This window comes from Syntrophomonas palmitatica JCM 14374 (assembly GCF_001311885.1).
GTDB lineage: Bacteria > Bacillota > Syntrophomonadia > Syntrophomonadales > Syntrophomonadaceae > Syntrophomonas_A > Syntrophomonas_A palmitatica.
Window position 1 is genome coordinate 57,672 of the sequence record NZ_BBCE01000006.1, and the last position, 57,671, is coordinate 115,342.

Here is a 57,671-nt window from a genome sequence, read left to right on the forward strand (position 1 = left end):
GAACACGAACTAAAGAAAAAGATGCGAGTGCGTTTATTAGGAAGGGGATTTACGGGTGGACGAGCTTAAACAGGTAGAGATTGTTGTGGACGGGGTTACCGGGGTGGGTAAATCCAGCCTGGTGAAGATTATATGTGAGGAATTTGGATTGCAGCCTTTCAGTGAAATGTTTGAAGATGAAAACCGTCTGCTGCATAAGTTCTTCTATGATCGTGAAAAGTGGGCATTCCCCATGCAGACCAACTTCTTGACCAACCGTTTTAAACAATACCGCGAAGCCATGAAAACCGGATTGGCGGTGATGGACCGCTCCATTTATTCAGACCGGATTTTCGCCCGTATGTACCTGGAATACGGATATTTAAGCCCTGAAGAATACGCTGTTTACGATAATCTCCTGGAGACCATGCTGGAACATGTTATCCCGCCCAAACTGCTGGTTTATCTGCAAGTGGATACCGAGGAGCTATTCGCCGTATACACCGCCGGGGCAGGCCCGATGAGGTGGAAGTGGAATGGGAATACTGGGATACTTTGAATAAATGCTACGAGAAGAATTACAGGGAGTATGCACTGGGCGGGGGAATTCTTGTTATAAAAGTGGACGGGCTTGATTATGTACATCGTCCTGAAGACCGGGAGTTCATGTTGAATCAAATCAGACAAGCTCGAAAAAAGGGCATATTAAATCAGGCCGCGGGAGCATAAACAAAAGCTTAGACAATTAACAAAAATTAACAAATAAATTAATATCTTGCTTTAGGGGTTGAGTCCGCCTTGGATAAAGCATTATATTTGCCTTGGTTAGGGGTGCAAAAGTTAAGTGTTTTATAATAACCGCTGCATGACAAGGGCAATGTCGTCCTGGTCATGTTTTTTTAATGTATAGGAAGTATGGTTTGCAAACGGCTGCGGATAGATAACGGGGAAAGATTGCTTCGCTGTGCTCGCAATGACACGAAAGATTGCTTCGCTGTGCTCGCAATGACACAATAGAGGATTATCTTCGGGAACAATCTTACTGTCGCTGCGATAGCGCAGCGGCGCGGCAATCTAAAACGATAACGCTGATCGCCCGGAGGGCGAATTTGTTCTTAGGCTCTCTTTGCATGAGCAAAGCTTTATGATATATAGTTAAGAGTGCAAAAGCTGCTTTATATAAGGCTTATATTCAAGGTGGTGAAACGGTGGCTGGGTCGTTAGTTGTATTTGCCGGTATTTTGTTTATCATATACTCATTTTATTTTATTAAAATAATTAAGGGCAGCCCTGAAGAGTTTGAATCGGAAATGATGCAGGGATTGGCGGCCTGGATTATCAGCCGCGGCGCCAAAGCTAAAGGCCAGCTCTGGGGAATGCTGTTTATATCAATGTTGGCGGAAACAGCTTACTTCATATTGGCTTTTTTAACTTTAGACAATCTGTTTATGATTTTGTTTACCTGTTTCTTTGCAGGATACGAACTGCTGCATCTTTTATTATTAACGTATAATCTGGCCGGTTTCTTCGCCGGCAGATTGAAGCTCAAAGAAATATTCCGCTGGAAAGCTGAACGTTTCAGCGCATTGCTTTTTTTCACGCATTCCATGCTGGTGATAATCGTCCTATCATTCCTATAATCTCCGGCCTGAAAATTACAAATGCAAATGAACCGGCGCATAGCCATCTTCTGATAGGGAAAGCTATAGCAAAATAAGCAGGAGTATGGCTGAATGAGGATATTAGCGCGTAAAGCATGTGCAGCAGAGGAAACCAACCGCCGTTTACACTCAGATATTCCTCAAACCCCGCTTCCGCCAGGGCTGCAAGATAAAATCAGCTTGCTGCAGCCCTATATTGAAAAAAGTGATGATATCGTAAAACGTTCGTTTTCAGCCGGCAGGGGTCTAGATATCGAGGCTGTGGCTGTATATATCAATGCGGTTATTGATAAGAATATGTTAAACGAAGACGTTTTGCGGCCGCTGATGTTAGCGGATGCTGAATATGACCACAGCCAATCAGACCCGCTCAAACTATTTCAAGAAAAAATCGTACATGTAGGTAATATTAAATCCATTGATAATCTTAACAGCCTGGTTCATCACATTTATGACGGCATGCTGGTGCTGTTATTCAACGGTATAAGTACGGTACTGGCAGTGGAGATCCACGGGGGCGAATTCAGGGCGGTTGACGAACCACCGGGAGAAAGGACTATTAGAGGCTCAAGAGAAGGATTTGTAGAGATTCTCGATGTCAATATCTCGATGATTCGCCGAAGACTCAGAGACCCAAATTTAGTAGTAAAGAAAACCGTGGTAGGCAAACGTACCCGCAACCAGGTGGCGATTCTCTATGTTGAGGACATAGCATCACCTGAACTCGTGGCTGAACTAGAGCGCAGGCTGGATGCGATCGACATCGATGGAATAGTGGCTTCAGGATATATTGAACAATTTATCGAAGACCAGCCCAGCGCGATTTTTCCACAGGTTTGGTCGAGTGAAAGACCGGACAAATTAACCATGAAACTTCTGGAAGGCCGTATAGTCATAATACCCGACGGAACGCCGCTGGCCCTGTCCATGCCGTCTCTTTTTATAGAGTTCATGCAGGCGTCGGAAGACTATTATGAAAGGACCCTGGGTGCGTCATACCAGAGACTGCTGAGATTCCTGGCCTTTTTTATCGCTATCTCGCTGCCGGCCTTATATATCTCATTGTTAAGTTTTCACCCCGAGATGCTGCCCACGGGTTTGATAACAAGCCTGGCCCAGGCGCGCAAACAGGTTCCCTTTCCTGTGCTTCTCGAAACCCTGTTACAGGAAATTATTATTCAGCTGGTTATCGAATCCGGACTGCGTCTGCCCGGTTCGGTAGGGCAAACCGTAGGGGTGGTGGCAGGTATTATACTGGGTCAGGCAGCGGTTGCGGCCAAGCTGGCTTCTCCCGGTATCATTATCGTGATAGCCATTACGGCTCTGGCTACCTTTGCCCTGCCCTCCAATTCCATGATACTGGCCAGCAGGGTTATACGCCTGCCGATGCTTTTCTTAGCGGCCGCCTTTGGCTTATTTGGATTTTCTTTGGGTTGGCTTTTGCTGCTTACACACCTGACCAGCCTGGAGAGCCTGGGGGTTCCCTATTTTGCCCCCTTTGCCCCTACCAGGTACCGGGATTTGCAGGATACTCTGTTCAGGTTCCCGCTGTGGAAAATGAAACAGCGGCCCGCATCTATTCCTCATCAGGATGACCGCCGCCAGGGAAATACCAGACAATCTGGAGGAGGATATGGGAACTAAGTCCAGTGCCAGCATAACCAGCAAACAATTGGTGTTTGTATTTATAGGAGCTACGATTGGAATCGCTGTCTCAGCATTCCGCGCGGGTTAGTCGACGCTGCCGGGCAAACCGCCTGGATGGCCCTGCCCATCGGAGCGCTGGTTCCGCTGTTGTCTCTGTTTATGATCGAACGTATCTGCCGCCGCGTGCCGGGTGTGAATTTTATAGAGCTTAATCAGAGATTGTTGGGTAAAACAGCGGGATTTATTATGGTCATGCTATTTATACTGTATATTATTGTTTTTGAATCAATAGTAATAAGAACCTTTGCCGATGTGACCAAGATCTATATGCTGCCGGCCACGCCTTTATGGGTTATACTCTTACTCGTGGCGTTTTCGGTTTATTATGTGATCAGCAAAGGTTCGCGGGTAGTAGCCAGAATAAATGAATTGATTTTTTATATTTTGCTTATTACCCTCATAATCGCCCTTGTGCCTTTGCCTATGGGAGATTACAATAATCTCCTGCCGCTATGGGAAATCGATCCCGCCGGTCTAATGAAGGGTGTCTTATACAGCGCCTTTGCCTTTGAAGGGCTGGAAATCCTTCTGGTTATATATTCACTGGTGGATAAAAAAGAAAGAATAATTAAGGCCGGATTGACCGCGATTGGCATCACCCTGGGAGTATACATTTATATTATAATTTTAGGCATTCTGGTTTTTGGCCTCGATTTGATCAAACTGCTGCTTTGGCCGGGCATATATTACTATAAAACGGTCAGTTTCACAGCTTTCCCGCGCCTGGAGTTCTTCCTGCTGGCCTTTTGGATAGGCCTGGGCGCTCGCCCCGCTTTTACCATGGGTTTTGCCGCTTCCTTATCGCTCAGCCAGCTCTTTAATATCAATGATAACCGCTTTCATCTGGTGGCCCTGGCCGCTGTCACAGCCATGTTCGGGCTGGCTTTAATACCCGGCGACATTTTTGCGGTTTTTAAAATCTGGGATTATGTCGGTTTAGTCGCGCTGGCGGTCAGCCTGCTTTATCCGGCGGGGCTTCATCTGGCCGCTTTTATAGGAGGGCTGGATCATGAAAAATAGAAGGCGGTTAGCGACATTGTTTTTAGGGCTGGTTTTGTTAATGTCCGGCTGCTGGGATGCGCGTGATGTAGACAAACTGGCCTTTCCCTTGTGTGCCGGCTATGATGTTCATCGCGGAGATAAGCAAGGCCCCGATTGGGTCGATGTTACCACTTTGATTCCCAACCTTTCTCCCGAGGCGCCCAACAAGCTCCATGTTCAAACCCTGTCGGAAAGAACCACGGCTTATGCCAGAAATCCCAGGACATATTATGATGCTGATGAATATCTTCCAGGCATAAACCGGGTTTTAATTCTAGGATATGATTTGGCAAGGCATGGTTACACAAATTATATAGACACCTTGGGGAGAGTACCGGGTATCAGCGGCACCATGCTTTTTGCGGTGGCACAGGGCCGGGCTGAGGAGATAATAAAGACACCGGCCAAGGATTATCAGAACAATGGTTTCTATCTGATTATTCTCCTGGGTGAGGCCCAGAAAAAAAGCTTTATTCCTACGGTTAGGGGATTTGAAATGTTTGTCAATCTGGCGCCGGGGAAAAACCCGGTTTTGCCCGTAGTAAAAAAAGACAAAAACAAAATTATTATAGGGGGAGCGGCGCTCTTTAGAAAGGATAAGCTGATATATTTATGCAATACTGACGAGACCAGGACCATGATGATGCTGAGGGGCATAAAAGCCAAAGGATACTACCCTTTTCAATTGCAGGGGGATGGAAAAGGCGAACAAAAGGGGACGGTGTTTATAGGCAACAGGCGCAAAGTAAAGGTTGTCAGGCAGGGAAATCAATATACCTATTATATAAATATCAAACTACATGGGGTAGTGGTCGAACACCTAAATCACGCCCAGACTCTCGACCAGGAGTGTGTAGACTGCATAGAGAGGTCGATAGCCAATAAAGTAGAAGGCGAGTGCCAGCGTTTTTTGGCTAAAATGCAAAACGAATTAAAGACAGACTGTATAGATATCAATAAGTATGCCCTGGCCAAATGGCGCCGGGAACTGACGCCGGTTATTGACAGTGAGGAGTTCATACAAAACGCCAGGATTGAGGTCAAAGCCGAAGTCGCCCTGGAAAATGCCGGCGAATCTTTGTGATGTGTTACCTTGGGAATATGGTATTATAGCATAGAGGAAGATAAATTGGCTGGGGGGAATGAAACTGGAAGTAACGGATAAATATCCGCGTTGGGGTTTTGTGGAAATAATACTGGCCTACTTCTGCATAATGCTGGTCGGCTGGGCGTATTCCTGGGCTGATCAGCAAAGCGGCGGATTTGTCCGCTGGATAGGCTTGGCGGATAACCAGTTCAATGCTTTCGTTACCGCCTACATAGTTCAATTTATAACTACCATTGCGATGGTGGTCTTTTTCACGATTATTGTGAATAAGGCCGATTGGCAACAACTCGGCCTGAAATCGGCTTCAAAGGAGGCTTTTATTAAATATGGCTTCTTAGGCGGGGTGCTGCTGCTGGGAATGGTTATGATTCTCGGCTACCCTATAAATTACCTGCAGCCAGACCTGGAACCGCAGGTTTTTGAGAAGATACTACGTTCTATAGATAATATCCCTGCTTTGCTGCTTTTGTTGTTTATGGGAAGTGTACTGGCTCCAATTTCCGAGGAACTCTTTTACCGGGGTATGATGTACCCGGTTTTCCGCAGGCATCTGGGGATACGGTGGGGAGCGACAGCAGCCGGTGCGGTTTTTGGCCTGGCCCACTGGGATCTGTGGCGAACCATACCGCTGGCGGTGGGCGGAGCCTTGTTGTGCTGGATATATGAAAAGACCGGGAGTATACTGGTGTCTGCTGTGGCTCATGGGGTTTGGAACGGAACTCTGGCATTGATAATTTATTTTACGATGGTTTATAATTTATAACCGGGGTGATAAAATGCGATTTACGATTATAAATGTGAAAATTGCGGAAAGTTTGAAAAGATGCAGAGGATTACTGAACCTCCCCTGGAACAATGCCCGGTTTGTAATGGAAATGTAGAGCGTTTGATAAGTAAAAATGTAGGAGTAGTATTTAAGGGTTCGGGATTTTATAAAACCGATGCCCAGCAGGTTAAGGAAAAATACCGGGAATTGAATAAAGAAAGGCAAAAAGACAACCAGGCCATTTTAGATGGTGATATTGGGGGTTTTGTAAAACAATCCGAAGCGACCACGCAGAAAGTATCTGAAAATTAACCTGAATTTACAGCGGTTCTTTCACTAAAGGTGATAAAGAACCGTTTTTTGTTGGCCGGTGAAAAAGAGGATTTTTGAGCTTTTTGCAGTATTTAACATATAGTGAAGCAGCAGTGAAAGTTTTTTCGTCTAAGATGTCAAAAAGCCTAATCTAATACAGGTTGGTGTAAAAATGATTGTTAAAAATATTGTGGAACCACTGGTTTGGGAGACGCTGGGCAAAGTTCTTAACAGCAAACCTGAAGCCTGCCGCTGTGAAAAATGCCAGGCGGATATGGCCGCATATGCCCTGAATAAACTCCCTCCCAAGTATGTGGTAAGCCGTAAGGGTGAAATTATCGCCCGAGCGGTATCACTTGACAATAAATATAATATTGCGGTTTTGGTAGCGGTTACAGAAGCGGTGGAGATTGTAAGCCGCAAACCCCGGCACGATGACTGACAATAATTTGGGGTGACTATTATTAAGCTTGCGATGCTTCGAGTGTTGAAGTAGTGGAGTGGGTGCATGAAAAAGATAATTATATATACTGATGGAGCATGCTCTGGCAATCCGGGACCTGGCGGATGGGGAGCTGTTCTTTTTTATGGGGAACATATTAAGGAAATTTCTGGCGGCGAGGAGGCAACCACCAACCAGCGCATGGAATTGACGGCTGTTATCGAAGCGCTGAAAGCGTTAAAGGTGAGCGGATGGGAAGTAACGGTTTATTCCGACAGCGCTTATATAGTGAATGCTTTTAAACAGGGATGGATTGAAAACTGGCAGAAAAACGGCTGGAAAAACAGCAAAAAAGAAGCGGTGGCCAACCAGGATTTATGGCTGAATTTGCTGGCCTTGCTGCAGAAAAACCGGGTGAAGATAGAAAAGGTCAAAGGCCACGCCGGGGATGAGTTCAACGAGCGCTGCGACCAGCTCGCCCGCGCAGCGATAAAGAAGTTAATAGCCCCAGATTAACCCAGATGAACACTGATAGTTCTGCCAATACAAGAATAAATTTGGAGATGTTGTGCGAAAGTTTAAGTAAGTAAATGATAACATCGGCAAAAAGCCATATAGCGGCTGAACCAGGTTCATTTCATAATTTAGAGTAAAAATCCATTATATGCAGGTTATAATCATCAGTAAAAATCAGTGGTATGGGGATTAACTGCAGAATTAAGAATCTGTGCAAATCAGTGTTAAGCAGCGGCTAATTCATATTTTCCGGGGAGGTGCTGTATATGTGGCAGGAGATGAAGGATGCTTATACTACCTGGAGGGTGAAAAAGTACCTGAGCAGCTGCGGGGATAACCTGCGGGCGCGCAACCCGGGGTGTTTTCACCTGGGCAAGGGTTCAGAGGTCCATATAGGACATAATGTGCTGCTGGAGCGGCAGGTGCTTTTTTCTACGGGCGAAAATGCCAGGATTTACATAGGTGATAATACCTACCTGGGGGATTATACTAATATACTGGCAGTGCGGGAGGTTCGTATCGGCAAGGGCTGCGCCATCAGCTGGCATGTGCTGTTTATGGATACTTCCTCTCATCCGTTTGGCATCCGGGGTCAAATTCCCCAAACCTTAATTGCCCCGATTATAATTGAAGATCATGTCTGGATAGCTGCCGGGCGGTAATTCTCAAAGGAGTGACGGTGGGAGAAGGCGCCGTTATCGCCAATAATGCCGTGGTAACCAAGGATGTTCCTCCCCGTACTCTGGTGGGAGGAAACCCGGCCCGGGTGATAAAAGAAGATGTAATATGGGAGTAAGGTATCGCCTTTAAATGGAATATAACTTAACTTTCGCATCTGCTTTAAACAAATTCATATCTTGCGCGCAACTTTAAATATAACTTTATGAAAAGTTAGGTTTTGGCAATGAATAAAATAGAGTTAAAACAACAAACAGAGAATGGACAAAATCTTTTAAATATAGAAGTTATTGATATTTCGGCTACCGTTGCCGATCTTCTGCAGGTTTGGCAGCCCCTGTGTGATGATGAAAAGATTGTCAAGTTATATGCTGAAGGAGGTCATGCCAGCTGCCGGGCCTGTAAAGTTAACTGCTGCAATACCGCCTATGTAATCCCCGATCTGGTTGCCTTCCGTAAGATGGCTGCCGGGTTGAATTATGATTACCACGAGTTTATTGATGATTATTGTCAGACCCAGAAACGAGAATTAGGTTTGCTGAGGTTAAAGCCTAATCCCTGTGTTTTTCTGCGAGAAGACATCTGTACCATTTACCCGCTTCGTTCCCTGATATGCCGCTTCTATATCTGCACCCCCCTGACCGGATCAACCGAACAACTAATTTACGAGATTGCGTGGACCGGTGCGGCGGCTACCTGCATCTTCGCTGAGGAGAAAGGTCTTTTGCGGACAGATTCCAAAGGCGGATTCAGCAGTTTTGATCTTTTATTTAAACAACTGGTGGATGATTACCGTTCTCATCCGGGCGTGGAATTATTTTTGCGGGCCGCTGATTACGATGATATACCCCTGGCTCCGTTTCTAATAGAATAGCCTTCTTTCCGTTGCAGGAATTTGTCTAAAAAAACGGAATATATAAACGGAAAAATATCAACGGTTATCTTATTTACGGGGGTGATGAAAAACTGGTATCTTTGCTGCCTTTATAAAAATTTAGTAGGGAGGGCAATGTTTTGAGGTTTAGAACTAATTCCAAACTGGTTATGCTGTTGTGCTTGTTAATGGTTTTTTCGCTTTTTTCCGGCTGTGCCAAGAAAGATGGAGGGGAGGCTCAGAAAGACTCGGCTAAACAGGCTGATACAATCAAACTGGGCTTCCTGGGCGCTACCACAGGAGATGTAGCGTGTTATGGCATTCCCGGGCAAAAAGGCATGAAAATGGCTATTGATGAGGTTAATGCCCAGGGCGGTATACTGGGAAAGCAAGTTGTGGGAATCTATGAGGATAATAAGGGCGATTCAGCGGAAATTGCCAATATTGCTACCAAGTATATTACCCGTGACAAGGTAGTGGCTATGGTTGGCGACCCCTGCACCGGGTTAACCAAAGTGGCGGCCAAAATAGCCCAAACCAATAAAGTGGTTCTTCTGTCCGCTGGCGCAACCAGTACGGGCGTAGTAGAAATAGGAGACTATATATTCCGCAATACCCTTTTGGACAAGTATGCTTCACCGGCTGTAGTTGAATGGATGGTAAAACAAAAGGGTTGGAAGAACATAGCCATTATAACTTCATTGAATAATAGCTATAGTACGGGATTAACCCCGCTTTTCAAAGAGGCCATTAATAACTCTGGAGGCAAAATAGTCCTGGACGAAACAATTAATGACGGAGAAACTGATTTCAGCGCTCAAGTAACAAAAATGAAAAAGGTTAAACCCGATGTGCTGGTATTTACAGGTTACTACAAAGAAGGGGCTTTAATAATGAACGAAGCCCAAAAGCAAGGCCTGGATATCAAGATGGTCGGCGGCGACGGGTTGTATGGGGAAGACCTCATGAAACTGGGCGGCAAAGCTGTCGAGGAAAAGGTAATATATTACGCCGGCTTTACCCCGGAAGAGAAGACCCCTCAGACCACTGAGTTTATTAAGGCCTATAAGGCTAAATACAATGGCGAAGAACCGGATATGTTCGCTGCGCAGTATTATGATGCGGTTATGATTCTCAAAAAGGTTATGGAAGACAGCAAGAGCAGCGATCCCAAGGTATTCAAGAATGAACTGGCCAAGCTGAAAGACTATCCCGGTGTTTCCGGCAATACTACTATTGGACCCGACCGTGAACCTATCAAGAGCCCGGTTTGCTTGTTAACAGTCAAGGACGGAAGCTTCCGCGCTCTCTTGGAAAAGATTCCGGTAAAGGCCCAGTAACGTTAAATTCTCCGGGGACCTGTGCAAGCTCAGGTTCGGGGTGATTTAGCTATAGTAATTATGAGTTAGTAACTCAACTTATGCACTTGAAATAAGGCAAAATATAAAGCTGTGTTCCTATAGTTGACATGAAACCGGCTGACGGCCCAAAGTCAAGCAGCCCATGGCCGCACATAATATATCAAGTGCGAAAGTTGAATTAGTAAATTAATAGGAAGTGGCGTATGTTCTGGCAGCAATTACTAAACGGGCTGACCCTGGGAAGCAGCTATGCCCTGATAGCCCTAGGGTATACCATGGTTTACGGTATTATTCAGCTGATTAATTTCGCCCATGGGGATATCTTTATGTTAGGCGCTTTTGTAGGCTGGTTCTTGGTCAGTGTAGCCGGGGTGAATATTGTTGTGGCTCTGTTGGGGGCCATGGCTTTTTGCATGCTGACCGGAATGCTGGTAGAAAGAGTGGCTTATCGTCCTTTGCGGGGCAAGTCTTCACGTTTGTCTCCCCTGATCAGTGCTATAGGGGTATCTATTTTTCTGTCCACTTTAATGGTCTTGATCGCCAGTCCCAATGCCAGGCGCTATCCCGAAGTAATTCCATCACATACTGTAAGCCTCGGTTCATTGGAACTGTCCTCTTTGCAGATTATTATTCTGTTATTATCGGCAGCCTTGATGGTGGGACTGGAGATTATGGTGCAGAAAACCCGCATGGGCAAAGCGATGCGGGCCTGTTCGCAGGACCTGGATGCCGCAGCCTTAATGGGGATAAACGTCAACCGCATTATCTCTTTAACCTTTGCGGTCGGTTCAGCTGGCCGCCGCCGGGGGAGTAATGGTCGGCATTTATTACAACGCGGTATGGCCTTATATGGGAACCATGGCAGGGATGAAGGCATTCTGCGCTGCGGTATTAGGTGGTATTGGATCTATACCCGGGGCCATGCTGGGAGGATTGACCCTGGGGGTGATGGAAATCATGGGAGTGGCTTATTTATCGTCTTCTTACAAAGATGCTATTGCTTTCGGGGTATTGATTCTGGTTTTAATTATCCGTCCGCAGGGATTCTTAGGACAGAAAATTGTAAAAAAAGGTGTAGGTGAAAAAATTGGATGCACTGCTGACGCAGTATATTGATCCATATTTTCTGCGCATTATATTGCTGATAGGTATTAATATCATTCTGGCTCTGGGATTAAACCTCATTACCGGGGTCACCGGGCAATTATCCATGGGTCATGCGGGATTTATGAGCCTGGGGGCATATACTTCGGCCATACTTTCAATGCATTACGGGGTTTCTTTTCCGGCAGCGCTTCTGCTCGGCGCGGGGATCGCCGCTGTTTTCGGGGTTATTATCGGCATACCAACCCTCAGATTGCAGGGTGACTACCTGGCCATGGTTACCATCGGTTTTGCGGAGATTATCCGCGTATTTTTTCTTAATTTCGAGCCGGGGGGAAAAGCGGTAGGGCTGGCGGGTATTCCGCAATATACTACCTTTACGCTGGTATGGTTTATAGTTATTGTGGTCATAATCCTGAATGGCTGTTTGCTGTATTCCAGAACCGGCCGGGCTTTATATGCTATCCGTGAAAATGAAATTGCGGCTGAGTCATGCGGTGTGGATACGACCCGGATGAAGGTTATGGCTTTTACCATAGGAGCGTTCCTGGGAGGATTAGGCGGAGGTTTATATGCTCATTTCATGTATTATATCGATCCCCAGGTGTTCGGTTTTACCAAGTCTATAGAAATCTTAAACATGGTGGTCTTGGGAGGAATGGGCAGCATTCCCGGCACCATCCTGGGAGCGGTCATACTGACCATCCTTCCTGAGTTTCTGCGCGTAGTAGCTGATTACCGCCTGCTTTTCTACGGAGCATTGCTGGTAATTTTAATGATATTCCGCCCCAATGGACTTTTAGGAGATGTACGCATTTACGATCTTAAACATTCAGCTTGGTGGAAGAAACAAAACCCCCAATACAGGTAATATCCTGAGCATTAAGCCTTGACAAAGTTATCCCTGAATACTAGAATAACGTTGATTATCGCACCTTCATCCTCTATAATGTAACCAAATCCCATAACAGATAGGCGATGGTGCTCGCCTGCAGCCGTTAAAGGCTCAAATGCTGAACAGCTAATAGCTCCTGTCAAATTGACGGGGGCTTTAATTATTTATGAAAAGCCCTGGCAGGAGGAAGCTTCCATGACTTTCCCCGGAATATTATTTATGACTAAAGAAGGCTTTATTGATGTATTGCGATCGGGACTTTGACCTGGAGTTAGAATCGTCACCTGTTCAAGAAGACCTGATTCAGGATCTGGAGCTGAATATACTGATTAATGCTATGTCCCTTGGTGATGAGTATATATTCCTGGCCTGTAAAAGAAGACGCGGCCATGAACAGCGGAAAACTGGATGAGGAGCTTGGCCGTATGAACCAAATAGTGTATACACTGAAGCCTGGGTCCCTGGTGCTTTTCAATGAATCATTTGCCGCCACTAATGAAAGGGAAGGCTCGGAACTTGCCCGGCAGATCATTTGCGCCTTGATCGAGAAAAACATTCAGGTTTTCTTTGTTACCCATCTTTATGAATTTGCCAGCCGCATTCATGACCGCCAGATGCAGAATGTCATGTTTCTGCGGGCAGAAAGACACAGCGATGGAAGGCGAACCTATAAAATGATAGCTGGGGAGCCTTTGCGAACAAGTTTCGGGCAGGATATATACCAGCAGGTATTTGAGCAGCATGATTTTGCGAACAATACCAGTTAAAACCAACCTTATGTGTTATAGCCTGGATCTTGTATAATTAAAGAAAATGCAGCCAGCCTTTTAAAAGGAGAGGATCATATGCGGCAGTACTGGCAATTTGATTACTATGTTGGCGGCAGGCATAAGGTCCGCTACTTCTATGGAACAGAAGCTGCTGTTAATAATCGGATTAAGAAATATGAATGTGAAAGCAAAGAGCTGATAGTCTTGAATAGGTCCCAGGCCATTTATCTTAAAACAGAAAAGAAGATACATATCATAAAATTATAATAGTAAGGGGATAATGCATGGATTTATCAATCCTATTCGGTTGGCAGGGGGTTGAACTCCTGGCCCTGAGTCTGGTGGCTTCAATCATAGCTGCAGTGGCTGGTTTTGGCGGCAGCGTAATCCTGCTTCCGCTGGTAGTACATTTATTCGGGATAAAGGCGGCAGTACCTATACTTACAGTGGCTCAACTGTTGGGCAATGCCTCACGGGCCTGGTTTGGACGAAAGTCCATAGATTGGAGGGTGGTATTCTATTTTAGCCTGGGATGTATACCTTCGGCTATTATTGGCGCGGTTATGTTCGGTTCAATACATGCCAGCTGGTTGAAAACAGGACTGGGCGCCTTTTTAATACTAACCTTGATATATCGTCATTCCGGGCTTAAATCAGTAAATATGAGCCTTATTCACTTTATGCTGTTAGGTGCTGTCTTTGGCTGGTTATCTGCTGTTGTGGGAACGGTAGGTCCTCTGGTAGCTCCGTTTTTCCTGGATTATGGGCTGGTAGGTTCAGCCTACATCGCCAGTGAGGCGATGACTGCTGTAGTTATGCACATAACCAAGGGGATTGTCTATTCAAAATACGCGCTGCTGGGATGGGATACTTTTTTCATTGGACTGATGATGGGGCTGGTGATGGTATTAGGCTCATTTACCGGCAAGCAAATTGTAGACCGGATGCCCCGCATTTGGTTCACCAGAGTAGTGGAAACAGTAGTCTTGCTGACCGGTATTGGATTTGTGTCCGGACTCATGTGAGTCGGGGATAAAAAGTCTGTAATTTCAGCCGAATGGGGGGTCATTTCTTTACATAAAGGGGTTGTAGGTTATAATATACAAAAAGCAATAGTTTAATATTTTCCAGGTGATGGAGCTCACCTCGCTGTCATTGCGGAACCGCCCTGCTAATGGCTCCTATCTTTTGAATAGGGGCAGTTTTTGTTGGTGCTGGTTTTATGATGGAGAGCAAACGGTCATAAAAGTCCCTAAACCGGGGAAAATGTCTTTGTTACTAATTAAAATAAATAATTTTAGAATGGAGATGTTTTAAAACCATGAGTATTATTACTGATGTATTCGCCCGGGAGATTTTAGATTCCAGAGGGAACCCTACTATTGAAGTGGATGTTTATTTGGAAAGCGGGATAATGGGACGGGCCGCTATTCCTTCGGGCGCATCTACGGGAACCAATGAAGCCGTAGAATTGAGAGACAATGATAAAAGCCGTTATTCAGGCAAAGGGGTTCAGAAAGCCGTAAAAAATGTCAATGAAATCATCGCCCCTGAATTGATCGGGGAGGATTGTCTGGACCAGTACGAAATCGATCAGCACATGATTCAGCTAGATGGAACCCCTAATAAAGGTAAATTGGGAGCTAACGCGATCCTGGGCGTTTCCCTGGCTGTGGCGCGGGCTGCTGCTAAGGTTCTTAATATCCCCCTCTACAAATATCTGGGCGGAATCAATGCCAGGCTTTTGCCGGTGCCCATGATGAATATTTTAAACGGCGGCAAGCACGCGGATAATAACCTGGATGTGCAAGAGTTTATGATTGTGCCGGCTGGAGCTCCTAATTTTAAAGAAGCTCTGCGGATGGGAGCCGAGGTGTATCATACTCTTAAAGCGGTTTTGAAGAAGAATAATCTTAATAGTTCGGTTGGTGATGAAGGCGGCTTTGCTCCCAATTTAAACACCAATGAAGAAGCATTGGAATTGATTGTGAGCGCTATTGAGCAGGCAGGCTATGTACCGGGACAGGATATATTCCTGGCTATGGACCCGGCCGCCTCGGAATTTTATCAAGATGGGAAATACGTATTTGCGGCCGAAGGAATCGCCCGCAGTTCAGAAGAGATGGTGGATTATTATGAAGGACTGGTAAACCGTTTCCCCATCGTACTCATCGAAGATGGTATGGCTGAGGACGATTGGGACGGCTGGAAAATAATGACTGACCGGCTCAGCCAGCGGATTTTGCTGGTAGGAGACGATATATTCGTAACCAACCCCGCCATCTTGAAAAAAGGCATTGAACAGGGTATAGCCAACAGCGTGCTGATAAAGCTCAATCAAATCGGAACACTTACCGAAACCCTGGATACTATAGAAATGGCCAGGGATGCAGGCTATCGTTGCATGGTATCGCATCGTTCAGGCGAAACCGAAGATCCCTTTATTGCTGATTTTGTAGTAGCTACCAAGGCCGGGTTGATAAAAACCGGAGCACCCGCCCGCACTGATCGGGTGGCTAAATACAATCAGCTGGTTCGTATAGAAGAGGAATTAGGGAATGCGGCTCAGTATAGCGGCATGGCTGCTTTCAGAAAACGGTAGGATTATCCGCATTAAGGGCGCAGAAAAGGACGGTAAGTTATAGTCACTCGCAATCTTCACAGGAGTATAACCCTTGCAGGAAGAAAAGCGTTGGGATGGGAAAGATTGCCGCGTCGCTGCGCTCCTCGCAACGACAAACACATAGTTTGCGTAACAATGAAAATACCGGAAAGTTTATTTTCTTGGCTGCGCATCATTAGTCAACTGCGAAAGTTGGTTACTGATTGAACGCAAGGCAAGCATAACGCTTTGTCCAAGCTGTCAGCCGGTATTTAAGTCAAGAGTTAAATTATCTGTGTATATCAGTGTTTATCCGTGGTTAAACGCTTTATAGTGTCTTATCCCGCAGTTAGCGCAGGGGCGATTCACGAATCGCCCTGTCGTTGCGAGCGCAGCGAAGCAATCTATAATATTATGGCAAGGGAGAGATTGCTTTGCTGCACTCGCAATCTTCACAGGAATATAAACCCTGCAGGAAGAAAAGCGTTGGGATGGGAAAGATTGCCGCGTCGCTGCGCTCCTCGCAACGACAAACACATAGTTTGCGTAACAATGACAATACCGGAAAGTTTATGTTCTTGGCTGCGCATCATTAGTCAACTGCGAAAGTTGGTTACTGATTGAACGCAAGGCAAGCATAACGCTTTGTCCAAGCCAGGAAGGTAAGGCGGGCTCAACCCGCAATAAAACTGAAAGCAGTAATTCGGTTATTATACAGTCTGTTCCTTTAGTCAACATGAGACCGGCTGACGGCGGGATAAAGCGTTATGATTGCCTTAACCAAAGCTGCTTTTACTGTACATAATCATTCAACCGCGCCAATTGGCTTATTGCAGAATAAGCAGGCAAAAGTTGATTAAACCGAGGTATGGATATGGATAAAGAAGTCCAGGAGTTTTTGTTAGAAATACAGTCGGTTTGTGAAGAATTTGGATTGCATTCCGTTAACAAAACCCTGCAAAGGATCAAGAATTTTGCCCGACAAAATCAATACATTGATGTGGCTGTATTAGGGCAATTTAAGGCTGGCAAAAGCTCATTTTTAAACAGTTTCTTAAATAAAGCCCTGCTGCCGGTTGGCAATATTCCAGTTACGGCGGTTATCAGCCGCATCAGCTATGGACCGCAGGAAAAGGTCACAGTAACCTTCACGGATGGCAGCCGCCAGGAAATATCCAGCCAGGAAATTGAGGATTATGTTTCTGAATCCGGGAATCCGGAGAATGAGAAGAATGTATTGCTGGTTGATATTGAGCTGCCTGGACTTGAACAGATCAAGACAATCAGATTAGTTGATACACCAGGTATAGGCAGTGTATGGAAACATAATACTGAAACAACAACGAGCTGGTTCCCGGAAACCGGAGCGGTGCTGTTCCTGATAAGTGCCGAAAAACCGATATCGGAAAATGAACTGACTCTGCTGCAGGAAATTTACCTTTATTCGCCGGAAATTGTTATCGTTTTAAGCAAAACCGATCTTTTTGCCGAAAAACACCTGCAGAATATGGAAAAATTTACTAAAGATGTGCTGCGGCAATACTTTAACAAGGATTTCCCGCTGTTGAGACATTCTTCTCATAAAGCAACCCTTGAATACAATGAAGCTATTAAACAGGATATTTTATTGCCCCTGGCCTTGAACCGGGACGAAAATTTTGCCAAAATCCTGCGACACAAACTTGAATCTTTATCAAATAATTGTCTGTCATATTTGGAAATAGCTTATGAGGCTTCCCGGCAGAAGGAGTCCGATAGAAAAAGACTTCAGGAATCAATTCTGGATGAGCATTTGCATTTTCATTTTATCCGCCGCGAACTCCTGCTTATTATTGGCAGCTATAAAGAGAAAAACCGTGAACAGGTATATGATTACCTGAATTCTTTCCGCGGGGAGATAGAAACCAGGCTGAAAAACGGTTACCGCACGGCCTTTCCCGATTGGAAGGGCAATCTTTATTCCGTCAGCAGACAATATGAAAACTGGCTCAATCAGACCTTAACCCTGGAACTTCAGGAGATTTTATTAAAAGAAGAAAAATCCTTTGAGTTATTAGGCGCGTTGAAAAGACATCTCACATTTTATCTAAAATCCTTCCGGGAAAGACTGAGTCATAACCTGGAACAGGTCTTAGGTATAAAAGCCAATCTGGCAGCCCTTGATATTTCCGTGGATGAAATAAAGAAACCTAGCATTTCTATCAGCCGGGCTTTTGATTTTCATTTAGATATGCTTTGGTTTTTCTTTCCTATGTTTATCTTCAGGGGTATTTTTCAGCGTTATTTTGAGAAACAGATCGATTATGAAATTGATAAAAACCTGCATCGTCTGACTTCAAATATGAATGAAAGGATAAATAAAGAAATGGACAGCTTGATGGTTAAAGCCCTGTCCTACATAAATGATGAACTGAATATGATTGAAACCCTGCTCGGAGAAAATAAAGGCGCCAGTGATTATATCCTGAGTAAAATGGAACAGATCAGACTTTAAACGGAAAGATTAAAGAGGTGACGAAATGTCAGTTCTGACATTAAGGGGCATCAGCCAGGAATTCGGCGGCCTGAGGGCCCTGGATGGCATAGATCTGGATATCGAAGCGGGGGAAATATTCGGCATTATTGGTCCCAATGGCGCCGGCAAAACCACCCTGTTTAATATCCTGACCGGGATATACTATGCGACCGAGGGAGAATATTATTTTAAGGATCAGGTTATGAAACGGGTTCCGCCTTTTCGCGTGGCCCGTATGGGCATTGCTCGTACTTACTAGAATATCAGGCTTTTCAATAAATTATCCGTTTTGGATAATGTGCGGGTGGGGATGCACAGCGTCACCCGCAGCGGCATATTTTCAGGAATGTTTCGCCTGCCCGCTTCCAGAAGGGAAGAAAAAATCATAAGGGAACGTTCTCTGAAACTTTTGGAAATGGTGGGTTTGTTTGAAAAACGCGGAGAATACGCTGATAATCTGGCCTATGGGGAACAAAGAAAATTGGAAATTGCCAGGGCCCTGGCCGGATCTCCCGCCCTTTTGCTTCTGGACGAACCTGCGGCAGGGATGAATTCCACCGAAAAGGTCGAACTGGTGGATTTGATAAGGGGAATACGTGATCAAATGCAGCTTACGATTTTACTGGTTGAGCATGATATGAACCTAGTCATGAATATATGTGAACGGATTGCCGTACTTAATTATGGCCGTAAAATCGCCGAAGGTATTCCCGACCAGATAAAAAGCGATCCTGGAGTAATTGAGTCCTATCTGGGAGCCTAAACATGAGGATTTCTCTGGTTTACCTGGCCCTATTTTTCTCGGTGCTGTGCATGTCCTTTTCTTCAATTATGATCAAGTTTTGTACGGCTCCCGCCATAATTATCGCTTTATACCGGGTGTTTTTTACTTCAGGTCTGGCCGCCTTTATTCGCGGCCCTCGTCTGGCCGGCAGCTTGCGGAGCCTTTCACGCCGGGATTTGAAGCTGACTATGGTTTCAGGATTTTTTCTGGCCTTGCATTTAGGATTTTGGATTACTTCTTTATCTTACACTTCGGTTTCCAGTTCGGTTTTATTTACGAATCTGCAGGTAATCTTCGTTCTGGTTCTGTCGATCGTGTTATTAAAAGAAAAACCTGGCCGCATGGCAATTTTAGGGATTTTTATAGCCCTGGCCGGTTCATTTTGCATTGCGCAGGGCGATCTTTCCCGGGGCCGTTTCCTGGGAGATATGCTGTCATTAGCCAGCGGGCTTTTTGTGGGCATTTATTATTTAATCGGACGCCAGATACGTGCCCGGGTGGACACTATGACTTATACCGCCATTAACTGCGCGGTAGCCTGCCTGTTCCTGGCCCTGTTCTGTCTGGCCACAGGGCAGCGGTTTACCGGTTATCCTTATCTGGATTGGCTGTTGTTTTTATTGATGGCTCTGGGCCCCGGGCTGGCTGGACACGGTCTTTTGAACTGGGCTTTGAAATACTTGCAGGCGCCGACCGTATCGGTATCTATCCTGGGTGAATCGGTGGGAGCCAGCATACTGGCCTATTTTATATTTGGCGAAAACCTGCTATGGTACCAAATCAGCGGGGGGCTTTTAATATTAACCGGCATTTATATTGCCGCTGTGAATGAAGGCCAGGGGATAGCGGATTAATATTAGTAAATCAACGGCAAAAGATTGATATTAATCTAAAAAGAACAACCCGGAGAAGTTCAGGGTTGTTCTTTTTTAGTTTTGGACTTATAAGAGCTTAATACATATCGTGCAGTTGGGCTTTGGGGAAGTAATGTTTAATAATGGCCTGGGCATTTTTGCCTTCCTTAGCCATTGCATAGGCGCCCCATTGTTCCATACCTACACCATGTCCCCAGCCGCTGCCTCTAAAGACAATGTTATTGCCCTCCGTTTTGACGCTGCTGATTACAGTAGAGTACAAGCGATCAGGACCTATTTTAGCGCGCAGATCTACGGCGGAAATCGTAGCCTTGCCTGCGGTAATGGTTTTAGCCCGTCCAGATGGTCCCCGGGTGCTGACCCTAATGTCATTCAGTGTCCCGGCTTTGCTGCCCATAATGTTTTGTATTTCGGAACGGGGGATCTTAACCGTCCAATTACGGTATTTGGCCGGGGCATATTTGATGCCGTGGGTTGCTACTGGAACCAGGTAACCAGCCTTGTTTTTAAGCTTGGGAAAACCTTCCTCGATGCTGGCGGTTTTATCCTTAGAAGATGAATGGAACAGGGCATAGACGAATTTACCGTTGTATAACAACACCTGTCCGCGAGTTTCATCTACAGCCCGTGATATCATAGGCGTAATCTTGGTTTGGTCGTATTCCTGAAATTCTGTATGAGAGTCGCTCATGTCCGTCTGATGCTTTCCGCGCGTCCCGTTTTCGTAATTAATCAGAGCCAAAGTCATAGTGCGGGCAACAATGGCCTGCGCTTTCATAGCTTCCAGGGGATATTTGGGACCTACTTCCGCAGCTACCACACCTTTAAGATATTCTTCCAGTTTAATATTTTCCTTGGCGCCGGTGGCGGTGCGATAAATGCTGAAACTGGGTTCTGAGCTGTATTTAGTGACTTCCTTCTTCAGGGTCAGTGGTTTTTTGCTTGGCATGGGCGCCGGAATCGGTTTCTTACTTTGCTGCTGGCATCCGGCCAAACTGAATATAAATATTAGAACCAGAAACACAGCCGCATAGCAGGATAAATTTCTTTTCTGCAAGAAGTACCAGCCTCCTTCGTAATTTTGTTCTAGTTTGCCCGTTATTAAATCAATTATTTGCTGGACATGGACTTCACAGACTTTTATGCTTTACAAAAGGCTTTAATTTTTCTGTTTAACCCCTAACTTTTTAGATAGGAGGCTTGCTATGCATATCGTCCTGGTGGAACCGGAGATTCCGCAAAACACCGGTAATATTGCGCGCAGTTGTGCTTTGACGGGGTGTACTTTGCATCTGGTGGGCAGATTAGGGTTTTCACTTGAGGATCGGTATTTAAAAAGAGCGGGGCTCGATTATTGGGAATATGTAAATATAATACGCTGGACTGGTTTTCATGAATTGCTTGAACATTATCAAGACGCCAATTTCTACCTGGCCACTACGAAAGCCCAAAAATATTATAACCGCGTATCATACCAGCCGGATGATATGCTGGTGTTCGGCGCCGAAAGCCGGGGCTTGCCAGAGGACATTTTATCGATGTTTCCGGATAAACATATCCGCATACCCATGATTAACATGGGAAGGTCATTAAACCTTTCTAATGCGGCAGCGATTATTATATATGAGGCACTCAGGCAGATGGATTTTCCTGGACTGGATTAACCGTAAAAATCGATAAAAATTATATACACATTTCCACAAATATAAAATATTATAATAATAACGTCACATGCTTATATATTCCATATTACCCTATTCTAAGAGGACAAACGACCTAAAAAATGCCTCAATCCTAATTAAAGCAAGATCAGATTACAAGGGAGCTGGGAAAATGCGGATTCTTATAGCGGATGATGATTTACTGTCCCTGCGCATTCTTAATGATTATATTAACAGCTGGGGATATGAGGTGATTTTGTGCCGCAATGGCGATGAAGCCTGGGCCGTATTGGAACAAGAAAACCGCCCTAATATTGCTATACTGGATTGGATGATGCCGGGCCTGGAGGGGGTTCAGATTTGCGAAAGACTAAGAAAAATGAATCCGTCCCGGTATGTGTACGTTATTTTGCTTACGGCCAGAAGTAAGACGGAAGATGTAATAAAAGGGCTCGACTCAGGCGCGGACGATTATATTATAAAGCCTTTCCATCCGGAGGAGCTGAAATACCGCTTAAGAATCGGGGAAAGGATAATTGAACTTGAACAACGTATTATCAGCATGGCCAGCACCGATTATCTTACCGGCCTTTTAAATCGCCGGGCTTTTATGGAGAGACTGGAGGCGGAGATAAATCGCGCTCAGCGCGGTTACAATCACCTGGGTATTATTATTGCTGATCTGGATCATTTTAAGGATATAAATGATAGATATGGACACCAGGTGGGTGATCGTGTACTGCAGGACGCATCCCGATGCCTGACTTCGGCTTGCCGGGTGTATGATTTTGTAGGCCGATATGGCGGGGAGGAATTCATCATTTGCCTGCCCGGGGCCAATATTAATGAAACCTGTAATATAGCGGAACGGATGCGGAACATGCTCAGAGAACAGAGAACGGTGTTAGCGGATAATACAGAAGTGGGAGTGACAGCCAGTTTCGGAATTGCTGATATGTCATCAGGCAGCGCGATGAGTTCAGACGACTTGATTAAAAAGGCTGATGATGCTCTCTATCAGGCCAAGGGTAAAGGACGCAACCAGGTGGTAATTGCTGACTCAAAATAAAAAACCCCTGAATGGGGTTTTTATTAAGCACCTATATAAATGAGTTTTATTCCACCGGCACGGGAGCTTCGACTGGACAAACATCTGCACAAGAACCGCAATCGGTACACAGTTCTGGATCGATTTCGTATTTGTCCTCGCCTTCACTAATCGCCTCCACCGGACACTCATCAATGCATACTCCGCAGGAGATACACTCATCGGTGATTTCGTAAGTCACTTTGTTCCCTCCTTTGCCACATTTAAGCTACTAGCATTATAATTAACGCCTTTTTGTTTGTCAATTTAGAAACCAGGCGTATAAAGACAGAATTGCCTGCCCGATCAGCACATAATATTGCCAGGACAATAGTTCCATGGCATAAAATATACCTTGGATATATAATTGTCGGAAAAAGGAGATATACGCTTGAAGTGCATGGTTCTCGCCAATGGCGAATATGGAGTGATGGATGCCTATAAAGACCTGGTGAAAAATGTTGATCTGGTGATATGTGCTGATGGCGGCGCCAACTATGCTTACTACCTGGGAATAAATCCCGATTATATTATTGGTGATCTGGATTCTATCACCGCTGAAATTAGAGAATATTACCAACTGCAAGGGGTAAAATTTAAGAAGTATCCGCGTTCTAAAGATTTCACCGATACGCAGCTGGCTCTTTCTTTAGCAGAGGAACTGGGAGCAGATGACATAGTCCTGGTGGGAACTCTGGGCAAAAGACTGGATTTTACCATGTCCAATATTTACGCCGGTCTGGATATGGCGCACAGCGGGAAAAAAATAAAACATTATTCCCCCGACTGCACCATTTATCTGCTTACAGGCAGCTTGCGGCTGGAAGGGTGTAAGGGAGACCTGGTCTCTGTACTGGCTCTAAGCGACCAGGTTCAAGGGGTATGTGAAAATGGATTTGTTTATCCCCTGCAGAATGCGGTTATAGAGAAAACAAATCCCTATGCGGTTTCAAATGTTATCAGCGATGATAGGGCTGAAATCAATCTAAGCCAGGGTATACTGCTGGTATTCCACTATCACGGCAATAGATAATATAATCGGGGCGGAAAAATTGCGCTTGATATATTATGTAAGGTAAAATACTGCTTGACTTAAGGCAATCATAACGCTTTATTCCGTTGTCAGCCGGTTTCATGTTAACTATAGGAGCAGAACAATATGCTTGCCTTAAGTTAAGTGCGAAAGTTGAGCTATAAGCATCCCGGAGGTGCAAACTTGGATTTTACTTTTTTAACCGGTATATTTGCCAGTCCCTGGGATATAATTCGCAACCTGGTTGATATAGCTATAATTTCATATATTCTCTACCGCCTGCTGGGGCTTATCAAGGGTACCAGAGCCGAGCAATTGCTTAAAGGATTGGTGCTCCTGCTTATTTTTACGCTTGCGGCAGGTTTCCTCAAACTCACCATGGTAAATTGGCTGACAGAAAAGCTGTGGATATTATTTGCCATTACCCTGCCTATAGTATTTCAGCCGGAAATACGCCGTTTCCTGGAACAGTTAGGCCGTGGCGGTCTTTTTGGAATGCGGAGTTTGTGGAGTGACAAAGGCGAATACGATGAAATGGTTGCGGAACTTTGTCTTGCCGCCCAGTCGTTATCGCGCAGCCGCACAGGGGCTTTAATCGTTGTGGCCAGGAAAACTGGCATTGGCGAATATCTGGAAAGCGGCGCCAGATTGGATGCCCTGGTTTCTGCCAGCCTTCTGCAAACTATTTTCTTTCCCAATACTCCTTTACATGATGGAGCAGTGGTAATCAGAAACACTCGTATCGAACGTGCGGGCTGCTTTCTGCCCCTAAGTGACAATCCTGCCCTGGATCGTCAACTGGGGACCAGGCATCGCGCCGCACTGGGAATAAGCGAAGTGTCAGATGCGGTGGTTCTTATTGTCTCTGAGGAAACCGGGCAGGTTTCACTGGCTTATAATGGAGAAATTAAGCGGGACATTGGTATCGATGAGCTCAAGTTAATGCTTGAGAAAAAGCTGGGTGAAACCGGTAATGATACCTCGTGGTTCAGGAGGTAATGGGTCATTGTCTGTAAATGTAAGTTTAAAAAGAAACAGCGGGCTTAAAATAATATCGGTCATACTAGCCTTATTGCTATGGTTTTATATTGGTTATCAGGAACAGGGCAAGGTTGGGAGCGATTACGCGCAGGTAAAACTGCGTTATCTTAACCTGGGTGAGGGCCTAAGCGCTGCCGGGCCTGAAAATGTATCTCTGAGAATATGGGGAGCGTTTCGAGAACGCCCCAGGCCGCAGCTTATATAGATCTAGCCGGGCTTGACGAAGGGGAATACAGCCTGCCGGTGCGGGTGAAAGCTGCAGAGGGGGCTATGTTTACCCGTGTAGAACCGGACCAGGTTAAAGTTGTCCTCAGCCGGAAAAATAACCGCAGCTTAAAGATAGAACCCCAGGTTTTGCAGTCCCCGTCACCTGCTTACCGGGTGCTTAATCTTACACCGGTACCCGAAAACTGCCTGGTTAGCGGTGAACAAAGCCAGGTAACCAGGGCAGCGCGCGTTGTATGCTGGCTGCAGCTTGCCGGGCTTACTCAGAGCAAGGCGATGGAAGTGCCCCTCAGAGCACTGGATAAAAACGGCCAGCCCATTGAGCAGGGAATCAGGTTGCTTCCCGCCCGGGCCAGCGTATATGTTGTAATAGGTGAAAATCTGGAACATAAAGTCGTGAATGTTAAAGCCCTTACCCGGGGAAATCCAGAATATGGCTATGAAATGTCAGGCCTGCGTTTGCAGCCGGATAAAATTGAGCTGTTAGGCACAAAAGATCAGCTGGCCGGTATTGAGGAAATAACCACTCAAGAAATTGATCTTACCGGTAAAAAGCAATCATTTGTACAGGAAGTTGAGATACAAAATCCCGATTCAATAAAGGTTTTTCCTTCAAAGTTATTAATAGAAGTAATAATCGAAAAAAGTGTTGAGGCAGGTTCGAAATCATGATATTTCGTTTGAGCGATTTAAGGATGGGCCTTGATTATCATCGGGAAGACCTGTATATCGCTGCGGCCAAGAAATTAAAAATAAAAAAATCCGATATTAAAGAGCTAAAGCTGGTCAGGCAGGCAGTGGATGCGCGGCGCAATCAGGTTGAGTTTACCTGTACGATTAATGTGGAACTTAACCAAGGGGTGGCGCTGCCCGTAGAAATCCTGGATATGCGCGGGCTGGCTGCCTGGCAAACTCCTGTGCCGCAGCCATTGGCGCACGGTACGGTTTCCCTGCAATATCCCCCCCTGGTAGTTGGTTCAGGACCAGCCGGGCTTTTCTGTGCTCTGGCCCTGGCCAGGGAAGGCTTTAAACCGGTTATAATTGAGCGCGGACCTGATATGGACCGAAGGGTGGCCGCGGTTGAAAAATTTTGGAAACAGGGAATACTTGACCCTCAAGCCAACGCCCAGTTCGGTGAAGGCGGCGCCGGGACATTTTCTGACGGCAAACTTACCACTCGTATTGATGACCAGCGTGTGACCAGCGTATTACAGACTTTCGTAGATTATGGCGCCAGCGAGGAGATACTTTATTTAAAAAAACCCCATGTAGGTACTGAGATCATTCGCCAGGTGGTTAAAAAAATCAGGGGGGAGATACTCGACCGGGGCGGAGAAATTTATTTTGATGCTTGTCTTACAGATATAAATATTAACCAGGGGTGTATAAAAAGCATAATAATAAATAGCAGCCTGGAGATTCCCGTTTCAGTATTAGTCCTGGCGGTTGGCAACAGTGCGCGTGATATCTATCGTCTGCTGGAACATAAAGGGGTGAAAATAGTACCCAAACCATTTGCGGTAGGGATAAGAGTGGAACACCCCCAGAGGTACGTTGATAAAACGCAATATGGAAAATTTGCCGGTCATCCCAGGTTAGGACCGGCTGATTATCATATAACTTACCAGGACCGTGAAACCGGGCGTTCTATGTATACGTTCTGCATGTGCCCGGGGGGATATGTAATAGCGGCAGCTTCAGAGCCTCTGCAGGTGGTTACCAATGGCATGAGTTATCAGGCGCGTGATTCCGGCATTGCCAACAGCGCACTCCTGGTAAGTGTAAAACCGGGAGATTGGAATTATACTCCCCTGGGCGGATTAGATTTCCAGGAGCATCTGGAAAGAAAAGCTTTTCGAATAGGCGGCGGAAATTATTATGCTCCATCACAAAGGATGACTGATTTCCTGCAAAAAAAACAGGGGGAGTCCCTGGAGGGTTCTCTGGCTACCTATAAACCCGGGGTGAGTTCCTGCAACCTGTGGGATTTGCTGCCCACACCGATTTGCCAGGTCCTGGCCCGCGGAATAGCTGCCTGGAACAGAAAGATGCCTGGTTTCATACATGAAGAAGCGGTATTGACAGCGGTGGAAACCCGCAGTTCAGCCCCCTTGCGGATTGAACGCGGTCAGGATATGTGTTCTGTCAGTGCTGTTAATCTTTATCCTGCGGAGAAGGGTCAGGTTATGCGGGAGGGATTGTCAGTTCGGCCGTAGATGGTTTGAAGGTGGCGGAGAAGATAATTACTGGCTATGCTTGTTCTGCACAAGGTTTGCCCTTAAACCGCGGCGGAGTTACCAATGCACGGCATCTAAGCATGAATGACACTATGATTGTAAAATATTAAGATTTACCTGTATATGTTTAGTTGTTACAATACTGCCTAGTTAATAAAATATTCACTGCAGCGAGAAAAGAGAATCTCTTTTGAGGAGGAGAAAAAGTGGGGAGTCTTTTTGGAACCGATGGGGTTAGGGGAATAGCCAACGAAGAACTTACTGCTGAAATGGCTTTTGATCTCGGCCGGGCTGGCAGCTATGTTCTCGCCCGTCAAACTGGCGGAAGCAGACCGAGGATTCTGGTGGGAAAAGATACGCGCATATCAGGAGACATGCTGGAAGCAGCTTTGGTTGCGGGTATATGTTCAACGGGCGCTGACGCTTTGACTGCAGGTATCATACCTACACCTGCAGTCGCTTACCTGACGCAAAAATATGAGGCCTCGTGCGGAATAGTAATATCTGCTTCCCATAACCCGGTTGAGGATAATGGCATTAAATTTTTTGGCCCCAATGGTTTTAAGCTTCCGGACGAGATAGAAAATGACATTGAAAGATTGGTGCTGTGCGGAACTTCCGCTCTGCCTCGTCCTCGGGGAGCGGATGTCGGCAGGGTTTATGAGGTAAAAGAAGCGGAGAATAAATATCTGCAGTACCTGTGTTCCTGCTATGAATTAAGTGAACAACTGCATGATATCAGTCTGGTGGTTGATTGCGCCAACGGGGCGGCTTATAGTACAGGTCCGGAACTCTGGCGCCGACTGGGTGCAAGAGTCATTGCCATTCATGATAATCCCAATGGCATTAATATAAATGAACGCTGCGGCTCAACCCATACTGAGGGTCTGCGCCGTGCGGTACTTGAAAACAAGGCAGATTTGGGAATAGCTTATGATGGCGATGCTGATCGCTGTATTGTTGTTGATGAACTGGGCAATGAACTTGACGGTGATTATATTATGCTGCTCTGCGCTCTGGATAAACAAAGACAGGGAAAACTAAATCCTTCTATGCTGGTAGCGACCGTAATGAGCAATATAGGGCTGGATATTGCCCTGCGCCGGGAAAATATCAGGGTGGAAAACTGTAAAGTCGGAGATCGCTATGTGCTGGAAAAAATGCAGGAGACCGGCGCGTTACTGGGAGGAGAACAATCCGGGCATATAATATTTAGAGACTATGCTACAACCGGTGACGGCTTATTAACCTCGCTTAAATTAGCCGAAGTGGTGAAACGCAACGGCATGAAGCTTTCCGAGTTAGCCCGAGAAATGGAAAAGCTGCCCCAGATATTGGTTAATATTCGCCTGGAAAATAAGGATGAAATATTGTCGCATGATCTGGTGAGGGCGGCAATGGAAGAAGCCAGAACCCGCCTGGGCGAATATGGCAAACTGGTGGTAAGACCTTCGGGGACTGAGCCTCTGGTAAGAATTATGGCCCAGGGGCCGGATCAGTATCTGCTGGAGGAGGTGATTGGCGGAATAAAGAAAGCGATTACCAAGGTAATGGGAGCATGAAAAAACCAGGTTTTCAAAAAATATACCCAAAGGCGGTGATGCTAAATAAAAATTATAATGAAAGCGCCTGATCCGGCAGGTCTTGACCTGCCGGGTGACGAGGAGGGGGTTTATCGAACTTTCGGCGGGTGCCCCCCGGTGTTACCACCATCGACAGCATGGCTACAAACCCCGGCAGCAATGCCGGAGACAAAAGGCCCTGCAGTGGTATAGGATAACGATTCAACCCAGATTTTCACAGATTATTGATAGATTGACACAGACATCCCTGACTCTTTCCGGGTCATCATTAGAACGTAAAAACTGCTTGGTATCTGTCCGAAGCGGTAGGGTTTTCAGGGCAGATAAGTTAATAAAAGTTTTATTTTATAAAACTTATTTAAACTGATCTTAAGGCATACTGACGATTTGCAAGCAGAGATTAAATCAGCTGTGTCCATCAGTGCGCATCTGGGTTCATCTGTGGCTATATCTATTCTTGGAGGTTTATTTATGTGTGGAATTATGGGATATATCGGCAGAGGTGATGCTGTGCCGGTAATTATAGACGGCTTGAGCAAATTGGAATACCGGGGCTATGATTCAGCGGGAATTGCTATGTATCAGGACGGCAATCTGGAAATTGTTAAGAAAAAGGGACGTCTGGCTGATTTAGTGACTGCATTGGGCCTGACGGATAAGACTGGTTTAGCGATCGGGCATACACGCTGGGCAACCCATGGTGTACCCAGTGACAACAACGCACATCCCCATGCTGATTGTACCGGCAGAATTGCGGTAGTGCATAATGGCATCATTGAAAACTATGCGACCCTGCGGAAAGATTTGATACTGGAAGGACACGATTTTCTATCTGAAACTGATACCGAAGTCCTGGCGCATTTGATTGAGAAGTATTATACGGATTCGCTGGAGGAAGCTGTGAGACGCGCTTTAAGCTGCGTACATGGTTCTTTTGCCATGGCGGTTATCAGCAAAGATGAACCTGAACGTATTATTGCCGCGAAAAAAGACAGCCCTTTAATAATCGGACTCGGCCAGGGAGAAAACTATGTAGCTTCAGATATTCCTGCTATTTTGGGGCGTACTTCCCGGGTATACATCATGGAAGACAATGAATTTGTGGTTCTGACCTCTGACTCGGCAGAAATTACAGATATTAACGGCCAGCCTATTGAAAAAGAGGTTTTTGAAGTCACCTGGGATCCGGTTTCCGCGGAAAAGGGCGGCTTTGATCACTTTATGTTAAAAGAGATATATGAGCAGCCCGAAGCTATTCGCAAGACATTGGCCGGGCGTATACAGGGGGGCAGAGTTGATTTTTCCGCCCTGGAATTTGATGAAGTTTTTGAAAAAGCGGAGAAGATTTTTATCGTGGCTTGCGGTACAGCTTATCATGCCGGGTTGGTAGGGCGTCTGGCGCTTGAAAAACTGGCCCGCGTACCGGTGGAAACGGATATTGCTTCCGAATTCAGGTATCGGGATGTGCTCTGGAAGCCGCGGGATCTGGTAATCGTTATCAGCCAGTCGGGTGAAACCGCAGACACTTTGGCCGCACTGCGCGAAGCTAAACGCCATGGCATTAAAGTTTTAGCGATTACCAATGTTGTAGGAAGTGCAGTAGCGCGTGAAGCGGACCGGGTTATTTATACCCATGCCGGACCGGAAATAGCGGTAGCTTCCACCAAGGCATATATTACACAATTAGTGGTAATGTATCTCCTGGCTTTATATGTCGCCGACCTGCGCCATACCTATGAAGATAAGAAATTAACGGGACTGGCCAGCGAACTCTTATATATGGACACTATGGTGGAACAGGTTTTAAAAGAACACAATAAAGTAAAAAAACTGGCTGAAAAGTATAAAGGCGTACAGAGTACCTTCTTCCTGGGACGGGGTTTGGATTACGCTGTGGCTATGGAAGGAGCCTTGAAACTCAAAGAAATATCATATGTGCATGCTGAAGCCTATGCGGCGGGTGAATTGAAACACGGCCCCCTGGCTTTGATTGATAAGGGTGTGCCGGTGTTAACCTTAATCAGCCAGGATAAGCTGGTGGAGAAATCCATGTCCAATATAAAGGAAGTTAAAGCCCGCGGTGCCGTGGTGGTGGCCATATGCAAGGAAAACCTGCAGGAGGAATGCCAGGAATGTGACGAGCAAATTCTGCTGCCGCGCGTTAATCCTATCCTGGCTCCCCTGGTATCGGTAGTGCCGCTGCAGCTTTTTGCATATTACATGGCGGTGCTTCGCGGCGCTGACGTAGATAAACCCCGCAACCTGGCCAAAAGCGTTACAGTCGAGTAGGAGTTTTAAAACCGCTGCTGAACACAGATATATTGTTTTAGCTGTACTCATTGCCTAATTGGTTGTTTTAATCAGTGGTTGCGGCCTGCAGTCCTGGGAGGCAGCAAATAAACAGGAGGAACAAACTCAAAGCAGAGATTTGTTCCTCCTGTTTTGTACCTGGCACCATCCATGCCCGATAATCTTTTGCAATCGGCAGGATTTTGTAATTATATGTAGAATAAAAAATTTAAGTATGTCTTCAGGCATGGTTGGCCTGGATGCAACACGGTAGGGAAAAAACTTTGCAGGATGGCAGGTTGAAGGTCCGGAAAGCACAAAGGGTAGCAAGGCCAGTACGGTAGGAAGAACAATGCTGTATTGTTTATTTGATATAGCGTTATCTTCGATTACTCCTGCGGGAGTTTTTTTCTTGCCCAAAACAGAAGAAGGAGAAAGGGAAGTGAAAGGTTTGAAGGTAGGACGGATTTTTAAGGGGAAGGCAAATGTGGGAAGAAAAGCGATTGGCATTTTGTTGGTGGTGATGATGCTGAGCCTGGCGGGCTGCGCCCAGAAACAAGCTGCTAAGAACGAGCCTGCTGCTAAAAACGAACCAGTAAAAACGGTGGAATTAAAACTGGCCCACTTTTTCCCGGCGACTCACCCGGTGGAAACCCAGCTTGTACAGCCCTGGGCTAAGGCAATTGAGCAGGCTACCAAAGGCCAGGTAAAAATCACCAGTTATCCGATGGAGTCCCTGCTCAAAGCAACGGAAATCTATGGCGGGGTCAAGAATGGAATAGCCGATATAGGCATCTCTTGTTTCTCCTATACCAGGGGAAGCTTCCCGTTAAGCGAAGTTTTTGAACTGCCAGGTATTACTTATAATAATTCCAAGGTAGCCAGCCGCGTGGCCTGGGATGGAATCCGGGAATTGAATCCCCAGGAAGTACAGGATACACATTTGTTGATGGTCTTAACTACCGGCCCGGGAGACCTCTACACCAAAACCCCGGTGAATAAACTACAGGATATTAAGGGTATGGCGATACGCGCCACCGGATTGAGCGCCGAAACCCTGAAAACCCTGGGAGCAAACCCTGTGGCTATGCCGCAATCAGAAGCCTATGACGCTTTGTCCAAGGGATTGGTAAAGGGCAATTTGGGTCCCATTGAGGTACTGCAGGGTTGGAAACAGGCCGAAGTAACCAAATACATTACCAAAACCCCATTTTTGTACAATACTCTATTCTTTGTCACTATGAATAAGGATAAGTGGAATGAATTAAGCCCTGAAACCCAGCAGGCCATTGATAAATTAAACGAGAAATTCTTTGCCGATGTGGCTATGGGGTTGTGGGATAAACAGAACCAGAGCGCTCTGGACGGAGCTATAAAAGAAAATAAGATGGAAACCATTCAGCTCAGCCAGGATGAAGCTAAACGCTGGGTCGAGCTGGTTACACCCATTCAAGCTGATTATGTGAACAGAATGAAAAAACAGGGCCTTGATGGGCAAAAAGCACTGGATCTGACCAAGTCCCTGGCGGATAAATATAACCGGCAATATAAGTAGGAAGCTCTGGAGGCAGCAGTGAACGAGCAATTCAAAGGGTATATCGAGGCCATAAGCCGCGCGATGGACAGGTTTGCCGGGTTTTGTCTGGTTGCGATTATGGCTGTAGTAGTTCTGAACATTTTATTACGGGTGATATTTAACCGCCCTTTGCTGGGCACGGTTGATTATGTGAGTTTGTTAACCGCAGTATGTATAGCAGTGGGCTTGGCCCACTGCGCCCTGCAAAACGGGCAGATAGCCATCGAGTTTGTGTATCAGAAATTATCTCCTCAGATCCAGGGTCTAATTGGAACCGTTATTAATGCAGCGGCCTTGCTTTTTTGGGGAGCGGCAGCCTGGTTTATCGTAGATTATGCCCGAACTACAGCCAAAAGCGGTATGGTGGCTTCAACCACCCCCATACCGCTGGCTCCGTTTATCTATATGGTGGCCCTCGGATTTGCAGCCCTTGGTCTGGTGCTGATAATAAAAACCGCAGAATCAATAAGGAAGGTATTGCCATGACCCCTGTAGCCGCTGGCTTAATTGGAATATTCTTGTTTTTTGCCTTGATAATACTGGGCATGCCTATCGCATATGGTATGGCCATGGTAGGTTTTGCAGGTTTTGCTTATCTTACCTCATTTCCCACCGCTATGAACATGGTGGCTCGTGACTTATTCGGAACATTTTCCTCATACAGCCTGAGCGTAATAGCTATGTTTGTATGGATGGGATTTCTGGCTTACTATTCAGGCATCGGTTCGAGACTGTATATATTCGCTTACCGCCTGATCGGGCACTGGCCGGGGGGGCTGGCCATAGCGACTCAGACGGCCTGTGCTGTTTTCGGAGCCATCTGCGGTTCCAATACGGCTACAGCTGCTACCATGGGGGCCATTGCCCTGCCGGAAATGAAAAAATACAAATATGATGATTCCATCGCCACAGCCAGTGTGGCCGCGGGCGGGGTCCTGGGGGTATTAATTCCTCCCAGCGTAATCTTTATTGTATACGGTATGGCTACCGAACAATCTATAGGCAAGCTGTTTATTGCCGGTATTCTCCCCGGCATTCTGCTGATGTTTTTATACCAGCTGACAATAATTTTCTTAACCTGGAGGAACCCGCAATTAGGTCCGCCAGGACCGAAAACCAGCTGGCAGGAGAGGGTTGAAGCCTTAAACGGGGGACTATGGGAAGTCTTAATCGTTTTCCTCATTTCTATGGGGGGGCTTTTTGCGGGTTTCTTTACCCCTACCGAAGCAGGCGCAGTGGGAGCTTTCGGGGTTCTATTGGCCGCATTGCTGGGAAAACAGATTACCTGGGAAGGATTTAAAAAATCCTTGTTAGACTCTACCCGTACCACAGTAATGATAATGCTCATGGTGGCGGGCGCCATGGTATTCGGACGCTTTATGGCCATAAGCCGACTACCCTATGAGCTGGCTAGCTGGACCGCGGGCATGAACCTTCCATCGTGGGAAGTAATGGCGGTCATTATTTTTATTTATTTAATTCTGGGGTGTTTTATTGATGCCCTGGCTCTGGTTTTGCTGACCATTCCCATTTTTTATCCCATCGCCGTAGGAACCTGGGGTATGACCCTATATGGTTCGGGGTAATTATCGTTCTGGTAGTGGCAATGGGAGTGATAACCCCACCGGTGGGCATGAATGTTTATATAATAAAGGGCGTCGCCCCCGAGGTGCCTTTAGAGACTATTTTTAAAGGCATCTGGCCTTTCTTGTTTGCTATTGTGGTTTGTGTGGCTATTCTTATGGTATTCCCGCAAATTGCCACCATCTTGCCGTCGCTGCTTTAATTGCAGTCTATGCCTTTTTCACTTATTATTTTTACGATTTTGGCATCTTCGGCTCGGGCCATAACCAGCCCTCCGGCCTGCCTGACCCGGTTCATTATATCCAGCAGGTTACTGATGACCGTAAATTCATGAATTTGTGTAGAACCGAAATCGAAAACCATTCGCAGCGGTTTTACATAAAGGAAGGCCTGGATGGTTTGACCAAGTGATGGGACATGGCTGTTGGTAAAATTCTGGTTGATATAAATAATGAAAGTACCGTTGCGATTCTCTATATCAAATGGTTCCTTGTTGGTCGGATTGCTGATAGCTGCCGGGGCAGAGGCCTTGGGGGAAGCGGCGGCTTTCTGCTGGTTTTGACCAAATTTTTTCAACACCGTATCTACAGCCGCCAGGACCTTTTCCGGAGAAAATGGTTTTATAATATAATGACGGGCTCCGCTTTCTACTGCGGCCATAACCATATTCTTCTGATCGATAGCGCTTATCATGATTATGAGGGCATTGGGGAAATCGGCCAGGATCCTTTTAACTGCGGTGACACCATCCATAACCGGCATGGTAATATCCATCGTGACAATATCCGGTTGATGCAGTTCATATTCCCGGCAGGCCTGCAGCCCATTTTCCGATTCAGATACGATGGTATGTCCGGCCTTGGTTAAAATAGTGCGCAGATTTCTTCTGGCTATAGCCGAATCATCGACGATCATAATCCTGGCCATCTTTTCCCTCCAAATTTATAATATTAGCTGTATATCTTAAACCATTTGGTTACTCAGGTTCCATTTGAAATATAATGAACGAAAATCTGTAATAATCAACGGTTATATCTGTGGCTGTTTAATTATCGCAAACAGCGAACGTTATAAATCACTATAAGTTTCTATACCGACCAGAAAATATCCTCCTTGACAGTACTATTTTACCAAACCTGTACCATCCTAAAAACCGTTTTGCAAATTGGATCGGAGGTATCATATGAAAGCGGCTGTTTATTACCATCCGGATTTTGCGGATCATGGTTACACAACCCTGAGACACCGGGTGAAACCTGGATTTATTGCCGTTCAACCCTTGATAAAGGCTGGATTAATTGAGCTCAGAGTGCCCCAAATAGATGAAGAAATTGAGTGCCTGCTGGCGCAAACCCATGATCCCTTACTTATAGAACGGGTAAAAGCATCGGGATACCATGAAGTGGCCTTGTTATCCTCTGCCGGAGTGGTTCAGGCTGCTGCTTCTTTAGCCGCCGGGGAAGCGGATTTCGTTTTTTGTTTTGTAGGCAGCGGCGGACATCATGCCGGATACAACTATTGCTGGGGATTTTGTTATTACAATGATGTTGCTATGGCGGTAAATAAACTTAAATCTATGGGAGTCAATCAGATACTTGTCATAGATATCGATCCGCACTCCGGAGATGGGACCAGAGACCTTTTAGCTGCTGATCCTGAAGTGATTCACCTGAATTTTTTTGCTGATGAAGATTATGCTTATGAAGATGCCCGGCGGAATAATTTCGGAATACTTATCGATGGCGCCAATGACCAGGTATTTTTAGAATCTGTTGACAGGTATATGCACCGGGACTGGTCATACCAAATTCTAATCGCCATAGTTGGTCATGATGGACATGGCCAGGACTATGGCGATTTCTACCTAAGTACGGGAGCCTTTAAAGAGTTCGCTCAAAAAATCAGGACTTATGCAGCGGGACGACCGGTGATGTTTGTTCTCTCCGGGGGCTCCAATCCGTTTGTAGCTGAGGAGGTTATCCCCGCCTTAATTACAGGTTATCTAGGGTTTGGCCTGTAAAGTTACTGACACAGTTCCGGTTTTGCCACTGCGCCATATCTGTATTTCCAGCTTCTGACCCACCTTACTGTGTTCAACAATGCTTTGAATATCGGTGCCGGCATTTACCTCCTTGCCGTTAACCTTTTGGATAATATCCCCGGCTTTAATTCCCCCAACGGCTGCCGGGCTGCCCGACATAACCTGCATAATAAGCACTCCCTGTATACTGGCCGGAAGGTTAAGTTTTTGAATAATCTCGTCATTAATATCGGCCATGCTAATACCCATGTAAGGCCTGATAACTTTTTGCCCGTTCATTAATTCCTTCAAAACTTCAGAAGCGGTGTTAATAGGAATAGCAAAACCGATTCCCTGGGCTTCAGCGTTAACGGCGGTGTTAATACCGATGACCTGCCCGGCCATGTTCAGCAGCGGACCGCCGGAATTGCCCGGTTGATAGCGGCATCGGTCTGAATGAGATTTTTATAATTACGATCTTGTATGCTTATGGGGCGGCCTTTGGCGGAAACAACCCCGCTGGTAACGGTGTGATCCAATCCATAAGGCTGGCCTATGGCCACCACCCAGTCGCCTACGCGCATTTTATCCGAATCTCCCAGGGTAAGGGTGGGATAGCCGCTGCCTTCTATTTTTAGCACGGCTAAATCAAGTTCGTAATCCTGCCCCACCAGCCGCGCTGGTATGGCTGATTTTTTACTGGAAAGCTTTACGGTAATTTCTTCCGCATTATTTATAACATGCTGGTTGGTGATGATATAACCATCCTGCGAAATGATAAACCTGTGCCGATTCCGTTTTCGTACTGCTGCTGGGGCGCAATTCTTATTCTGTCTCCAAAAAATTCTCTAAAGAAGGGGTCGTTAAAATAGAAGTCCTGGAAATTTGAATTAACCCGTACTTTAACTTCGATATTTACAACAGCCGGACCCGCTTTTTCTGCAATATCAGCTACACCCATGGCAGGAGTGGATGCGGCTATAGCGGAACTGTTTTGTATGCTGCCGGTTTTCGCTACCGTACCTTCTAAGCCCGATAACAATGGAGTCCCAGTATTTTTGGCAACTACGCTGGCTCCGAGAATAAATCCCAACAATAAAACTATCGACAATGCCAGATACCAGGTTTTTTTCATGAATTAATTACTCCTTTCCGGTGTTTTGACAGGCCCAAGTCCCGGTACACCTCTTTCTATTTAATCTTATAATTATATAACATAAATGAAAAAAAGATAAAAGGTCCTCAAGCTGAAAATTGTTAAGGGTAGTTTTGCATAATTACTGGGGATTTGTTGTAAGGGACTATGCAGAGGATTATAGTCCGCGCTGTTCGGAATAATTCAGGAAGAATAAGCCAGTATAAGCAAGTTATTTACGGTCATGCTAAGCAAAAAAGCATGGAGGGTGAATAAATGGAACTACCCAAGGGAGAACGCAGCATACTGGCTTATTTCCCTTCCAGTACCAAAGCAAGCGCCGCCGCTAAAGAAATAGTAAACGCAGGTTTAGTGCAGGATTCAGATTCCATTCAGGTAGACAGAGTATCTCGTTACAGTCTTAACAATAATAAAGATATTAACGGTCCCATTAACAATGCGCGAACTTTAAGCGGACCAACGTTGTATTCGGCCAGCAGCGGTTCTCAGGGTCCTGACCCGCTGCTGGCGTCCTCTGACTCGGCCAGCGGCATGGCGGATGGCGGAGCAGGTATGGCGGGAGGAAGTCCCTTCCTTTTAACTGTGATAACCAAGGAAGAGAACGTAAGCCAGGCGGTACAGATAATTAAAAATCATGGCGGCAGGGTATAAAAAGCATTATGCAAAGGGACTGTGCCAGAACTTCAAGTTTTGGCACGGTCTCTTTGTTTTTTTATAGGAAAGCATGCTTTTCGTTGATTGGCTGTGGATAAGTCTGCTCGGGACGTGGGCAGGCCCAAACCTTTTACTGCTTCGCCAATCTTTTTAATCGTAAGGATATTTCTTTATAAATTACGAAAAAGGCAAAAAACACCTAATTGTGACAAAAATTTTATCTGCATTGGTTTATTATGACTTAAGAAAGTGAAAAGCGTCAGTGCTGAAAGGAACATGGTCATTGACTAATTATATTGGGAGAATGCCCGAAAATGAAGAGGCTGTGATATTGGACGAATTGGAACGGATGCGGCTTATGGCCAAAGCTGTGGCTAATTCCGCGCATCCATTTCTGATCGGGTTTAAAGATGGTCGTATACTTCTGGTTAACCATGCATTCTGTCAATTAACGGGATTTACCGAGGAAGAGTTGTTAAATATGACCTGGAATCACGATCTTACACCATCAGAATGGCATGAAGTACAGGAAAATACGATTGAAGAAGTCTATCGTACCAAAAAAGCCCTGCATTATGAAAAAGAATACCTTCGCAAGGATGGAACCAGGATACCGGTGGAGGTTTTTATCCATCCATATTTAAATGATATAGGGCAGATTACTTATTACTACGGTTTTGTCACGGATCTGACTTCCAGAAACCAGGCGGTGGAGGAGTTGAGAAAAAGCGAAACCCATCTGCGTGAATTAACTGAAAATATGCGGGACATTTATATGAAGGTTGACAACCGGGGATTTATTGAATACACTAACCCGGCTTTTAAAACGGTTTTGGGCTATGAACCCCGAGATACACTGGGTACATTCTTTATAGATGTAATCCATCCAGATGATGAGGTTAGAGTCAGGAAAGAATTTACTGAATATATGAAAAACCGCCAGCCGGCCAGGATTGATTATCGCTGTCGGCATGCGGATGGTCACTACCTTTATGTGGAGACAGTCGGCAGCTGGTTGATTGACAACGATGAAATCACATCGATTATTTTAATAACCCGGGATATTACAAACAGAAAACTGGCGGAAACGGCCCTGCGGCAATCTGAGGAGAAGTTTTCAAAAATATTCAAATTTAGCCCGGATACGATTGCCATAAGCATTCTGGAAGATGGACGCTATGTTGATGTTAATGATGCCTTTACACAGCTTACCGGTTATGAACGATATGAGGCTATAGGACATACCGCGTTTGAATTGGGAATCTGGGTCGATACCGCAGACAGGGATTATTTCACCAATTTATTAAAGAACCATGCAGTGTCAGCGGGCTGGAACTCAGATTCAGGGTTAAATCCGGAGAGATTATCACGGCCCTTGTTTCCGGGGAAATAATAGAAATGGACGGGCGCCATCACCTGCTGGTAGTTGTGAAAGATATTACTGACCGCAAACGCCTGGATGAAATACTGCGTTTATCCGAGGAACGCTTCTCCAAAGCTTTTAATGCCAGCCCTTTGCTTATGGCTATAATTTCTTTAAACGACGGGCGTATTATTGACGTAAATCAAAGCCTTTGCCGGATTACGGGTTACAGCCGTGAAGAGCTTATAGGTCATAAATCATTGGATTTGGGACTGTGGAAGGAACCAAACGAACCAACCCTTATTAAACAAATCATTGAACATCAGGAATCGTTTCATGATGTAGAGTTAAGTTTTATAACCAAATCAGGACAATTGCTGTTGGGACTATGTTCAGCGGAAAGCATTGATATCGGTGATGAATCGTGTTTGCTCTTCATAATAATGGACATAACCGAACGCAAGAAGATGGCAATGGAAATAACCCGTCTGGATCGCATGAACCTGGTAGGACAGATGGCAGCCAGCATTGGCCACGAAATTAGGAATCCCATGACAACAGTACGCGGTTTCCTGCAGGTTTTAAATGATAAAGAGAAATACGCTGAAGACAGCGAGATCCTTAACCTGATGATTGAGGAAATAGACAGGGCCAACGCGATAATAAAGGAATTTCTATCTTTGGCTAAAGATAAGCTTATCGAACCTAAAATGCAGAATATTAATTCTGTTATATCGAATATGCTGCCCTTATTTCAGGCGGACGCTATGTCGCAGGAAAAGTATATCAGTATTAAATTAGGCAATGTGCCTGATTTGCTGTTGGACGAAAAAGAAATCCGCCAGCTTTTGCTAAATCTGGTTCGCAACGGTCTGGAGGCCATGTCATCAGGCGGAATGCTGACCATAATGACCTTTATGGAAGATGAAAATGTTGTATTATCGGTTCAGGATCAGGGTCATGGCATGAGCAAAGATGTCATAGAAAAACTGGGCACTCCTTTTTTTACGACCAAGGATGATGGAACGGGATTGGGCATGGCGGTATGTTATGGCATAGCCAAGCGGCACGGAGCCGCTATCGCTATAGATACCGGTCCGTCAGGCACCACTTTTAGTATTAAATTTGCTTTAAATGATCGAGGGAAAACCGGCAGTATTAAAAATTAGATAAAGACAAGACCGTGGGTTATACCTTAATCCTGACGTAAGAACATAGTTTCTTTGGCTCTTAATAAAGCGGCAATAACCGCATGTACAGGCGTAGGTACTCCCAGGCGCCGACCGAGTTCAACAATCGCGCCATTCAAGGAGTCTATTTCCGTGCGCCTTCCGCGTTGAATATCCTGCAGCATGGAAGCATGATGCCCGGCTGTAGTTGGTACCATCTGACCATAAAACGCTTCTTTATATTCTGAGGCGTCTTTCCATAATACCGTCTGCTGCATAGCTGACAATACCGCGAACACTTCCTCAATCATATCGTCCATCAGTTGACGGGTGGGGGCCATTTCCGCCAGCTTGCCGTAATTTACTTCCAGTATTGCCCCCAATGGATTCAAAGCCGAATTATATATCACTTTCCCCCAGACATATTGCATGATTTCCCGGGAGGCGCGGGTGGGAATACCCGCAGAGCTGCATATTTCTGCTAAATTCTCCAGGCAGGGCATATCGATCAGTCCTTCGGGGGAACCAATTACCACATCATCAGCAATTACCGTTACTTTTGCCAGGCCGGGGCCTTCAGTTTCCGAACCGAAAATTACCCGGGCCACGATTATTTGCTCACGGGGAATTATGGTTGAAGCCGCTTCATAGTTGCCGTATCCGTTTTGGGCCAGCATCACGAGAGTTTTTCCATGCAGAATCTTTTTGATTTCCTGTACCGCGGCTATAGTATCAAAAGCCTTAACGGTTACTATGGCCAGGTCAAAAGTCTCCTCAGAGAGCAGATGAATATCACTGACTACCTTGTCCAAAGCGGCTTCATGCTCTCCCCATATACCATGGACCTTTACTCCCGTTTTTTGTATCGCGGTGCTTACAGCTTCTATATCCACACCATATACTTGATGGCCTTGATTTTTTAACAGGCAGGAATAAACCGTTCCCAAAGCTCCGAGACCAAAAACCAGTACCTTCATGCTCATTACCACCTTTGCTGTAAATGCCTCCAAGCTTGAAATAGCAAGCGGAGTTATAAGTATTATACATAACTTGGACCCTAAAAGTCAGAACTAATATAACCGGAGGTATAATTTGCCTGCTAGCAATAAAAGTCTGATCTGATGTGGATTCTGCAATACCTATGAGGGTATGATAAGTATGGGCAAATGAAGATAAAGGATGGTTATATGATTCAGGAAATCGCAAGGCAGATAGCTTTACGCGGGGCAAGGGCTTTTTATGCAGGAGGGTTTGTGCGTGACCAGCTCCTGAACGTATCGGATCATGACAGCAAGGATATAGATATAGAGGTATTCCTTCTGGAACCGGGAGTCTTGCGGGATATCTTGTCCAATTTTGGTGAAGTTAAAGAGGTAGGGAAAAGCTATCCGGTTTTTAAAATCAGCGGTTATCCCCACTTCGATTTCACAGTGGCGCCACCCGGCAGCAGCTATGAAAAAGCCGCACTCAGGCGGGACTTTACGGTAAATGCCATGATGATCGACGTAATCAGCGGGGATCTAATCGACCCCTGCCAGGGCGTGAAAGATTTGCACCTTAGAACCATCAGGCATACCCAGCCTCGGGTATTTATTGATGACCCCCTGCGTGTCTATCGTGCGGTCCAACTGGCCGCAAGGCTGAACTTCAGCATCAGCCCGGAAACGCAAAAGCTCATGGCAGAAACCGCATTAACCAATATAGATCCGGAAAGAATCCTTTTGGAAATTGCCAAAATGCTGTTAAGAGCCGAACATCCTTCGATCGGGTTAAGGTATTTGGAACAAACGGGCGTACTGGAACGCAATCATCCGGAGTTATATTGCTTAAAAGCCTGTATTCAGTCTCCAACCCACCACCCTGAAGGTGATGTATGGGAGCATACCTTGTTAGTTGTGGATCAGGCCGCTCGCCTGCGGAAAAAATCAAGGGATCCACAGACTTTAATGTGGGCAGCATTGCTGCATGATATCGGCAAACCAGGTGTAACTCGGCAGGAAGGAGAAAAAGTTACCGCTTACGGACATGATACTCAGGGCGCTGAATTAGCCCGACGGTTTCTGCGGAATCTGCGAGCCAGCCGCAGCCTGACGGACAGGGTGACCGTTCTGGTCCGTGAACACATGCGTCCGGTTTTGCTGTATAAGGAAAGGGAAAAGCTGAGTGATAAGGCTATACGTAAACTGGTAGAGCGGGTAAATGTAGCGGAACTGTTGTTGTTATCCGAAGCTGATTATTGCGGACGTACGCTCAAAAGGGATTATGCTCCGATTAGAACCTGGCTGCTGGAAAGGATCGCCCGGTTAGGACTTGACCCTGAATCGGGTATTAACCCGCTGGTGCAGGGCCGTGATCTTCTGGCTCTGGGTTTTGAACCCGGTCCAGCATTGGGTGATGTTTTGAAAGAAGCTTATGAAATGCAGCTGGAGGGAAAATCAAAAGAGGAGATACTCAAGGACTTGAAAAAACCTTTGGAACAAACGTAAGGCTGGATTTTACCAGCTGAAAGTATTTTATTATCCTGTTTCGTGGAAGAAAAGCAGCTGCCGATGGTTTTCCGGTAATTGTATAGCAGCAAAATGAACACCGGGCGCATATAATGAAGTGTTAATGAATAAATAAACTTTTACATCGACTTCATATAGATTTAGAGATGTAGAGCAAATTGATGAGGAACTTAATGATGCCCTGCTATTGGTGCTTAACGCTTAATAAGTATTAGTAATATGTGAGGTAAAAAAGTGCCTACTATTATATATCCGCCAACCATAGATTTTGCATGGTTATTCCAGCGGCCGCAGCAATTATTGCGAGAAATGGCAGGCCTGGGTTATAAAGTACTGTTTTATAACCATGATCATTATTTCAAACAAAACGAAAATGTTGTAAAGGTGTACCCCAATTTCTGGCTGTGTACGCCAGAAACACCTTGGGAAGAATTGCCGCTCGAATATCCCATAATATTATGGATATCATATCCTCCCAATGTTGAGTTTATTGGCAGATACCAGGAGAAACTGGTGGTTTTTGATGCCATTGATGAAGCGAGCGGAGAATTTGCACACTGGGCTGGAGATTTGGACCGTGCGGCCGCCAAGGCGGATATTATATTTGCGACTGCTCAGAAACTATATGACTATCACAAGAATAAACACCTTAATGTTTACATGTGTCCTAATGGAGCGGATTATAAGCACTTCAGCCCTGCTCAGGGCATAATTAGCCCCAAACCCTTTGATATGCCTGATAATCAAAAACCGGTCATTGGTTACTTTGGCGCTATTGCCCCCTGGATAGACTGGGAACTAATGAATTATATCAGTGAACAGAACCATGATGTGAATTTTGTGATGATAGGACCGCTATATGGCGAATTTAAAGATATTGTTACAGCAGATAACATCTATTATTTGGGCAGGAAAAATTACCTGGAATTGCCGGAATACCTGCAATATTTTGATGTGTGCATAATACCGTTTCAAGTAACTTCCATGACAGAAGCCTGCAATCCCATTAAAATGTATGAATATCAAAGCGCAGGAAAACCAATCGTCTCAACCGACATGCCTGAAGTTAGAAATATCGAGGGATTGTATGTAGGCAGAACCAGAGAAGAGTTCAACCAATACCTCAGAGAAGCTTTAGAGGATAAAGATTTTGTTAAAAAGATGAAAAGGATGAAAATAGCCAAAGCCAACTCATGGCTTAACCGGGCTAAAATAATAGATGCCGTGATCAAGGAAAAGTTAAAAGACTATATCTATATTAAATCAACCCAACGAGGTGTCAGGATTCTTGTTTAGAATAAACTGACGGTGTTCTTTAGCAGAGTAATTAAAAAGGGGACAGGAGAATGTAATCCTTACCTGCCCCCGATCAGTATTGCCTATCCTTCAGTTGTTGTGGCGTATATTGATAAGGTGGTTGGATCGTTCCCGTCACGACATACATAACTGACACGGGCATAAGCTCCCGAATACCCGCTTGTATGAAAAACCACGGTATTGTCTCCCAAATACCCGTTTGCCGGCAGGGGGGTTACAATAAATACCCCGCTGGCTGTCATAAAGGGAGCCCATCCCCATGCAACCCCATCGGGACTGATCTCCAATTCTACAGCGGCATCATAGGTCGAACCGGTATTTACTACTGTAATGGTAGCAGTCCGCGTACCTAACGGGATTGGTTGGGAACCCACCCAATTCGTTGTAGTCACTACGTTTTGCACCGGGTATGTTGTGATTATGCCTTTGACATAATCCACTTCCAGTAAAGGCCAGCAATTGCTGTTGTCATAATATCCGTTTCTGAAACCTGCCAGGGCATTATCGCTTTCCAAACCGGTTACCACGATCCCATTATTAGGAATGCTGCCGGTATACCATCCCTTAACCAGATTTGTTAGATCAAATTCCAAATATGTGTCCAATTCCGAAGAAATAATTAAACTGGCCTCGGGAGAACCAGGGCTTAAAGGCTGGTTGGCATAAGTTACGATATTCTGCGGAACATAACTCAGGGCTTGATAGACATTAATAGTGCGTGAGACAGCAGGCGCATCGTTGCGATATATAAATAACTTGAGTTTAGCATCTGTAATGGTACAGAAAGCGGGAAGGGATTCCAGGTCAAAACGCAGAATGCTTCTGTATATATCGCCACTGCCATCATATTGACCGCAATATAAAGAACTGCTGCCGGAAAAATTCTGATAGTAATAATACTCTGAAATGTAGACATTATCCGTAGGTGTAAATACTGTGGTCGCCATATGTTCACCTCCTTCAACTTTTCGGATCATTGGTATTATATGGCGAAATAAGAAACGTTGTTACCAGCAAAGTGCTTAAATTAGAAATTTATAGTATTACTTATCCGGGCTATCTATTCGTAACGCAAGGCTTCGATGGGGTCCATCTTGGAAGCTTGATTGGCCGGGTATATTCCGAAAAAGAGTCCCACGCCGCTGGAGAAAAGAAAGGCTAGAAGTATACTTGATTCCATAAAACAGGTGAAAGTGACAGGTGACAGGGTGCCAAAAACCCCGTCCCCTCTGTCATTTATGCTTTCATTTTCTTCAAGTTGCGCAATATATAGATGATAAAACCCGCTGCTACCAAAATAATTGCCGCATTAAGCAGCCACCTGTGCTTTTCGCTGAACGGTATTGCCGGGGGAACATAATCTGGATTAATTTTTTCCGGGCCGGGTTTTAACTGCGCCAGATCCTTATTTTCCAGCAAAGCAGCAAATTGGGCCAGATCATATTCAGGCAGCCTGGCTTTGCTGTTGCCGTACCACAGGCGGGCAGGGCCATGCAGATCAGCCAGCAGGACCGGGGTGTCGCCATATACCTTGATATCAGATATCTTCAGCGGCGGGCTGGAACCGTTATATATATCCAGCATAAGATAACGCTGAGCGTACTGCTGCAGTTCTATGCCGGTTTTACTGGCATTATAACCCTGCCATTGATGGTCCCATATACGGTTGGATATGAACATTTGTTTCTGTTCGTTGTCGGTAATTTCTGCGGTTGTAAAACATTCAACATTACGGTCAAAATTCCGGTTTGAAGTTTTAATCTCCACTCTGGTTATAAAATAATTAGGCGCCTTTAAGTCCAGCACTATGTGTGTGTATTTGCGGTCTGAACGCTTGGAAACCAGGCTGGTTTCAATAATCTCTCCCTTATAAATACCGGCGGGAACATAATGGACCATGGCTGAACGAACATGTAAAGCCTTTTCGCCTGGGAACCGCGATATATTTACCCTTATATAACGGGCATCGCTGGTCGTATAGGCGATGGGCTCGCTTTTTTCTTCTTTGTTATAATAAAGGATACTGCCTTTAGTCAGGTAGCCCCAGTTTTGCTTGTCATTACTGCTTTCCAGCCTGACTTCCCGCAGGTAATCTTTCTGTGAATCCAGGACCAGGTTCAGGCGGTTGTGCGCCTGGGGGTTAGCGCCCAAATCCAGTATTACCGATGAATGGTCCGTATAATCTGCCGCATTCAGCAAAGTGACGGGGATGCTGATTTCACCCATACCGGGCTGCAGTATCTGGCAGGGAATTTCATTTCCATTATTGTCGGTGATACGCAGGTCGGCAAAGAAGTCCTGACAATGGTTCATAACCGCTTTATCTAATTTGATGAGGGCAAAACCATTATAGTCTGGGATTTCACGGTAATAATGCCAGGCAGGCCGTACAGCAGCCGCTGCAGCCGCTGTTGCTGATAAGGCCAAAAAGAGCAAAGTTATTAAAGCGGCAATGATTTTTCTCATGACAGAGCCTCCTCATGCATCCGTTTCTGATAGTAAAATGATATTCCCAGCGATATAAGCCCTACGGCCATAAGCACCAGGATTTTATATACAATATCGAGCTGGTGCAGATCATAGAACAGGGTGCGCAGTATAACCACCCCGAAGAGCACCAGGCTGAACAATCTGGTGACCCGGTTGTCGCGCTTTACTCCCATATAAAGCACCAGGCTGCTGACAATGGCCCAGGCCACCGGAATCAGGAAAGCGAAGGACTGGTTGGCCTGGTAGTAATAAATACCATTATCGATATTGAAGTGCAGGAGATAGAACAAGACAGCCACGCAGACAACCGCTATTCCGAGTGTAAGCCAGGTCCTGCCCGGGTAATGTTTTGCACTTAACCGCAATGCCCACAGCCAAGCACCGATTCCCACCGCCAGCAAGAGGGCGGGTTTATTAAGGAAAGGCAGGGGATGGGGGTTCTGGTATATCGTAAAAACAGAAAAACAGGCAAAGAATGTGATAACACAGGCGATAATATAGGCTGCCTTATTTTTCAATATGTCGGAAGCCAGGAGCAGCACGGCGGCCACCGCAAACCAGGCCAGGTGGCTGTACACTTCACTTAACTGCAGGGGAGCGGCCAGAAGGGAGAAAACCATGGCCATAACCAAGAGGCTCTGACGGAAGAAACCGGTACCTTTATTTCCGATAAGCATGATTTTGAAAGTACCGAGATATACAGCCGCCAGGGTCAGGCTCAGCAGGCCATACCATTGGGAATGTTTATCCAGGTTGGCAAAAGAACACATGCTGAAAAAAATTGCGCTGCCCAGCAAGAGCAGGAGGTTGTTTTTACGGCTGCGGTGGTTGTGAATGGCAGCTACGGCTATGAAGAGCAGCAGAAATGCGCCCAGGAAACCTTGTCCCGCCCATATTTTCCACTGCATTTGGAAGGCAACCAGAGTAATAACCGCGGTGCCTATAAAGGCCAGCAGGTCCAGGACCAGCCAGCGCCGGTAATAGGCGAGGAACAATACTCCCAGGTCAAGTATTAGAACATAAGATAAAAGCGGGATAATCCTGCCGCTGTGACTGCCCATTAAGAAGGGTACCAGGAAGCCGCCCACAGCAGCCATAATTGCCGTGCCGGGAGCATTTTGCACCGCTGACAGCACCCCGGCCGTGAGGGCGGTAACAAACATCAGGGCAAAAGCGCCGTAAGGGCTTATCAGGTGATAATAATTAACTGCCGCATAAGAAGAAAGATAAATGATGGCGATGCCCGCGCCGGTTAATCCCTGGGCATAAACCGCATAGGCCTTTTTAAAGTAGAAATGCCCCAGGCCGATTAAAAACACGCCCGCGGTCAATCCCAGCACACAGCGTCCCAACTCGCCGATGATGTGGTTGTCAAAGGACCACTTGAGGAAATAGGCTGCGGCAAAGACCACAATTAGAGCGCCAATACGGTTAAAAAGCTTTCCGCCGATGAAGCTCTCGGTAATAAATGGCTTCCGGGACGATTGTTCTTCAGGAGGTTCTATGTAGAGAGGGCCAGCTTTGGCGCTGCGTAAGGAAACCTTATCCTGTCGGTTATAACCCGATTGGAGTTGTTCTTCCAAAAATGCAACCCGGGTTTTAAGAGATTCCAGTTCAGCACTGAGTTCTTCCAGGTTTTTTTTATCTAAATCCATTAATTCACCGCCTGTTAATATTTACGGCGTTTTGCTTATCTGGATTATATCATAAGACGTACTCGCATCGACCACAGCGGTTAAAAGCAAATAATACGCGGGAAGGATAATAAATACAAACAGCTTGTTAAATTTATTTTATATCGTGTAATTTTTCTCATAATAAATACGTAGTTTACCAAGAAGATTATCTAACAAAGGAGGAATTAGCCAAACAATAATGAACTATGTCTGTAAAGTTAAGTAATGTAATTGTCCGAAGGAAGGTTATATATAAACGCTGTTGATTGGTTGGTATCAGGATATTTTAGCTTGGAAAGGGAGATGAAAAATGTGAAGGGAAAAACGTGTATTAAAATGGCAAAACCTATGATGATAATTGCGGTTCTGGCAGCGGGTATAGCTGTGATGCTGTTATCCGCACAGGTCCAGGCTGCATCACGCTCAGGTTATCCCTATGGTTCCAGCTTGTTGAATTCCGATAGGGTAACTTTGGCTGTATACAGCCCCACTGCTCCTTACATATATAATCAGAATCCTTTGCCTAACGCTACCAATATAAATACGGGGATAGTGATTTCGTTTTATTTCGACCAGGATATGGACCCTGCCACCGTAAATGATAATTATATTTACCTGGTAAAAGATAATGGTGTCCGCGTATCAGCAGGAGTTGTATATTCTAGCAGTAATAAACTGGTTACAATTACGCCAACCTATGCATTGGAAGCGGGAACAGGGTATACGGTGGTAGTGAATTCCAGAAACTACTACTATAATTTGGCCGCATCTCCTTCAAGCTGGTATTTTACTACCATTGGCACAGGCTCTGGTCAAATCTATAGCCGCGACCCGGAAGCCAATGCCACCGGGGTTCCTGTAGACAAGACCATAAAGTTCTATTTTAATAACCGCATGAGTTCAAGCACTATTAGCAACAGCAGCATCTATCTTACTCAAGGGGGAAGCTATGTTTCCGCTGCAGTTACATACGATCAATCCTTTGATCAGGTAACCATTGATCCCACCTATGACCTGGCTGCCAATACTGTTTATACCGTGCATGTAACCAGCGATGTGAGAGATTATTATGGAAACAGCATTACTCCCACTTCCTGGTCATTTACCACCTCATATTACTCCGACACCACGATTAGTGACAGGGATCCCTATTCCGGCGCCAGCGGGGTGGCTCTTAACAAGGTCATCAAATTCCGCTTCAGTAATGCCATGATGTCTTCCACTATAGACAGCGGTACGGTTTATTTAACTAGAAGCGGTTCATCCGTTTCCGCCAGTGTTTCCTATGATTCGTCTACTAGATATGTCACCATCACCCCCAGCCGCGACCTGGACCCCGGAACCGAATATACGGTAAATGTAAGCAGCAATATCAGAAATTATAACGGCACTTATATAAGTTCTGTTTCCTGGAAATTTACTACTACAGGGTCAGCCAGCGCGGGTATCAGTGACAAGGATCCTTATGCCAGTGCCAGCGGGGTAGCAATCAACAAGGTGATTACGTTCCGTTTTGATACGGCCATGTCTGCCGGCACTATTGACAGCAGCACCGTTTACCTGACTCAGGGCGGCTCATCGGTTTCAGCCACAGTATCTTATGATTCATCTTCACGCCGGGTAACTATAACACCGCGCAGCAATTTGCAGCCGGGAACAGTCTATACTGTCAACGTAAGCGGAAATATAAAGGATTATAACGGCTATTATATAACCGGCGCCTCCTGGACATTCACCACCGCCGCAGAAAACCCTTTTAAAATCAGTACCCGTGAACCATTGCCAAGCGCGGTTAATGTTCCGGTTACAGGCGCGATTAAGATTACCTTCAGCAGCGAACCGGCTGCGGAAACCCTTTCTACCAGTAATATTTCCCTGCGGACCACAGCAAATGGCACAGCAGTACCCTGCAGCCTGATATATAATTCCTCCCGTTGCCAGGTGACATTAACCCCTAGTCAGGTTTTAACTCCCGGAACTGAGTATACGGTAGGGATAGAAGGGGTTAAGGACCGTTTCGGCAATATGCTGTCCTCGACAGTATGGACCTTCAAAACCGCGCAGTCCGGGGGAAAAGAAGGACAACCCGCGGTAATTATGGATGGAAAATATATCAGTTTTCCCGATGTGCAGCCCTATATAAAAAATTCACGTACCATGATGCCATTCCGCACCCTTTTTGAACAACTCCTGGGAGCACAGGTAAGCTGGGATGAGAAACAGCAAAAAGTTACCGCAGTTTTGAAAGATAAAACGGTGATCCTGTATATCGGTAAAAAGGGTTATTACAGCAATGGCCAGCAAAAATACCTCGATGCCCCGGCGGAAATTTTAAATGGGCGCACCATGATCCGGTCCGTTTTGCGGCTGAGTCTTTGGGGGTAAAAGTTGATTGGGATAAAGCCACCTATACCGTGGTCTTTTCCCGTTAAGTCGAATTGATCAAAATCGATATCCAGGGCAGCTCGCTTATTTAATCAAACAAGAAGAGCTGCCCTTATTTATTAAAAACTACATCGGCCACAACGATCTCCGGGCGGTTGCCGATGCGGATAGGCGGGCCCCAGGTTCCGTAACCGCATGAAATAATGGCCTGCAGGCGGTCTTTGCGCAGGTAGCCCCAATCCTGCTCATAGAGCTTATGGGTTATGAGGTTGTTGGGAAAGAACTGGCCCAGGTGGGTGTGTCCGGAAAACTGCAAATCAACTCCGGCCTGGTCGGCTTCCTCCAGTTTGAACGGCTGGTGATCAATTAAAATAACCGGCAGCAGTTCGGAATCCAGTCCTTGCAGAAGTTCTCGCAGGTCCTTACGCCGTTTTTGGCTAAACCCGCCCCGGTTTAAATCGTCCCGTCCCACTAAGTAAAAAGCGTTGTCAACTTCTATATAACGGTCACGCAAAACGGTTACCCCCGCATCCTGCAGGAATTTTCCGACCCGGTACACTTGACCGCTGATATATTCGTGATTTCCAGGAACAGCAAAAGTGCCGTAACGTGCAGTTATTCTGCTGAAGGTATAGGGGATTTCGTCCTGGGCTTCCAGGTCAGCCCCCTCATCGACTATGTCCCCCGCCAGCAAAACCAGGTCGGGCTGAAGCGAATTAATGCTGTTGACCATAGAATTTAACCGGTTAATTCCAACAATCCAGCCCAGGTGGATATCGGAAACCATAACTATGCGCATCTTGTCAAGCGGGCTGGATTTCTTATTGATACTTAAATCATAATGAATTATGCGCGGATGGCAGGCATTCCAAGTACCGTAAGAAAATATTACCAGCAAAATACTGCACATGACGGCGGCCACCCCTGGGTGCGGCGTTTTAAAATCTGCAGGCAGAAAGTTTATAAAGTGGTCGGCCAGGCGCACCAAATCCAGAGCCAGAATAATAAAAAAAAGATAATACATCGCTCCCAGCCAGTAAGAAGCTGCCGTAATCAATATCTTGCTGATTTCATGAGGAAGCAGCTGCGACAGCCAGCGGCTGACCGGGAAGAGCAGAGAAGCGATCAGCACGAATATACCCCATGACCAGGCCAGGCGGGGATAGCTGCCGCGTACAGCCTGCCCCCCGCGCAGAGCTATGTAAGCATTTATTAAACCGTAAAGCAAAAGAAAAGCAGCATAGAACGCGAAACGTTTTAAGGCCAAAAGACAGCCTCCCGCAATTAATAATTTCATATATTATGAACCAGGAACGATATTATATATTGTATATCCATAGCATTTAAAAACAAGAATAATTTCAGGATGTGGAGATTAATGCACAATATTTACCAGTTACTTGCTGATCTGCCTGATGAAGAAATAGTCGAGATACTGGCTGAGACAGATGCAGTGCGCATTGAACGCATAGTTTCCAGCGGACAGGTTTCCCCGCCGGGTTTCTGGTATGACCAGCCGCGTGACGAATGGGTGCTGCTCTTGCAAGGTACCGCGATACTGGAATGGGAGAATGGCAGAAGAAGGGATTTATTTCCCGGCGAATGGTTAATTATTCCCGCAGGTGAAAAACATCGTGTGAGCGAGACTTCAACGAACCCGCCCTGTATCTGGCTGGCGGTTCATTACTAAGGAACAAGGGCCGGACACAGGTTTAAATTACTAATAGACCTGTAATTTGGTTCCTGTTACCGGCCCGGTTTTTTTACTGTATGGGATTCTGAAAATTCTGGGCTTGTTGATTTTGTATGGTCTGGATACCTTGTTGAGTATAATCTTGTTCAGCGGGGTTCAGCATGAATAATAGCTGCTGGAGCTGTCCTACATGCCTGCGTTCCTCATTGGCTATGTGCAAAAGGACTTTTTTTACACGTTCATCATATATAGCCATAGCGTGAGCCTCATAACCGATGATGGCCTCTAATTCTCCAGCCAAATCGACACGCAGAGCCTGCAGCAATTCAGCATCGTTCAACTGCCTTGGGGTAGTGGCTACAAATGGATCTCCCAGAAGCGCCATGTATACCCTCCTTTCTTTTTTTGCTAGTTTTCTCATGCAGCCATTAAATATACAATTAAGGGCATGTATATTTACCTTTATCATGTATGGATGGCTTGCCAATTAAAAACCTATATAACCGTTAGTTATTATACTTATAATAATTATATGATATATTTAAGACATCGTTTATTCTTCATCTGGTTTGGATAGTTTAATGCTTATAATTGCAGTCTAACTGGAGATGGCTGGGTTATAATCAGCCGTGAATAAAGGTATATTGAACTGGTGAGAAAATATAAATAAATATGAAAGGGCGGTATTATGGAAGGAAGGATAGTAGATGCCAGAGGGTTGAATTGTCCGGAACCCGTTATTTTGACGAAAAAAGCGATGGACGAAAACCACTCTATGCAAATAACAGCCATAGTCAGCAATGAAGCAGCGCGGGAAAACGTAAGTAAGCTGGGGCAGAGTCAGGGGTATCAGGTGGAGGTGGAAGAAAAAGACGCCGATTATTACATTTACCTGCATCCCGGTTTGGAAAGCTGTGAAGATGATAAATTGGCCGGGGATGTAACCATTCTCATTAAAAGCAGCCTGTTTGGCGAGGGTGATGGTGAACTGGGTCAGGTGCTGATGAAGAGCTTCCTGTTCAGCCTGAATGAACTTGACCAGCCGGTTAAGCATATGATTTTTATGAACAGCGGGGTTAAACTTACCTGCGAGGGATCTGCGGTTCTGGAACACCTGGTAGCCCTGGAATCAAAAGGGGTGGAGATTCTGTCCTGCGGGACCTGCCTGGACTTTTACCACCTGAAAGAAAAACTGGCAGTGGGGAAGGTCACCAATATGTATACCGCTATGGAACTCCTGACTACTGCCGCCAAGGCCATAACATTATAAGAGTTGCCACAGACAGACACAGATACGTTAGTGCTTAATCTGGGTTTATCTGCGGTCAATCAGGTCTCCTATTGCAAAGGAGGTTTGCCATGCGGGGCATTTACCTTGACAATGCGGCTACATCATATCCCAAACCTGAAAGCGTATGTGACGCCGTAGACCATTTTAACCGTTACCTGGGAGGAAACCCTGGACGGGGAGCCCACCGGGCTACGTTACAGGCGGGAAACATCATATTGGAGGCCCGTGAATCCCTGGCGGCCCTATTTAATATTGAAGACGCCAATTATATCGCTTTTATGAGTAATGTTACCGAAGCGTTAAATACAGCGCTAAAAGGACTGCTGCAGCCGGGGGATCATGTAATAACCTCCGATATGGAGCATAATGCCATGGCGCGTCCTTTATATGTTTTATCCAGACAGGGGATTGAATGGACTCAGATACACGCTTCGATGAAGAATGGGCTGGACCCCGAGGATGTCCGCAGAGCTATTAAACCTAATACCAAACTCATAACTTTGCTGCATGCATCCAATTTGACCGGCGCCATAATGCCTATAACCGCCATTGGAAAAATTGCACGTGAACACGACATTACTTTTATGGTGGACAGTGCCCAGAGCGCAGGGGTTTTACCGATAGACGTCATTGCACAGAATATAGATGTCCTGGCTTTTACTGGACATAAGGGCCTTTTGGGCTTGCAGGGAACCGGAGGCTTATATGTAAAACCAGGCTTATTTATTAGAAGATTGAAAGAAGGAGGGACCGGTTCGTTTTCCGAACACCTTACCCATCCCGATTTTATGCCTGATCACCTGGAAGCCGGAACCCCTAACACACCGGGAATTATAGGGCTTTTGGCGGGGGTTAATTTTGTTCGTGCTGCGGGAGTGGATAAAATAAGGGAACATGAAATAAGGCTCTGTGAAAGGCTGCTGCAAGGTTTGCGGGAGATCCCGGGAGTCATTGTATACGGGCCTGCTGACAGTAAGGATCGTACCGCTGTAATAGCATTTAATATTTCCGGTAGAGATTGCGGCGATGTAAGCTTTAATTTGGATCACAGGTATGGCATAATCTGCCGGGCGGGTTTGCACTGCGCTCCGCTGGCCCATACTTGTATAGGAACATTTGAAACCGGGGCCTGCCGCTTGAGCCCAGGATTTTTTAACAACGAAGAAGATATTGATAGAACCATCAAGGCTATTTATACCCTGGCTAAAGAATAAAAAATTTATAGCGTGAGGAGACTAAGACATCCGCTTAACCCCTCACGCTTTTCTAATCTCCATCTTTTGGCACTGTTTTAAGGTTTGGTGTAAATAATCAAAACTGTCAAACCCGGCCTGGCAGGTGTCATTTTACGTTTGTTTCCCGTTCATGGCATTAAGGAATATAATTCATCTTCCGCGCTTCCCATTCCAGGCGGGGACGAAAATCAGGATGAGCGATAGCTATAAGTTCCTTGACCCGGGTTCTGAGGTTTTGACCCTTAAGGCTGGCTACACCGTATTCGGTTACGACATACTGTACATCGGTGCGGGAGACTGTGGTAAAAATGCCGGGCGACAGAGTGGGGACGATTTTGGATTTAACCTCGCCGTTTTTGTTGGTGTAGGTGGAGTAAAGGGTCAGAAAAGATTTTCCTCCTTTGGAACGCCAGGTGCCCTGAACAAAGTCTAATTGCCCTCCGGTTCCGGTGTATTGCATGGTGCCTATGGATTCGGAAGCGGCCTGCCCGCTTAAATCAACCTCCATGGTGGCGTTTACGGAAATCATGTTGTCGTTTTTGCCAATTATATAAGGGTCATTTACAAAACGGGTGGAGTGCATTTCCACCATGGGATTTTCATCAATAAAGTTGTAGAGTTTGCTGGTGCCCAAAGCAAAAGAGCCCACCCATTTATAGGGCATAAAGTTCTTCTTGCTGCATGTGATAGCCCCGGCTTCGTATAGGTCAACCATAGTGTCGGTAAGCATTTCCGAATGGATTCCTAAATCCTTGCGGTCAGTCAGAAAATTAGCAATAGCATTAGGCATGCCGCCGATACCGATTTGAATACAAGAGCCATCTTCAATCAAATCGGCTATAAAGCGCCCGATCTTTTCATCCTTGTCAGTGATAGGTATCGGAGGAAGTTCAAACAAGGGGATAGTGTTTTCCACCACGGCGGAGACTTCACTTATATGCAGCTGGTTGTGTCCGTAGGTACGGGGCATATTCTCGTTTACTTCTACGATGATACTGCGAGGATGACTGAGTTTTGCGGCTTCCCAGCCCCAGTCCACATTGCAGCCCGTACTGAAAAAGCCATGTTTGTCCATAGGTGATACCACCATGCAGGCCACATGACACTCGCGGCAGCGTTGAATCATATCAACTGTTTCGCCCAGGCGGCAGGGAGTGTAGGTAAATAAACCTTCACCTACCCCGTTGCGGGTGGCTATGGATACAAATCCCGAATCTATAAGGACCTTTCCGACTAGATCCTTGTGATAAAGGTCAAACCAGCGCACATCCACCCCGGCAACATAAGTAACCCCTTTTAATTCATCATTGCGAATCCGCTGCGCTACAGCGTTAATCAGGCCCAACGGCTGGCCGTTGGAGAGCGGGGCCACTACATTATCATTATCGTGAATTAATTTAGCCGCATCGTCGGCGCTTACCAATTTCTGTTTATACAGTTCCTGCCAGCGATTCATAAAATCTTCCCCCCATAAATGTTATTTTTTATATTTGCGCAACTACTATTTCCCCTTAAAAACTGCCTTGCGTCCCTCCAGAAATGCAGTCATACCTTCCTTTTGATCATCGGAGGAGAAAAGGAAGGCGAACTTTTCTTTTTCCATCATGAGTCCGGTGTATATATCCACATCATAGCTTAGATGTATGAGTTCTTTGGCGGTGCGGATAGCCAGAGGCGGTTTTTTACTGAGCTTTTTGGCAATTTTTAAAGTCTGTTCCTTTAACTCTTCCGCAGATACCAGGAAATTCACCAGGCCAAGCTGAAAGGCCTGCTGAGCATTGAACACCTCACCCAGAAAGATTAATTCTTTGGCTTTGCCCTCGCCTACCATCCGGGTTAAACGCTGCGTGCCGCTGCCGCCAGGGACAATACCCAGATTTATTTCCGGCAAACCGAAAAAGGCATTATCCGCAGCTATGCGGATATCGCAGGCCAGGGCCATTTCGCAGCCGCCACCCAAAGCGTAGCCGGCGATAGAAGCCAGGGTAGGTTTCCCCAGGGCCATGATCTTGTTCATAGTGACCTGAACCTGGTAAATATAGTTGTGAGCATCCTGCGGCCCATAGCTGACAAAGTTTTTGATGTCAGCACCGGCCGCAAAGGCATTCCCGTCACCTTGGACAACCAGCACTTTTACCTGCGGATCGGATGCTACATCGTCCAGCACGAGGGAAAGGTCGATAAGCACATCTTCGTTGATGGCATTCAGCACTTCAGGCCGGTTGATTTGCACAGTAGCGATGCCATCATCTTTCCAATAAAGTACCGTTTTTAAATCCACAACAAACTCCCCCTTTCAGTACACTCCCCTTAAGCAAAGCAAGTGCGCCAAAGCGAGATTAATAAAAAGAAAATTCCGACAAATAAAGCGATAATGATAAGTGATGGTCTAATTAATCTCTATGACAA

At 45.8% G+C, this 57,671-nt stretch carries 54 protein-coding genes, 7 pseudogenes and 2 riboswitches; of the genes and pseudogenes, 46 read left to right on the forward strand and 15 right to left on the reverse strand.

What is annotated here, in order from left to right:
• Window positions 1-121 precede the first annotated feature (121 nt).
• The 23 genes and pseudogenes from JCM14374_RS04710 (at window position 122) to JCM14374_RS04810 (ending at window position 19,969) form a co-directional block, all read left to right on the forward strand.
• Window positions 122-708 (forward strand): annotated as a pseudogene (locus JCM14374_RS04710) (deoxynucleoside kinase).
• Between the two features lie 479 nt (window positions 709-1,187).
• Window positions 1,188-1,619 (forward strand): hypothetical protein, encoded by a 432-nt coding sequence (locus JCM14374_RS04715; RefSeq protein ID WP_054694141.1) that lies wholly within the window; start codon window positions 1,188-1,190, stop codon window positions 1,617-1,619.
• Between the two features lie 93 nt (window positions 1,620-1,712).
• On the forward strand, window positions 1,713-3,284 hold the full coding sequence (locus tag JCM14374_RS04720; RefSeq protein ID WP_054694144.1) for a spore germination protein: 1,572 nt from the start codon (window positions 1,713-1,715) through the stop codon (window positions 3,282-3,284).
• Between the two features lie 75 nt (window positions 3,285-3,359).
• Window positions 3,360-4,367 (forward strand): GerAB/ArcD/ProY family transporter, encoded by a 1,008-nt coding sequence (locus JCM14374_RS04725; RefSeq protein ID WP_278279234.1) that lies wholly within the window; start codon window positions 3,360-3,362, stop codon window positions 4,365-4,367.
• A complete protein-coding gene (locus JCM14374_RS04730; RefSeq protein ID WP_054694148.1) occupies window positions 4,357-5,472 on the forward strand; it encodes a Ger(x)C family spore germination protein in 1,116 nt (371 codons plus the stop codon). The genes JCM14374_RS04725 and JCM14374_RS04730 overlap by 11 nt, the downstream gene beginning before the upstream one ends.
• A gap of 58 nt (window positions 5,473-5,530) precedes the next feature.
• Window positions 5,531-6,259: a CPBP family intramembrane glutamic endopeptidase gene (locus JCM14374_RS04735; RefSeq protein ID WP_054694151.1), complete on the forward strand. Its 729-nt coding sequence runs from the start codon at window positions 5,531-5,533 to the stop codon at window positions 6,257-6,259.
• Between the two features lie 18 nt (window positions 6,260-6,277).
• Complete coding sequence (locus JCM14374_RS04740) at window positions 6,278-6,574, forward strand: FmdB family zinc ribbon protein (protein ID WP_278279235.1); 297 nt, start codon at window positions 6,278-6,280, stop codon at window positions 6,572-6,574.
• 172 nt (window positions 6,575-6,746) lie between these two features.
• Window positions 6,747-7,016 carry a late competence development ComFB family protein gene (locus JCM14374_RS04745; RefSeq protein ID WP_054694156.1) on the forward strand — a complete coding sequence of 90 codons (270 nt, stop codon included), beginning with the start codon at window positions 6,747-6,749 and terminating at the stop codon, window positions 7,014-7,016.
• 66 nt (window positions 7,017-7,082) lie between these two features.
• The gene (rnhA, locus tag JCM14374_RS04750; RefSeq protein WP_054694161.1) at window positions 7,083-7,532 is read left to right on the forward strand and encodes a ribonuclease HI; all 450 of its coding nucleotides are present in this window, start codon (window positions 7,083-7,085) and stop codon (window positions 7,530-7,532) included.
• Window positions 7,533-7,798: 266 nt separating this feature from the next.
• Window positions 7,799-8,194 carry an acyltransferase gene (locus JCM14374_RS04755; RefSeq protein ID WP_242848824.1) on the forward strand — a complete coding sequence of 132 codons (396 nt, stop codon included), beginning with the start codon at window positions 7,799-7,801 and terminating at the stop codon, window positions 8,192-8,194.
• 11 nt (window positions 8,195-8,205) lie between these two features.
• Complete coding sequence (locus tag JCM14374_RS14460; RefSeq protein ID WP_369397301.1) at window positions 8,206-8,328, forward strand: LbetaH domain-containing protein; 123 nt, start codon at window positions 8,206-8,208, stop codon at window positions 8,326-8,328.
• Window positions 8,329-8,436: 108 nt separating this feature from the next.
• A complete protein-coding gene (locus JCM14374_RS04760; RefSeq protein WP_242848829.1) occupies window positions 8,437-9,084 on the forward strand; it encodes a YkgJ family cysteine cluster protein in 648 nt (215 codons plus the stop codon).
• A 140-nt stretch (window positions 9,085-9,224) separates the two neighbouring features.
• Complete coding sequence (locus tag JCM14374_RS04765) at window positions 9,225-10,424, forward strand: ABC transporter substrate-binding protein (RefSeq protein WP_242848825.1); 1,200 nt, start codon at window positions 9,225-9,227, stop codon at window positions 10,422-10,424.
• A 224-nt stretch (window positions 10,425-10,648) separates the two neighbouring features.
• Window positions 10,649-11,561: pseudogene (locus JCM14374_RS04770) on the forward strand (branched-chain amino acid ABC transporter permease).
• A complete protein-coding gene (locus tag JCM14374_RS04775) occupies window positions 11,524-12,420 on the forward strand; it encodes a branched-chain amino acid ABC transporter permease (protein ID WP_054694167.1) in 897 nt (298 codons plus the stop codon). Before JCM14374_RS04770 ends, JCM14374_RS04775 begins: the two are co-directional and overlap by 38 nt.
• Window positions 12,421-12,514: 94 nt before the next feature.
• A riboswitch (Fluoride riboswitch) is annotated at window positions 12,515-12,590 on the forward strand.
• A 95-nt stretch (window positions 12,591-12,685) separates the two neighbouring features.
• Window positions 12,686-12,856 (forward strand): hypothetical protein, encoded by a 171-nt coding sequence (locus JCM14374_RS13415; protein ID WP_157048964.1) that lies wholly within the window; start codon window positions 12,686-12,688, stop codon window positions 12,854-12,856.
• Window positions 12,834-13,211, forward strand: a complete 378-nt coding sequence (locus JCM14374_RS04780) for a P-loop NTPase family protein (RefSeq protein ID WP_054694170.1) — start codon at window positions 12,834-12,836, stop codon at window positions 13,209-13,211. Before JCM14374_RS13415 ends, JCM14374_RS04780 begins: the two co-directional genes overlap by 23 nt.
• A gap of 78 nt (window positions 13,212-13,289) precedes the next feature.
• Window positions 13,290-13,481 (forward strand): hypothetical protein, encoded by a 192-nt coding sequence (locus tag JCM14374_RS04785; protein ID WP_054694174.1) that lies wholly within the window; start codon window positions 13,290-13,292, stop codon window positions 13,479-13,481.
• A 17-nt stretch (window positions 13,482-13,498) separates the two neighbouring features.
• Entirely contained in the window at window positions 13,499-14,239 is a 741-nt protein-coding gene (locus JCM14374_RS04790) for a sulfite exporter TauE/SafE family protein (RefSeq protein WP_054694177.1), read from the forward strand.
• Between the two features lie 96 nt (window positions 14,240-14,335).
• Window positions 14,336-14,405, forward strand: a riboswitch (Fluoride riboswitch).
• A 130-nt stretch (window positions 14,406-14,535) separates the two neighbouring features.
• Window positions 14,536-15,816 carry a phosphopyruvate hydratase gene (gene eno / locus JCM14374_RS04795; RefSeq protein WP_054694180.1) on the forward strand — a complete coding sequence of 427 codons (1,281 nt, stop codon included), beginning with the start codon at window positions 14,536-14,538 and terminating at the stop codon, window positions 15,814-15,816.
• An 874-nt stretch (window positions 15,817-16,690) separates the two neighbouring features.
• Window positions 16,691-18,310 carry a dynamin family protein gene (locus tag JCM14374_RS04800; protein WP_172674154.1) on the forward strand — a complete coding sequence of 540 codons (1,620 nt, stop codon included), beginning with the start codon at window positions 16,691-16,693 and terminating at the stop codon, window positions 18,308-18,310.
• A 25-nt stretch (window positions 18,311-18,335) separates the two neighbouring features.
• Window positions 18,336-19,094, forward strand: a pseudogene (locus JCM14374_RS04805) (ABC transporter ATP-binding protein).
• Between the two features lie 2 nt (window positions 19,095-19,096).
• A complete protein-coding gene (locus JCM14374_RS04810) occupies window positions 19,097-19,969 on the forward strand; it encodes a DMT family transporter (protein WP_054694184.1) in 873 nt (290 codons plus the stop codon).
• Window positions 19,970-20,066: 97 nt separating this feature from the next.
• Here JCM14374_RS04810 and JCM14374_RS04815 read toward each other — a convergent pair whose 3' ends face one another.
• Window positions 20,067-21,047, reverse strand: coding sequence for a SpoIID/LytB domain-containing protein (locus tag JCM14374_RS04815; RefSeq protein ID WP_054694188.1), 981 nt, complete (start codon window positions 21,045-21,047; stop codon window positions 20,067-20,069).
• A gap of 148 nt (window positions 21,048-21,195) precedes the next feature.
• On the opposite strand from JCM14374_RS04815, the gene JCM14374_RS04820 reads away from it, so the two are divergent.
• On the forward strand, window positions 21,196-21,654 hold the full coding sequence (locus tag JCM14374_RS04820) for a tRNA (cytidine(34)-2'-O)-methyltransferase (RefSeq protein WP_054694191.1): 459 nt from the start codon (window positions 21,196-21,198) through the stop codon (window positions 21,652-21,654).
• A gap of 169 nt (window positions 21,655-21,823) precedes the next feature.
• Window positions 21,824-22,720 carry a GGDEF domain-containing response regulator gene (locus JCM14374_RS04825; RefSeq protein WP_054694194.1) on the forward strand — a complete coding sequence of 299 codons (897 nt, stop codon included), beginning with the start codon at window positions 21,824-21,826 and terminating at the stop codon, window positions 22,718-22,720.
• 46 nt (window positions 22,721-22,766) lie between these two features.
• Here the strand turns inward: JCM14374_RS04825 and fdxA are convergent, their stop codons facing one another.
• The gene (gene fdxA, locus JCM14374_RS04830; protein ID WP_054694197.1) at window positions 22,767-22,940 is read right to left on the reverse strand and encodes a 4Fe-4S ferredoxin; all 174 of its coding nucleotides are present in this window, start codon (window positions 22,938-22,940) and stop codon (window positions 22,767-22,769) included.
• A 198-nt stretch (window positions 22,941-23,138) separates the two neighbouring features.
• On the opposite strand from fdxA, the gene JCM14374_RS04835 reads away from it, so the two are divergent.
• The 10 genes and pseudogenes from JCM14374_RS04835 (at window position 23,139) to JCM14374_RS04880 (ending at window position 34,508) form a co-directional block, all read left to right on the forward strand.
• Entirely contained in the window at window positions 23,139-23,771 is a 633-nt protein-coding gene (locus JCM14374_RS04835) for a thiamine diphosphokinase (RefSeq protein ID WP_242848830.1), read from the forward strand.
• Between the two features lie 183 nt (window positions 23,772-23,954).
• Window positions 23,955-24,770 (forward strand): diadenylate cyclase CdaA, encoded by an 816-nt coding sequence (gene cdaA, locus JCM14374_RS04840; RefSeq protein ID WP_083453867.1) that lies wholly within the window; start codon window positions 23,955-23,957, stop codon window positions 24,768-24,770.
• A 7-nt stretch (window positions 24,771-24,777) separates the two neighbouring features.
• The gene (locus JCM14374_RS04845) at window positions 24,778-25,017 is read left to right on the forward strand and encodes a hypothetical protein (protein WP_054694202.1); all 240 of its coding nucleotides are present in this window, start codon (window positions 24,778-24,780) and stop codon (window positions 25,015-25,017) included.
• Window positions 24,975-25,709 (forward strand): CdaR family protein, encoded by a 735-nt coding sequence (locus JCM14374_RS04850; protein WP_083453868.1) that lies wholly within the window; start codon window positions 24,975-24,977, stop codon window positions 25,707-25,709. The genes JCM14374_RS04845 and JCM14374_RS04850 overlap by 43 nt, the downstream gene beginning before the upstream one ends.
• The gene (locus tag JCM14374_RS04855) at window positions 25,706-27,253 is read left to right on the forward strand and encodes an NAD(P)/FAD-dependent oxidoreductase (RefSeq protein ID WP_054694207.1); all 1,548 of its coding nucleotides are present in this window, start codon (window positions 25,706-25,708) and stop codon (window positions 27,251-27,253) included. The genes JCM14374_RS04850 and JCM14374_RS04855 overlap by 4 nt, the downstream gene beginning before the upstream one ends.
• A 227-nt stretch (window positions 27,254-27,480) precedes the next feature.
• The gene (gene glmM, locus JCM14374_RS04860; RefSeq protein ID WP_054694210.1) at window positions 27,481-28,836 is read left to right on the forward strand and encodes a phosphoglucosamine mutase; all 1,356 of its coding nucleotides are present in this window, start codon (window positions 27,481-27,483) and stop codon (window positions 28,834-28,836) included.
• A gap of 492 nt (window positions 28,837-29,328) precedes the next feature.
• Complete coding sequence (gene glmS, locus JCM14374_RS04865; RefSeq protein WP_054694213.1) at window positions 29,329-31,146, forward strand: glutamine--fructose-6-phosphate transaminase (isomerizing); 1,818 nt, start codon at window positions 29,329-29,331, stop codon at window positions 31,144-31,146.
• A 412-nt stretch (window positions 31,147-31,558) separates the two neighbouring features.
• Window positions 31,559-32,701, forward strand: a complete 1,143-nt coding sequence (locus JCM14374_RS04870) for a TRAP transporter substrate-binding protein (RefSeq protein ID WP_242848826.1) — start codon at window positions 31,559-31,561, stop codon at window positions 32,699-32,701.
• An 18-nt stretch (window positions 32,702-32,719) separates the two neighbouring features.
• Window positions 32,720-33,208 (forward strand): TRAP transporter small permease, encoded by a 489-nt coding sequence (locus JCM14374_RS04875; protein WP_083453870.1) that lies wholly within the window; start codon window positions 32,720-32,722, stop codon window positions 33,206-33,208.
• Window positions 33,205-34,508, forward strand: a pseudogene (locus JCM14374_RS04880) (TRAP transporter large permease). The gene JCM14374_RS04875 and the pseudogene JCM14374_RS04880 overlap by 4 nt, the downstream one beginning before the upstream one ends.
• Window positions 34,509-34,879: 371 nt before the next feature.
• Here the strand turns inward: JCM14374_RS04880 and JCM14374_RS16055 are convergent.
• Window positions 34,880-35,233, reverse strand: a pseudogene (locus tag JCM14374_RS16055) (response regulator); the annotation flags it as partial.
• Between the two features lie 256 nt (window positions 35,234-35,489).
• Between JCM14374_RS16055 and JCM14374_RS04890 the strand changes: the two are divergent.
• Window positions 35,490-36,326: an arginase family protein gene (locus JCM14374_RS04890; protein WP_054694216.1), complete on the forward strand. Its 837-nt coding sequence runs from the start codon at window positions 35,490-35,492 to the stop codon at window positions 36,324-36,326.
• Here the strand turns inward: JCM14374_RS04890 and JCM14374_RS14020 are convergent.
• The 3 genes and pseudogenes from JCM14374_RS14020 to JCM14374_RS14030 all read right to left on the reverse strand — a co-directional run bounded on the left by JCM14374_RS14020 (window position 36,309) and on the right by JCM14374_RS14030 (window position 37,461).
• Entirely contained in the window at window positions 36,309-36,626 is a 318-nt protein-coding gene (locus JCM14374_RS14020; RefSeq protein ID WP_439646063.1) for a S1C family serine protease, read from the reverse strand. The genes JCM14374_RS04890 and JCM14374_RS14020 overlap by 18 nt on opposite strands.
• 75 nt (window positions 36,627-36,701) lie before the next feature.
• A pseudogene (locus JCM14374_RS14025) lies at window positions 36,702-37,171 on the reverse strand (S1C family serine protease); the annotation flags it as partial.
• The gene (locus tag JCM14374_RS14030; protein WP_207641590.1) at window positions 37,060-37,461 is read right to left on the reverse strand and encodes a hypothetical protein; all 402 of its coding nucleotides are present in this window, start codon (window positions 37,459-37,461) and stop codon (window positions 37,060-37,062) included. The pseudogene JCM14374_RS14025 and the gene JCM14374_RS14030, both read right to left, overlap by 112 nt.
• A 276-nt stretch (window positions 37,462-37,737) precedes the next feature.
• Between JCM14374_RS14030 and JCM14374_RS04900 the strand changes: the two genes are divergently transcribed.
• The 3 genes from JCM14374_RS04900 to JCM14374_RS04910 all read left to right on the forward strand — a co-directional run bounded on the left by JCM14374_RS04900 (window position 37,738) and on the right by JCM14374_RS04910 (window position 40,668).
• Window positions 37,738-38,133, forward strand: a complete 396-nt coding sequence (locus JCM14374_RS04900; RefSeq protein WP_054694219.1) for a hypothetical protein — start codon at window positions 37,738-37,740, stop codon at window positions 38,131-38,133.
• 307 nt (window positions 38,134-38,440) lie between these two features.
• Window positions 38,441-39,529: a PAS domain-containing protein gene (locus JCM14374_RS04905; RefSeq protein WP_054694224.1), complete on the forward strand. Its 1,089-nt coding sequence runs from the start codon at window positions 38,441-38,443 to the stop codon at window positions 39,527-39,529.
• Between the two features lie 5 nt (window positions 39,530-39,534).
• The gene (locus JCM14374_RS04910) at window positions 39,535-40,668 is read left to right on the forward strand and encodes a PAS domain S-box protein (protein ID WP_083453872.1); all 1,134 of its coding nucleotides are present in this window, start codon (window positions 39,535-39,537) and stop codon (window positions 40,666-40,668) included.
• 26 nt (window positions 40,669-40,694) lie between these two features.
• Here JCM14374_RS04910 and JCM14374_RS04915 read toward each other — a convergent pair whose 3' ends face one another.
• Entirely contained in the window at window positions 40,695-41,645 is a 951-nt protein-coding gene (locus tag JCM14374_RS04915; protein ID WP_054694227.1) for a ketopantoate reductase family protein, read from the reverse strand.
• A 189-nt stretch (window positions 41,646-41,834) separates the two neighbouring features.
• Here JCM14374_RS04915 and JCM14374_RS04920 point away from each other — a divergent pair, with 189 nt between their 5' ends.
• Together JCM14374_RS04920 and JCM14374_RS04925 are read left to right on the forward strand one after the other, a co-directional pair.
• Entirely contained in the window at window positions 41,835-43,154 is a 1,320-nt protein-coding gene (locus JCM14374_RS04920) for a CCA tRNA nucleotidyltransferase (RefSeq protein WP_054694230.1), read from the forward strand.
• Window positions 43,155-43,409: 255 nt separating this feature from the next.
• Window positions 43,410-44,471 carry a glycosyltransferase gene (locus JCM14374_RS04925; RefSeq protein ID WP_054694232.1) on the forward strand — a complete coding sequence of 354 codons (1,062 nt, stop codon included), beginning with the start codon at window positions 43,410-43,412 and terminating at the stop codon, window positions 44,469-44,471.
• 83 nt (window positions 44,472-44,554) lie between these two features.
• On the opposite strand, the gene JCM14374_RS04930 is transcribed toward JCM14374_RS04925, so the two are convergent.
• The 4 genes and pseudogenes from JCM14374_RS04930 to JCM14374_RS04940 all read right to left on the reverse strand — a co-directional run bounded on the left by JCM14374_RS04930 (window position 44,555) and on the right by JCM14374_RS04940 (window position 48,637).
• Complete coding sequence (locus tag JCM14374_RS04930; RefSeq protein ID WP_054694237.1) at window positions 44,555-45,439, reverse strand: DNRLRE domain-containing protein; 885 nt, start codon at window positions 45,437-45,439, stop codon at window positions 44,555-44,557.
• A 113-nt stretch (window positions 45,440-45,552) separates the two neighbouring features.
• Window positions 45,553-45,666 (reverse strand): annotated as a pseudogene (locus tag JCM14374_RS15660) (ABC transporter permease); the annotation flags it as partial.
• A gap of 62 nt (window positions 45,667-45,728) precedes the next feature.
• Window positions 45,729-46,958, reverse strand: a complete 1,230-nt coding sequence (locus JCM14374_RS04935; RefSeq protein WP_054694241.1) for a DUF3999 family protein — start codon at window positions 46,956-46,958, stop codon at window positions 45,729-45,731.
• Window positions 46,955-48,637, reverse strand: a complete 1,683-nt coding sequence (locus JCM14374_RS04940; RefSeq protein ID WP_054694244.1) for a DUF2339 domain-containing protein — start codon at window positions 48,635-48,637, stop codon at window positions 46,955-46,957. Before JCM14374_RS04940 ends, JCM14374_RS04935 begins: the two co-directional genes overlap by 4 nt.
• Before the next feature lie 333 nt (window positions 48,638-48,970).
• On the opposite strand from JCM14374_RS04940, the gene JCM14374_RS04945 reads away from it, so the two are divergent.
• A complete protein-coding gene (locus tag JCM14374_RS04945; RefSeq protein ID WP_054694246.1) occupies window positions 48,971-51,043 on the forward strand; it encodes an Ig-like domain-containing protein in 2,073 nt (690 codons plus the stop codon).
• Window positions 51,034-51,090 (forward strand): hypothetical protein, encoded by a 57-nt coding sequence (locus tag JCM14374_RS15665; protein ID WP_369397302.1) that lies wholly within the window; start codon window positions 51,034-51,036, stop codon window positions 51,088-51,090. Before JCM14374_RS04945 ends, JCM14374_RS15665 begins: the two co-directional genes overlap by 10 nt.
• A gap of 65 nt (window positions 51,091-51,155) precedes the next feature.
• Here the strand turns inward: JCM14374_RS15665 and JCM14374_RS04950 are convergent, their stop codons facing one another.
• Complete coding sequence (locus tag JCM14374_RS04950; protein WP_054694249.1) at window positions 51,156-52,310, reverse strand: metallophosphoesterase; 1,155 nt, start codon at window positions 52,308-52,310, stop codon at window positions 51,156-51,158.
• 111 nt (window positions 52,311-52,421) lie between these two features.
• Between JCM14374_RS04950 and JCM14374_RS04955 the strand changes: the two genes are divergently transcribed.
• Window positions 52,422-52,733 carry a cupin domain-containing protein gene (locus tag JCM14374_RS04955; RefSeq protein ID WP_054694252.1) on the forward strand — a complete coding sequence of 104 codons (312 nt, stop codon included), beginning with the start codon at window positions 52,422-52,424 and terminating at the stop codon, window positions 52,731-52,733.
• A gap of 73 nt (window positions 52,734-52,806) precedes the next feature.
• Here JCM14374_RS04955 and JCM14374_RS04960 read toward each other — a convergent pair whose 3' ends face one another.
• A complete protein-coding gene (locus JCM14374_RS04960) occupies window positions 52,807-53,121 on the reverse strand; it encodes a demethoxyubiquinone hydroxylase family protein (RefSeq protein ID WP_054694256.1) in 315 nt (104 codons plus the stop codon).
• A gap of 303 nt (window positions 53,122-53,424) precedes the next feature.
• On the opposite strand from JCM14374_RS04960, the gene yedF reads away from it, so the two are divergent.
• The gene (yedF, locus tag JCM14374_RS04965; RefSeq protein WP_054694259.1) at window positions 53,425-54,006 is read left to right on the forward strand and encodes a sulfurtransferase-like selenium metabolism protein YedF; all 582 of its coding nucleotides are present in this window, start codon (window positions 53,425-53,427) and stop codon (window positions 54,004-54,006) included.
• 89 nt (window positions 54,007-54,095) lie between these two features.
• Window positions 54,096-55,241 (forward strand): aminotransferase class V-fold PLP-dependent enzyme, encoded by a 1,146-nt coding sequence (locus JCM14374_RS04970; protein WP_054694261.1) that lies wholly within the window; start codon window positions 54,096-54,098, stop codon window positions 55,239-55,241.
• A 157-nt stretch (window positions 55,242-55,398) separates the two neighbouring features.
• Here JCM14374_RS04970 and JCM14374_RS04975 read toward each other — a convergent pair whose 3' ends face one another.
• Together JCM14374_RS04975 and JCM14374_RS04980 are read right to left on the reverse strand one after the other, a co-directional pair.
• Complete coding sequence (locus JCM14374_RS04975) at window positions 55,399-56,718, reverse strand: acetyl-CoA hydrolase/transferase family protein (RefSeq protein WP_054694264.1); 1,320 nt, start codon at window positions 56,716-56,718, stop codon at window positions 55,399-55,401.
• Window positions 56,719-56,763: 45 nt separating this feature from the next.
• Complete coding sequence (locus tag JCM14374_RS04980; protein WP_054694266.1) at window positions 56,764-57,543, reverse strand: enoyl-CoA hydratase/isomerase family protein; 780 nt, start codon at window positions 57,541-57,543, stop codon at window positions 56,764-56,766.
• Between the last annotated feature and the right edge of the window lie 128 nt (window positions 57,544-57,671).

Excerpts from the sequence above, each read along its gene's own strand:
- JCM14374_RS04720 (WP_054694144.1), top strand. The coding sequence starts at position 1,713 with ATGAGGATATTAGCGCGTAAAGCATGTGCAGCAGAGGAAACCAACCGC.
- JCM14374_RS04730 (WP_054694148.1), top strand. The coding sequence starts at position 4,357 with ATGAAAAATAGAAGGCGGTTAGCGACATTGTTTTTAGGGCTGGTTTTG.
- JCM14374_RS04735 (WP_054694151.1), top strand. The coding sequence starts at position 5,531 with ATGAAACTGGAAGTAACGGATAAATATCCGCGTTGGGGTTTTGTGGAA.
- JCM14374_RS04745 (WP_054694156.1), top strand. The coding sequence starts at position 6,747 with ATGATTGTTAAAAATATTGTGGAACCACTGGTTTGGGAGACGCTGGGC.
- rnhA (WP_054694161.1), top strand. The coding sequence starts at position 7,083 with ATGAAAAAGATAATTATATATACTGATGGAGCATGCTCTGGCAATCCG.
- JCM14374_RS04755 (WP_242848824.1), top strand. The coding sequence starts at position 7,799 with ATGTGGCAGGAGATGAAGGATGCTTATACTACCTGGAGGGTGAAAAAG.
- JCM14374_RS04760 (WP_242848829.1), top strand. The coding sequence starts at position 8,437 with ATGAATAAAATAGAGTTAAAACAACAAACAGAGAATGGACAAAATCTT.
- JCM14374_RS13415 (WP_157048964.1), top strand. The coding sequence starts at position 12,686 with ATGTATTGCGATCGGGACTTTGACCTGGAGTTAGAATCGTCACCTGTT.
- JCM14374_RS04780 (WP_054694170.1), top strand. The coding sequence starts at position 12,834 with ATGAACAGCGGAAAACTGGATGAGGAGCTTGGCCGTATGAACCAAATA.
- JCM14374_RS04785 (WP_054694174.1), top strand. The coding sequence starts at position 13,290 with ATGCGGCAGTACTGGCAATTTGATTACTATGTTGGCGGCAGGCATAAG.
- JCM14374_RS04790 (WP_054694177.1), top strand. The coding sequence starts at position 13,499 with ATGGATTTATCAATCCTATTCGGTTGGCAGGGGGTTGAACTCCTGGCC.
- eno (WP_054694180.1), top strand. The coding sequence starts at position 14,536 with ATGAGTATTATTACTGATGTATTCGCCCGGGAGATTTTAGATTCCAGA.
- JCM14374_RS04800 (WP_172674154.1), top strand. The coding sequence starts at position 16,691 with ATGGATAAAGAAGTCCAGGAGTTTTTGTTAGAAATACAGTCGGTTTGT.
- JCM14374_RS04810 (WP_054694184.1), top strand. The coding sequence starts at position 19,097 with ATGAGGATTTCTCTGGTTTACCTGGCCCTATTTTTCTCGGTGCTGTGC.
- JCM14374_RS04820 (WP_054694191.1), top strand. The coding sequence starts at position 21,196 with ATGCATATCGTCCTGGTGGAACCGGAGATTCCGCAAAACACCGGTAAT.
- JCM14374_RS04825 (WP_054694194.1), top strand. The coding sequence starts at position 21,824 with ATGCGGATTCTTATAGCGGATGATGATTTACTGTCCCTGCGCATTCTT.
- JCM14374_RS04835 (WP_242848830.1), top strand. The coding sequence starts at position 23,139 with ATGGTTCTCGCCAATGGCGAATATGGAGTGATGGATGCCTATAAAGAC.
- JCM14374_RS04850 (WP_083453868.1), top strand. The coding sequence starts at position 24,975 with ATGGGGAGCGTTTCGAGAACGCCCCAGGCCGCAGCTTATATAGATCTA.
- JCM14374_RS04855 (WP_054694207.1), top strand. The coding sequence starts at position 25,706 with ATGATATTTCGTTTGAGCGATTTAAGGATGGGCCTTGATTATCATCGG.
- glmS (WP_054694213.1), top strand. The coding sequence starts at position 29,329 with ATGTGTGGAATTATGGGATATATCGGCAGAGGTGATGCTGTGCCGGTA.
- JCM14374_RS04890 (WP_054694216.1), top strand. The coding sequence starts at position 35,490 with ATGAAAGCGGCTGTTTATTACCATCCGGATTTTGCGGATCATGGTTAC.
- JCM14374_RS14020 (WP_439646063.1), bottom strand. The coding sequence starts at position 36,626 with ATGAACGGGCAAAAAGTTATCAGGCCTTACATGGGTATTAGCATGGCC.
- JCM14374_RS14030 (WP_207641590.1), bottom strand. The coding sequence starts at position 37,461 with ATGAAAAAAACCTGGTATCTGGCATTGTCGATAGTTTTATTGTTGGGA.
- JCM14374_RS04900 (WP_054694219.1), top strand. The coding sequence starts at position 37,738 with ATGGAACTACCCAAGGGAGAACGCAGCATACTGGCTTATTTCCCTTCC.
- JCM14374_RS04905 (WP_054694224.1), top strand. The coding sequence starts at position 38,441 with ATGCCCGAAAATGAAGAGGCTGTGATATTGGACGAATTGGAACGGATG.
- JCM14374_RS04910 (WP_083453872.1), top strand. The coding sequence starts at position 39,535 with ATGGACGGGCGCCATCACCTGCTGGTAGTTGTGAAAGATATTACTGAC.
- JCM14374_RS04915 (WP_054694227.1), bottom strand. The coding sequence starts at position 41,645 with ATGAAGGTACTGGTTTTTGGTCTCGGAGCTTTGGGAACGGTTTATTCC.
- JCM14374_RS04920 (WP_054694230.1), top strand. The coding sequence starts at position 41,835 with ATGAAGATAAAGGATGGTTATATGATTCAGGAAATCGCAAGGCAGATA.
- JCM14374_RS04930 (WP_054694237.1), bottom strand. The coding sequence starts at position 45,439 with ATGGCGACCACAGTATTTACACCTACGGATAATGTCTACATTTCAGAG.
- JCM14374_RS04935 (WP_054694241.1), bottom strand. The coding sequence starts at position 46,958 with ATGAGAAAAATCATTGCCGCTTTAATAACTTTGCTCTTTTTGGCCTTA.
- JCM14374_RS04940 (WP_054694244.1), bottom strand. The coding sequence starts at position 48,637 with ATGGATTTAGATAAAAAAAACCTGGAAGAACTCAGTGCTGAACTGGAA.
- JCM14374_RS04955 (WP_054694252.1), top strand. The coding sequence starts at position 52,422 with ATGCACAATATTTACCAGTTACTTGCTGATCTGCCTGATGAAGAAATA.
- JCM14374_RS04960 (WP_054694256.1), bottom strand. The coding sequence starts at position 53,121 with ATGGCGCTTCTGGGAGATCCATTTGTAGCCACTACCCCAAGGCAGTTG.
- yedF (WP_054694259.1), top strand. The coding sequence starts at position 53,425 with ATGGAAGGAAGGATAGTAGATGCCAGAGGGTTGAATTGTCCGGAACCC.
- JCM14374_RS04970 (WP_054694261.1), top strand. The coding sequence starts at position 54,096 with ATGCGGGGCATTTACCTTGACAATGCGGCTACATCATATCCCAAACCT.
- JCM14374_RS04975 (WP_054694264.1), bottom strand. The coding sequence starts at position 56,718 with ATGAATCGCTGGCAGGAACTGTATAAACAGAAATTGGTAAGCGCCGAC.